52 protein-coding genes and 4 tRNA genes (1 of these 56 only partly in view) are annotated in these 55,110 nt (G+C 70.0%); 29 read left to right on the forward strand and 27 right to left on the reverse strand.

Annotated features, from left to right (window positions below):
* Positions 1-207 precede the first annotated feature (207 nt).
* Both ABD355_RS26975 and ABD355_RS26980 read left to right on the forward strand, forming a co-directional pair.
* Entirely contained in the window at positions 208-873 is a 666-nt protein-coding gene (locus ABD355_RS26975) for a bifunctional DNA primase/polymerase (RefSeq protein ID WP_344403266.1), read from the forward strand.
* Positions 874-928: 55 nt separating this feature from the next.
* Complete coding sequence (locus ABD355_RS26980; RefSeq protein WP_344403267.1) at positions 929-1,522, forward strand: hypothetical protein; 594 nt, start codon at positions 929-931, stop codon at positions 1,520-1,522.
* Positions 1,523-1,766: 244 nt separating this feature from the next.
* Here the strand turns inward: ABD355_RS26980 and ABD355_RS26985 are convergent, their stop codons facing one another.
* From ABD355_RS26985 to ABD355_RS26995, 3 genes are all read right to left on the reverse strand, one after another.
* Entirely contained in the window at positions 1,767-2,732 is a 966-nt protein-coding gene (locus ABD355_RS26985; RefSeq protein WP_344403268.1) for a DUF5926 family protein, read from the reverse strand.
* Between the two features lie 91 nt (positions 2,733-2,823).
* A complete protein-coding gene (locus tag ABD355_RS26990) occupies positions 2,824-3,384 on the reverse strand; it encodes an ATP-binding protein (RefSeq protein ID WP_425585791.1) in 561 nt (186 codons plus the stop codon).
* A gap of 282 nt (positions 3,385-3,666) precedes the next feature.
* The gene (locus ABD355_RS26995; RefSeq protein WP_344403269.1) at positions 3,667-4,494 is read right to left on the reverse strand and encodes a glycerophosphodiester phosphodiesterase; all 828 of its coding nucleotides are present in this window, start codon (positions 4,492-4,494) and stop codon (positions 3,667-3,669) included.
* Between the two features lie 256 nt (positions 4,495-4,750).
* Between ABD355_RS26995 and ABD355_RS27000 the strand changes: the two genes are divergently transcribed.
* Positions 4,751-6,175: a S1C family serine protease gene (locus tag ABD355_RS27000; RefSeq protein WP_344403270.1), complete on the forward strand. Its 1,425-nt coding sequence runs from the start codon at positions 4,751-4,753 to the stop codon at positions 6,173-6,175.
* An 89-nt stretch (positions 6,176-6,264) separates the two neighbouring features.
* A tRNA-Ser gene (locus ABD355_RS27005) sits at positions 6,265-6,359 on the forward strand.
* A gap of 273 nt (positions 6,360-6,632) precedes the next feature.
* Here the strand turns inward: ABD355_RS27005 and ABD355_RS27010 are convergent.
* From ABD355_RS27010 to ABD355_RS27040, 7 genes are all read right to left on the reverse strand, one after another.
* Positions 6,633-8,027, reverse strand: coding sequence for a tyrosine-type recombinase/integrase (locus ABD355_RS27010; RefSeq protein ID WP_344403271.1), 1,395 nt, complete (start codon positions 8,025-8,027; stop codon positions 6,633-6,635).
* Complete coding sequence (locus ABD355_RS27015) at positions 8,021-8,233, reverse strand: helix-turn-helix transcriptional regulator (protein WP_425585798.1); 213 nt, start codon at positions 8,231-8,233, stop codon at positions 8,021-8,023. The genes ABD355_RS27010 and ABD355_RS27015 overlap by 7 nt, the downstream gene beginning before the upstream one ends.
* The gene (locus ABD355_RS27020; RefSeq protein ID WP_344403273.1) at positions 8,224-9,714 is read right to left on the reverse strand and encodes a replication initiator; all 1,491 of its coding nucleotides are present in this window, start codon (positions 9,712-9,714) and stop codon (positions 8,224-8,226) included. Before ABD355_RS27020 ends, ABD355_RS27015 begins: the two co-directional genes overlap by 10 nt.
* A gap of 148 nt (positions 9,715-9,862) precedes the next feature.
* Positions 9,863-10,624: a DUF2637 domain-containing protein gene (locus ABD355_RS27025; RefSeq protein WP_344403274.1), complete on the reverse strand. Its 762-nt coding sequence runs from the start codon at positions 10,622-10,624 to the stop codon at positions 9,863-9,865.
* Between the two features lie 50 nt (positions 10,625-10,674).
* Positions 10,675-12,096: an FtsK/SpoIIIE domain-containing protein gene (locus ABD355_RS27030; RefSeq protein WP_344403276.1), complete on the reverse strand. Its 1,422-nt coding sequence runs from the start codon at positions 12,094-12,096 to the stop codon at positions 10,675-10,677.
* Positions 12,093-12,305, reverse strand: a complete 213-nt coding sequence (locus ABD355_RS27035; protein ID WP_344403278.1) for a hypothetical protein — start codon at positions 12,303-12,305, stop codon at positions 12,093-12,095. Before ABD355_RS27035 ends, ABD355_RS27030 begins: the two co-directional genes overlap by 4 nt.
* Positions 12,302-12,667, reverse strand: a complete 366-nt coding sequence (locus ABD355_RS27040) for an SCO3933 family regulatory protein (RefSeq protein WP_344403279.1) — start codon at positions 12,665-12,667, stop codon at positions 12,302-12,304. The genes ABD355_RS27035 and ABD355_RS27040 overlap by 4 nt, the downstream gene beginning before the upstream one ends.
* Positions 12,668-12,862: 195 nt before the next feature.
* Between ABD355_RS27040 and ABD355_RS27045 the strand changes: the two genes are divergently transcribed.
* Positions 12,863-13,384, forward strand: coding sequence for a GntR family transcriptional regulator (locus tag ABD355_RS27045; RefSeq protein ID WP_344403280.1), 522 nt, complete (start codon positions 12,863-12,865; stop codon positions 13,382-13,384).
* A 1,635-nt stretch (positions 13,385-15,019) separates the two neighbouring features.
* On the opposite strand, the gene ABD355_RS27050 is transcribed toward ABD355_RS27045, so the two are convergent.
* The 3 genes from ABD355_RS27050 to ABD355_RS27060 all read right to left on the reverse strand — a co-directional run bounded on the left by ABD355_RS27050 (position 15,020) and on the right by ABD355_RS27060 (position 16,797).
* Positions 15,020-15,856, reverse strand: a complete 837-nt coding sequence (locus tag ABD355_RS27050; RefSeq protein WP_344403281.1) for a protein kinase domain-containing protein — start codon at positions 15,854-15,856, stop codon at positions 15,020-15,022.
* Between the two features lie 70 nt (positions 15,857-15,926).
* The gene (locus tag ABD355_RS27055) at positions 15,927-16,370 is read right to left on the reverse strand and encodes a glycine-rich domain-containing protein (RefSeq protein WP_344403284.1); all 444 of its coding nucleotides are present in this window, start codon (positions 16,368-16,370) and stop codon (positions 15,927-15,929) included.
* A gap of 196 nt (positions 16,371-16,566) precedes the next feature.
* Positions 16,567-16,797: a hypothetical protein gene (locus tag ABD355_RS27060; RefSeq protein ID WP_344403285.1), complete on the reverse strand. Its 231-nt coding sequence runs from the start codon at positions 16,795-16,797 to the stop codon at positions 16,567-16,569.
* Between the two features lie 124 nt (positions 16,798-16,921).
* On the opposite strand from ABD355_RS27060, the gene ABD355_RS27065 reads away from it, so the two are divergent.
* Positions 16,922-18,262, forward strand: a complete 1,341-nt coding sequence (locus tag ABD355_RS27065) for an NsdA family TPR-like regulatory protein (RefSeq protein ID WP_344403287.1) — start codon at positions 16,922-16,924, stop codon at positions 18,260-18,262.
* Here ABD355_RS27065 and ABD355_RS27070 read toward each other — a convergent pair.
* Positions 18,240-18,773, reverse strand: a complete 534-nt coding sequence (locus ABD355_RS27070) for an NUDIX hydrolase (RefSeq protein ID WP_344403288.1) — start codon at positions 18,771-18,773, stop codon at positions 18,240-18,242. The two genes, ABD355_RS27065 and ABD355_RS27070, sit on opposite strands and share 23 nt — an antisense overlap.
* A 309-nt stretch (positions 18,774-19,082) precedes the next feature.
* Here ABD355_RS27070 and ABD355_RS27075 point away from each other — a divergent pair, with 309 nt between their 5' ends.
* Positions 19,083-19,409 carry an STAS domain-containing protein gene (locus ABD355_RS27075; protein ID WP_344403474.1) on the forward strand — a complete coding sequence of 109 codons (327 nt, stop codon included), beginning with the start codon at positions 19,083-19,085 and terminating at the stop codon, positions 19,407-19,409.
* Between the two features lie 34 nt (positions 19,410-19,443).
* Here the strand turns inward: ABD355_RS27075 and ABD355_RS27080 are convergent, their stop codons facing one another.
* Positions 19,444-19,791 carry a helix-turn-helix transcriptional regulator gene (locus tag ABD355_RS27080; protein WP_344403289.1) on the reverse strand — a complete coding sequence of 116 codons (348 nt, stop codon included), beginning with the start codon at positions 19,789-19,791 and terminating at the stop codon, positions 19,444-19,446.
* 144 nt (positions 19,792-19,935) lie between these two features.
* Here ABD355_RS27080 and ABD355_RS27085 point away from each other — a divergent pair, with 144 nt between their 5' ends.
* The 3 genes from ABD355_RS27085 (at position 19,936) to ABD355_RS27095 (ending at position 21,492) form a co-directional block, all read left to right on the forward strand.
* A complete protein-coding gene (locus tag ABD355_RS27085; protein ID WP_344403290.1) occupies positions 19,936-20,634 on the forward strand; it encodes an anti-sigma factor antagonist in 699 nt (232 codons plus the stop codon).
* Positions 20,635-20,876: 242 nt separating this feature from the next.
* Positions 20,877-20,961 (forward strand) — tRNA-Ser (locus tag ABD355_RS27090).
* Positions 20,962-21,018: 57 nt separating this feature from the next.
* Positions 21,019-21,492: a hypothetical protein gene (locus ABD355_RS27095; RefSeq protein ID WP_344403291.1), complete on the forward strand. Its 474-nt coding sequence runs from the start codon at positions 21,019-21,021 to the stop codon at positions 21,490-21,492.
* A 13-nt stretch (positions 21,493-21,505) separates the two neighbouring features.
* Here the strand turns inward: ABD355_RS27095 and ABD355_RS27100 are convergent, their stop codons facing one another.
* Together ABD355_RS27100 and ABD355_RS27105 are read right to left on the reverse strand one after the other, a co-directional pair.
* Positions 21,506-21,973, reverse strand: coding sequence for a hypothetical protein (locus ABD355_RS27100; protein WP_344403292.1), 468 nt, complete (start codon positions 21,971-21,973; stop codon positions 21,506-21,508).
* 39 nt (positions 21,974-22,012) lie between these two features.
* On the reverse strand, positions 22,013-22,882 hold the full coding sequence (locus tag ABD355_RS27105) for a bifunctional DNA primase/polymerase (protein WP_030938707.1): 870 nt from the start codon (positions 22,880-22,882) through the stop codon (positions 22,013-22,015).
* A gap of 332 nt (positions 22,883-23,214) precedes the next feature.
* Here ABD355_RS27105 and ABD355_RS27110 point away from each other — a divergent pair, with 332 nt between their 5' ends.
* The 6 genes from ABD355_RS27110 to ABD355_RS27135 all read left to right on the forward strand — a co-directional run bounded on the left by ABD355_RS27110 (position 23,215) and on the right by ABD355_RS27135 (position 28,804).
* On the forward strand, positions 23,215-23,526 hold the full coding sequence (locus ABD355_RS27110; RefSeq protein ID WP_344403293.1) for a hypothetical protein: 312 nt from the start codon (positions 23,215-23,217) through the stop codon (positions 23,524-23,526).
* Between the two features lie 237 nt (positions 23,527-23,763).
* A complete protein-coding gene (locus ABD355_RS27115) occupies positions 23,764-24,675 on the forward strand; it encodes a bifunctional MaoC family dehydratase N-terminal/OB-fold nucleic acid binding domain-containing protein (RefSeq protein WP_344403294.1) in 912 nt (303 codons plus the stop codon).
* A complete protein-coding gene (locus ABD355_RS27120) occupies positions 24,672-25,088 on the forward strand; it encodes a MaoC family dehydratase (RefSeq protein ID WP_344403295.1) in 417 nt (138 codons plus the stop codon). The genes ABD355_RS27115 and ABD355_RS27120 overlap by 4 nt, the downstream gene beginning before the upstream one ends.
* On the forward strand, positions 25,085-26,251 hold the full coding sequence (locus tag ABD355_RS27125; protein ID WP_344403296.1) for a lipid-transfer protein: 1,167 nt from the start codon (positions 25,085-25,087) through the stop codon (positions 26,249-26,251). Before ABD355_RS27120 ends, ABD355_RS27125 begins: the two co-directional genes overlap by 4 nt.
* 180 nt (positions 26,252-26,431) lie before the next feature.
* Positions 26,432-26,989 (forward strand): SigE family RNA polymerase sigma factor, encoded by a 558-nt coding sequence (locus ABD355_RS27130; RefSeq protein ID WP_344403298.1) that lies wholly within the window; start codon positions 26,432-26,434, stop codon positions 26,987-26,989.
* A 138-nt stretch (positions 26,990-27,127) separates the two neighbouring features.
* Positions 27,128-28,804: a long-chain fatty acid--CoA ligase gene (locus ABD355_RS27135; protein WP_344403299.1), complete on the forward strand. Its 1,677-nt coding sequence runs from the start codon at positions 27,128-27,130 to the stop codon at positions 28,802-28,804.
* Positions 28,805-28,835: 31 nt separating this feature from the next.
* On the opposite strand, the gene ABD355_RS27140 is transcribed toward ABD355_RS27135, so the two are convergent.
* Positions 28,836-30,032 carry an MFS transporter gene (locus tag ABD355_RS27140; protein ID WP_344403301.1) on the reverse strand — a complete coding sequence of 399 codons (1,197 nt, stop codon included), beginning with the start codon at positions 30,030-30,032 and terminating at the stop codon, positions 28,836-28,838.
* A 159-nt stretch (positions 30,033-30,191) separates the two neighbouring features.
* Between ABD355_RS27140 and ABD355_RS27145 the strand changes: the two genes are divergently transcribed.
* Positions 30,192-30,770, forward strand: a complete 579-nt coding sequence (locus tag ABD355_RS27145; RefSeq protein WP_344403302.1) for a TetR/AcrR family transcriptional regulator — start codon at positions 30,192-30,194, stop codon at positions 30,768-30,770.
* A 13-nt stretch (positions 30,771-30,783) separates the two neighbouring features.
* On the opposite strand, the gene ABD355_RS27150 is transcribed toward ABD355_RS27145, so the two are convergent.
* Both ABD355_RS27150 and ABD355_RS27155 read right to left on the reverse strand, forming a co-directional pair.
* A complete protein-coding gene (locus tag ABD355_RS27150; RefSeq protein ID WP_344403303.1) occupies positions 30,784-34,881 on the reverse strand; it encodes a PAS domain-containing protein in 4,098 nt (1,365 codons plus the stop codon).
* 257 nt (positions 34,882-35,138) lie between these two features.
* Positions 35,139-35,600, reverse strand: a complete 462-nt coding sequence (locus tag ABD355_RS27155; protein ID WP_344403304.1) for an SSI family serine proteinase inhibitor — start codon at positions 35,598-35,600, stop codon at positions 35,139-35,141.
* Positions 35,601-35,783: 183 nt separating this feature from the next.
* Between ABD355_RS27155 and ABD355_RS27160 the strand changes: the two genes are divergently transcribed.
* The 3 genes from ABD355_RS27160 (at position 35,784) to ABD355_RS27170 (ending at position 37,225) form a co-directional block, all read left to right on the forward strand.
* A tRNA-Ser gene (locus ABD355_RS27160) sits at positions 35,784-35,874 on the forward strand.
* A gap of 188 nt (positions 35,875-36,062) precedes the next feature.
* Positions 36,063-36,135: transfer RNA gene (locus tag ABD355_RS27165), tRNA-Arg, on the forward strand.
* 202 nt (positions 36,136-36,337) lie between these two features.
* The gene (locus ABD355_RS27170) at positions 36,338-37,225 is read left to right on the forward strand and encodes a hypothetical protein (RefSeq protein WP_344403305.1); all 888 of its coding nucleotides are present in this window, start codon (positions 36,338-36,340) and stop codon (positions 37,223-37,225) included.
* A 171-nt stretch (positions 37,226-37,396) separates the two neighbouring features.
* On the opposite strand, the gene ABD355_RS27175 is transcribed toward ABD355_RS27170, so the two are convergent.
* Positions 37,397-37,645, reverse strand: coding sequence for a hypothetical protein (locus ABD355_RS27175; RefSeq protein ID WP_344403306.1), 249 nt, complete (start codon positions 37,643-37,645; stop codon positions 37,397-37,399).
* Positions 37,646-38,088: 443 nt separating this feature from the next.
* Between ABD355_RS27175 and ABD355_RS27180 the strand changes: the two genes are divergently transcribed.
* The 8 genes from ABD355_RS27180 to ABD355_RS27215 all read left to right on the forward strand — a co-directional run bounded on the left by ABD355_RS27180 (position 38,089) and on the right by ABD355_RS27215 (position 49,060).
* Positions 38,089-38,973: a DUF2797 domain-containing protein gene (locus ABD355_RS27180; RefSeq protein ID WP_344403307.1), complete on the forward strand. Its 885-nt coding sequence runs from the start codon at positions 38,089-38,091 to the stop codon at positions 38,971-38,973.
* 661 nt (positions 38,974-39,634) lie between these two features.
* A complete protein-coding gene (locus ABD355_RS27185) occupies positions 39,635-40,510 on the forward strand; it encodes an amidohydrolase family protein (RefSeq protein WP_344403308.1) in 876 nt (291 codons plus the stop codon).
* 128 nt (positions 40,511-40,638) lie between these two features.
* Entirely contained in the window at positions 40,639-41,379 is a 741-nt protein-coding gene (locus ABD355_RS27190) for a response regulator transcription factor (RefSeq protein ID WP_311736776.1), read from the forward strand.
* Positions 41,376-43,001 carry a sensor histidine kinase gene (locus ABD355_RS27195; protein WP_344403309.1) on the forward strand — a complete coding sequence of 542 codons (1,626 nt, stop codon included), beginning with the start codon at positions 41,376-41,378 and terminating at the stop codon, positions 42,999-43,001. The genes ABD355_RS27190 and ABD355_RS27195 overlap by 4 nt, the downstream gene beginning before the upstream one ends.
* A gap of 14 nt (positions 43,002-43,015) precedes the next feature.
* Positions 43,016-44,506: a bifunctional glycosyltransferase family 2/GtrA family protein gene (locus ABD355_RS27200; RefSeq protein WP_344403311.1), complete on the forward strand. Its 1,491-nt coding sequence runs from the start codon at positions 43,016-43,018 to the stop codon at positions 44,504-44,506.
* 2 nt (positions 44,507-44,508) lie between these two features.
* Positions 44,509-46,725, forward strand: a complete 2,217-nt coding sequence (locus tag ABD355_RS27205) for a glycosyltransferase family 39 protein (protein ID WP_344403312.1) — start codon at positions 44,509-44,511, stop codon at positions 46,723-46,725.
* Between the two features lie 74 nt (positions 46,726-46,799).
* Entirely contained in the window at positions 46,800-48,215 is a 1,416-nt protein-coding gene (locus tag ABD355_RS27210) for an MFS transporter (RefSeq protein WP_344403313.1), read from the forward strand.
* An 89-nt stretch (positions 48,216-48,304) separates the two neighbouring features.
* Positions 48,305-49,060 carry a TetR/AcrR family transcriptional regulator gene (locus ABD355_RS27215; RefSeq protein WP_344403314.1) on the forward strand — a complete coding sequence of 252 codons (756 nt, stop codon included), beginning with the start codon at positions 48,305-48,307 and terminating at the stop codon, positions 49,058-49,060.
* A 173-nt stretch (positions 49,061-49,233) separates the two neighbouring features.
* Here ABD355_RS27215 and ABD355_RS27220 read toward each other — a convergent pair whose 3' ends face one another.
* From ABD355_RS27220 to ABD355_RS27235, 4 genes are all read right to left on the reverse strand, one after another.
* Entirely contained in the window at positions 49,234-49,704 is a 471-nt protein-coding gene (locus ABD355_RS27220; protein ID WP_344403315.1) for a PPOX class F420-dependent oxidoreductase, read from the reverse strand.
* A 48-nt stretch (positions 49,705-49,752) separates the two neighbouring features.
* Positions 49,753-50,574, reverse strand: coding sequence for a YceI family protein (locus ABD355_RS27225; RefSeq protein ID WP_344403317.1), 822 nt, complete (start codon positions 50,572-50,574; stop codon positions 49,753-49,755).
* A 141-nt stretch (positions 50,575-50,715) separates the two neighbouring features.
* Positions 50,716-53,187: an MFS transporter gene (locus ABD355_RS27230; RefSeq protein ID WP_486388679.1), complete on the reverse strand. Its 2,472-nt coding sequence runs from the start codon at positions 53,185-53,187 to the stop codon at positions 50,716-50,718.
* A gap of 85 nt (positions 53,188-53,272) precedes the next feature.
* Complete coding sequence (locus ABD355_RS27235; RefSeq protein WP_344403319.1) at positions 53,273-53,773, reverse strand: MarR family winged helix-turn-helix transcriptional regulator; 501 nt, start codon at positions 53,771-53,773, stop codon at positions 53,273-53,275.
* Between the two features lie 194 nt (positions 53,774-53,967).
* Between ABD355_RS27235 and ABD355_RS27240 the strand changes: the two genes are divergently transcribed.
* The gene (locus tag ABD355_RS27240) at positions 53,968-54,168 is read left to right on the forward strand and encodes a hypothetical protein (protein WP_099929976.1); all 201 of its coding nucleotides are present in this window, start codon (positions 53,968-53,970) and stop codon (positions 54,166-54,168) included.
* A gap of 9 nt (positions 54,169-54,177) precedes the next feature.
* On the opposite strand, the gene ABD355_RS27245 is transcribed toward ABD355_RS27240, so the two are convergent.
* A complete protein-coding gene (locus tag ABD355_RS27245; RefSeq protein ID WP_344403320.1) occupies positions 54,178-54,882 on the reverse strand; it encodes a hypothetical protein in 705 nt (234 codons plus the stop codon).
* 39 nt (positions 54,883-54,921) lie between these two features.
* Positions 54,922-55,110 carry the 3' end of a SigB/SigF/SigG family RNA polymerase sigma factor gene (locus ABD355_RS27250; RefSeq protein WP_115907172.1) on the reverse strand. The gene runs 735 nt beyond the window's last position, so the window shows 189 of its 924 coding nt (coding positions 736-924); the start codon falls outside the window, past its right edge; it ends in the stop codon at positions 54,922-54,924.

Below are 55,110 nucleotides of genomic sequence, written 5' to 3' on the forward strand. Positions count from 1 at the left end.
CCACCCCCACGCCACGCCCATGCTTTTGATGGACGCAGCATGGACGAGGCCGCCGCGGATGCAGTCAACGTTCGGCCCATAGGGGTTCCCCTTGCCCAGAGCAGGGGTGTGATGCGCCAACAGGTACGCACAGTGAAGTGATCGACACATGGTGTGATGTGGCCCCCACGGTGTTGCCAGCGGTGCAACGGAAAGGAACGAGCGCTCATGCGCGAGATCCTCGGAAGGCGACGCAGGCTCCTGTCCCAGCGCAGCGACGGAAGGCCTGAGTTGATCAGCGCGGCCCTGACCTTCGCGACGGAATGGCAGTGGCCCGTACTCCCGGGTGTGGCGGCGGACCCGCAGGCGCGTTCCCGCTGCGGTTGCCCCGACGCGGAGTGCACGGTGCCCGGCGCGCATCCCTTCGACCCCGGGCTGCTCGCGGCCACCACCGACGCCCGCATGGTGCGCTGGTGGTGGAGCAACCGGCCGGCGGCGCCGGTCATCCTGGCCACCGGTGGCAAGGCCCCCTGCGCGGTGAGCATGCCGGCCCTCGCCGCCTCGCAGGCCCTGACCGCACTCGACCGCATGGGCATGCGCCTCGGCCCGGTCGTCGCCTCGCCGAGCCGCTGGGCGATCCTGGTGAAGCCGTACAGTCTGGAGCAGTTGGGCGAGCTCCTCTACGCCAAGGACTTCGTCCCCGGCTCCCTCCGCTTCCACGGCGAGGGCGGCTATGTGGCCCTGCCCCCGTCCGAGACCGGCGAGGGCGAGATCCGCTGGGAGCGCGCGCCCCTGCCCGGCTCCGCCTCCCCCTGGGTCCCCGACGTCGAGGCCGTGGTGGACGCAGCCGTCGAGGCCCTCACTCGTACGGGTGTGAGCGCGCCCGAGTTGTAGGGGTGTCCGGCGCGCGCGGGACGGCACGCGCCCGCGTGCTCGTTATCTTCCGCACATGCTGCATGATCCTGGGGGACACCCCCCAGACCCCCGAATCCGTCTGCTCGCCATGGCGGGCGTAGTGGTGTGCGCAGTCGTGCTGCCGCTGGCCGTGGCGTCCGCGGGACCGGCGGGCGACGAGGGGCACACCGTCGTGCGTGCCCCCGCGCGCGCATCCGTACGCGCCTCCCCGCGTCCCGAGGACGCAAAGGCGCCCTCCGCCGCCCCCGCCCCTTCCCCCCTGCTGCTCGATCTCGGCCTGGACACAGCCGTCCGCTGCGGCCCCGAACTCACCTCCCCCGAAGGCGTCGAGGCGCAGACCTGTGTGCTCACGCAGGGCGAGGACACCTGGGCGCGCACCTACTACCGCAATGTGACCGGCAAGGCCCTGGACTCCGCACTGAGTCTGATGGGGCCCGGGGGCCGCACCGTGCAGCTGAGCTGCGCCGTGGGCGCCGAGGACGAGCCGGGGATGTGCGAGACACCCCGGCAGCACACCCGGGGCGCGCTGGACGCCTACACGGCGGTCGCGGAGTTCGCGGGCCGGGCCGGACACGGTCCGCTGCTGCTGCGCTCCGGGAGCAACTCCACGAAAAGCACCGGGAGTTGACGGGCGACCGCACTCCGTAAAGGAACCGCGCACATGAAAAGACCCGGTTGCTGGCGACGGGGGATGCACCAGCAACCGGGCTACTGGAACGGTAACAAGAGATCCGCGGTTCGCAAATTCGATCCGGGCTTTCCAGTCACGTATTTGCTTGTTCCCAGCGGGACTTGTGAGCGGAGTCACCGGTTCCGAAAGATCGGGTTCGGCTGACTGGTCGGTCAGCCGGACCCGGTCTCGTCACTCTTCGTCAACTCAGCGTGACCTGGCGGTTGGTGAGGCCGCCGCGTGCGCGGCGCTCGTCGGCCGTCAGCGGAGCGTCCGAAGCGAGGGCCGTCGCGAGGCGCTCGGCGAACTCGGCCGCCGGCTTCTCGATGTCGTCCGCGCCGACCCCGCTCGGCAGGTCCCAGACCGGGACGGTGAGCCCGTGAGCGCGGAAGGAACCCACGAGGCGGGTGCCTTCACCGAGGTTCGACCGGCCCGCCGCGTGCAGCCGGGCGAGGGCGTCCAGAAGCTGCTCCTCCGGGTACGGCATGACCCAGCGCAGGTGGTTCTTGTCCGGCGTCTCGCACCAGTACGCGGCGTCCACGCCGGTGAGCTTCGCGGTCGGGATGGCCGCGGCGTTCGCACGCTCCAGGGATGCGGCCACCTCCGGCGTGGCGTTCTCGGAGTCCGGGACCCAGAACTCGAAACCGCTGTGCACAACTGGCTCGAACACGCCTTCGGGATCGAGCAGATCCTGCAGCCGCGGACCGTCGGCCGGAGCGCGCCGGCCCTCGATCGGTGTGCCGGGCTCGGCGGTCAGCGCGCGCTGGAGGGTGTCGGCGAGGTCGCGGCTGATGTCCCCGGACGCCGTGTCGTTCTGCAGGCCCAGCAGCACCGAGCCGTCGTCGCGGCGCAGCGCCGGCCAGGCCATCGGCAGCACCGTCGCCAGCGTGAGGGACGGGACGCCCTCGGGCAGGCCGCCCTTCAGGGGAAGCTCCACCGTGGCGGCCGGCACCAGTTCGCGCAGCGCCACCCAGTCGCACTCGCCCGGAAGCCCCTCGAAGGGACGGTGCACCAGCTCGGTGACGGCGTGTGCGGCGGCCCGTCCGTGACAGGCCTTGTAGCGGCGGCCACTGCCACACGGGCAGGGCTCGCGGGCGCCGACGACCGGGACCTCACCCTCCGTGATCTGCGGGCGCTTGGCCTTCGTCTGGGGTCGCTTCTTGGCCATCGTGGGTGTCTCCCGGTTACGGCTCGTCTGGTACGGCGGGAGCCTAGCCGTTCACGCCCTGCGTCACGGGGACCTGTGGACAGCCAGGTGTTCAGTCCAGGTCGTCGAACGCGTCCGCGAAGTCCAGGCCCGGCATCGCCGGGATCCTCGACACCGTCGGTGCGGTGACGCGCGTAGCGAAGCCGTCGCGTCCCAGCCGGGCGTCCGGGTCGTGGACGTCCTCGTGCACGACGACCCACACGGTGACCTCGCCGCGGGCGTCGTCCCGTACGCCCCAGTCGTCGGCCAGCGCGGTGATGATGTTCAGCCCGCGGCCGCCGTGCGCGGTGACCGAGGGCGTGGCCGGAGCCGGGCGGGTGGGCCCGCCGCCGTCCGTCACCTCCACCGTGAGCCGACCGCTGCGGTCGACCCGCCATGCGGCCCGGACGTCTCCGTCCCCGGCCAGGGCGTCGCCCAGTGGCCGGCCGTGCTTGCACGCGTTGCTCAAGAGTTCGGAAAGAATGAGTACGGCATCGTCGATCACGGCGTCCGGCACGCCGCCCGAGCGCAGTTGCTCGCGCATACGGTGTCGCGCCTCCCCCACGCCCGCAGGGCCATGGGGTACGGCCATGCTCGACGACGTGGGCACCTCCTGTGCCACCACCAACGCCACCCCCGAGACCTCCTTTGCCCCACGCCACGGTGTGGATGCCCCATTGGCCTGTACCGGAAACCGGCCAATCCACGTTCAGTGACGCATTCGCAACGATCGAATACGGAGTGAATGCGCCGGGGCACTCCCTGTAGCCGTGTGGCTGGATTTCGATTGTGGCCGAGTCTGGAGGATGGTGCCCGAGTGCCTGGTGGGTCAAGGGTTCTTCACAGGTCTTTACCAGTGACGAACAGTGACGAACCGTAGTGACGGACCGTGGTGCCACACAGCGAGGAGCACCGCTCAGCGGCCGAGCTGACGCAGAACCGCACGTGGGCGGTTGGTGATGATGGCGTCGATGCCCAGGTCGACGCAGAGATCCACGTCCTGGGGCTCGTTCACCGTCCACACGTGCACCTGGTGGCCGGCCGCCTTCAGGCGCTCGATGTACGCCGGGTGATTGCGCACGATCCGGATCGAGGGCCCCGCGATCCGGACACCCGCCGGGAGCCGTCCGTCGCGCAGCCGCGGCGAGACGAACTGCAGCAGATAGACCGTCGGCAGGGTCGGCGAGGCGGCACGCACGCGATGCAGCGAGCGCGCCGAGAAGCTCATCACGCGCACGGGCGACTCGGCGGCCGACGCCGGGGCGTCAAGACCGAACCGCTTCAGCAGCACCAGCAGCCGCTCCTCCACCTGCCCGGCCCAGCGCGTCGGGTGCTTGGTCTCGATCGCCAGCTCCACCCGCCGCCCCGCGTCGGCGACCAGCTCCAGCAGCCGCTCCAGGGTCAGTACGGAGGTGTCCTCCCGGTCCTCGGGCCGGAACTCCCAGTCGGGCTCCTCGTCGCGCGTGCGCCACAGCTCCCGCGTCCTGCGCGAGCCGAAGTCCAGGGCGGCGAGCTCCGCGAGCTCCAGCGCCGAGACCGCCCCGCGGCCGTTGGACGTACGGTTGACGCGACGGTCGTGGACGCACACGAGATGGCCGTCCGCCGTCAGGCGTACATCGCACTCGAGGGCGTCCGCACCGTCCTCGATCGCCTTCTTGTATGCGGCCAGGGTGTGCTCGGGGGCCTCCTCGGAGGCTCCGCGGTGGGCGACGACTTGAATCCGGTGCCGGCGTGCGTGGGTCACCGCGTCATGGTGCCACCGCAGGGGGGTAGTCGTGCGATCGGAGGAGCATAGATTGCGCCCCTTTTGCCTGTCATGGCCTATATAAAGAATGGCCCCGGACCCACAGGCACCGCTTATGGTGCCCTGACGGCTCATGGGAAAAGCTGACGGCATACAAAAGAACATGCACAGCTGCATCGCGCCGGACCGTCGAGAACGTGAACGAGCGTGACCGAGTGCGACCGAGAACAACAGCCGTGGACCGAGGAGAGAAGCTGTGAGCACCGAGAACGAGGGCACCGCGGTACCCCCGGCCCCGTCAGCACCCCCCGTGCCGGTGGATGCTCCCACTCCCTCGGCACCCGCCGCCTCCGAGGGGAGTGACCACACGGCCCCGCTTCCGCCCGTACCTCCGGGCGCCCCCGGCGCGCAGGAGCACACGCAGGAGCAGCAGCCGGCGCCCGCGGGCTCGGCCCCGGACGCCTCCTGGCCGCCGCCTGCCGTGCCCTCCTACGCCGACGGCGGCGCCAGCGGGGCGGGCTCCGGCTGGGGCTCCTCGTACCAGCAGCAGCCCGCACCGAAGTCCGGCCGCGGCGGTCTCGTGGCCGCGATCCTGGTGGCCGCGCTGGTCGCCGGCGGTCTGGGCGGCGGCCTCGGTTACACGCTGGCCAAGAACAACGACGACAACACCGGCTCCACCACGGTCTCCGCCGCCACCAGCGGCGGCGCCGTCAAGCGGGACGCGGGCACGGTCGCGGGCGTGGCCGCCAGGGCGCTGCCGAGCACGGTCACCATCGAGGCCGAGTCCACCAGCGGAGAAGGCGGCACCGGCACCGGTTTCGTCTTCGACACCCAGGGCCACATCGTCACCAACAACCACGTGGTCGCGGACGCGGTCGACGGCGGCAAGCTCACGGCGACCTTCCCGAACGGCAAGAAGTACGACGCCGAGGTCGTCGGCCACGCGCAGGGCTACGACGTGGCGGTCATCAAGCTCAAGAACGCCCCCTCGGACCTCAAGCCCCTGACCCTGGGCGACTCCGACAAGGTGGCCGTGGGCGACCCGGCGATCGCCATCGGTGCCCCCTTCGGTCTGTCCAACACGGTCACCACGGGCGTCATCAGCGCCAAGAACCGCCCGGTGGCCTCCAGCGACGGTGCCGGCAGCAACGCCTCGTACATGAGCGCCCTGCAGACGGACGCCTCGATAAATCCGGGCAACTCCGGTGGCCCGCTGCTCGATGCGTCGGGCAACGTCATAGGCATCAACTCGGCGATCCAGTCCACCGGCAGCGGCGGCCTCGGCGGCTCCAGCCAGTCCGGCTCGATCGGCCTGGGCTTCGCCATCCCGATCAACCAGGCCAAGTACGTCGCCCAGCAGCTGATCAAGACCGGCAAGCCGGTCTACGCGAAGATCGGCGCGTCCGTCTCCCTGGCGGACTCCTCCAGCGGCGCGAAGATCACCGAGCAGGGCGCCGGCGGCTCCGCGGCGGTCGAGTCCGGCGGCCCCGCCGACAAGGCGGGACTCAAGCCCGGTGACGTGATCACCAAGCTCGACGACCGCGTCATCGACTCCGGCCCCACCCTGATCGGCGAGATCTGGACGCACAAGCCCGGCGACCAGGTCACGATCACCTACCAACGCGACGGCAAGTCCCACACGGTCCAGCTCACCCTGGGCGCGCGGCAGGGCGACAGCTGACCTCGCGCTTCGGACCCGGTGCGGGCCACGGCCCGCACGAGACACACAGTGCCGGTACGCTGTACCCGCTCCGCCCCTGGTGGGCGGCAGCGGGGTGGGTTGCCCGAGCGGCCTAAGGGAACGGTCTTGAAAACCGTAGTGGCGTGAGAGCGTCACCGTGGGTTCGAATCCCACCGCCTCCGCAGGTCAGAGACGTGCTGGTCAGAGAGGGTGTCCCCAGTGAGGGGGCACCCCTTCTGCATGGAGGGTGTCTCACCTTGATCCGGCTATGTCGCGTTGTGGATCAGTGCGTGTGGACCAGGCGTGGACCAAGGTTCGGCGGAATGCAGCCGCGTAACTGCTGGTCAGCGGCGTTCCATGGCCCGGAGTGTGGACCATACCCAGGACGCGACAAAGGCGCCACCCTCTCCCCGGCGTGGGGTGAGGATGGCGCCTGTTGGGTGGGCGGCCGTGCCGTCTACTCCTCTTCGGCTGCCTCCAAGGCCCGCTCGATCTGTTCGTTCGAGCGCTGCTGGTTGCGGTGAATCGCCTTGGCGTAGAACCGAAATAGAACCGCGATGCTGTGTCCGGCCCGGCGTGCGACTTCGGCCGGGGAGACGCCGGACTCAAGCCAGAGCGAGACGCCCGCGTGGCGCAGGGAGTACGGCACGTCAGCCAGCGGTGAGGCAGCCTCGGGCTCTGTCAGCACGGCGAGCCGGGCCGCCTTCCAGACCTCTCCGTACTCCTTGGACAGGAGATGGCCACCCTGGGACGCACGGAACAGCCGACCGTCTTCGGCAGTGCCGAACTCCTTGATGTGCTCGCGGACCAGGCGGACCAGCACGGGCGGAATGGGCACCGGTCGGGTCGCCTTACGGGCCCGCTTCTTCAGGCCGCGCGTATCGAACGACTCGCCCGTGTCGGTCCATCCGGAGCCGACTCGGGGCATGCTCGTGGAGAGCAGGACTTCACCCCAGCCCACTTCGGGAAGGGTGAAGTCGTCCTCACGCAGACTGACCGCCTCACCAGGGCGGTTGGCCGCGTAGTAGAGGCAGCCGAAGAACGCCGTCAGATGCCGCCCGCGTTCGCCCTGCTCGGTGACAGCCTCGATGAGGGCCTTTGCCAGCTTCGGGCCGGGGACGAACCGGAAGTCGATCTCGTCATCGGTCTCGGGCGCTGTCCAGTCCACCTTGTCGAGGGGCAGGGTCGTCAGCAGCTCTCGTTCCACGGCGTAGCGCAGGCAGTTGCTGAAGACGGTCCGCTTGCGGTTCACCGTGTTCTCGGCAGCGGCCGTGCCGTCCTGCTTCAACTTCAGCGCGTCGAGGGCGGTCCGTACCACCGACGGTGTGTTGAGGTCGGTGATGTCCACCGACTTCCGAGCGATCCAGTCCAGCGCGGCCACGATGTCGGCCGGGGGTTCTTCGAGGTCAAGACGGGGCTTCAGCGTCCCGTCGTCGTCCAGGACGAACCTGTAGACCCACGAGTAGAGCGCGATCCGCAGCACCTTGGGGGCCGGAGCCCCGCGCTTGTCCTTGACCAGCTTCGGCGTGATGGTCGCCAGCGTGTCAGCAATGCTCGCGCGGTGCTTGGCCGAGGCGCCCGGCCACTTCATCTCGGCGTACGCACGGGTATGGGCGTACCAGGTGGAGGAGTTGAGCGCCTGGACCTCCGAGGCGGGCAGGCCGGTTTCCGTGTCGAACTGCTCGCGGTTGCGCAGTGCGGTCAGCAGCTCCGAGCGTCGACCGTCGGCCTGAGCCTTGATTTTATAGCTCTTGGAGAAGGGCCGGGGACCGACGCGCCACCGAAGCTGATAGGCCGCCGCACGGTCGGGCCGCTTGCGGATGCCCCAGATCTGAACGTCGTAGGTCAGCATGCTTCCGGCACCTCGCAGGCGTCGAACCAGGCGTCGAGGTCAGCCCGGCGTATGCGGATCTGACCGTTCGGCAGCTTCAGATGCCTGGGCGCCTTGCCCCGAGCGCGCATCCGGTAGAAGGCGGCGCGGGAGACCCCGATCTCGTCCAGCGCTTCCACCAGCTTCAGGGTCTGCTTATCGGCCTTGGGCGAAGTGGTCACAGCCAGGGCTCTCCTTCGGACTTGATCTGTTCGGAGTGGGCGATGTCGCGGCGGACCTGGGCGGCGAGGAGTTCTTCGCCGGGGCGGTAGCCGCTGCTGAGGTAGGTCCACGAGGAAGCGGTGACGAGGGTGGTGTTCTCGTCGGCCGTGGGGAGGCCGGCGCGGGCACGGGCGGCTTCGGCCTGGGCGAGACGCCAGGCACGGCGTACGTCGCGGAGTGCGCCGAGGGTGGTGGAGTAGGCGCGGGATTTGGTGGAGAAGTGGCCGCGGAAGCCGAGCATGTGGGCCCACTTCCAGAGCTTGAGGTGGGCGAGCTCCGGCAGGTGGCCGAGGTCCCAGGCGGTACGGATCATCTGCCGTACGTGGTGCTGGACGGGCAGGGCCTTGATGGGTTCGGCCTGTCCGGTGCCGTCGCAGTCGGCGCACCGGTCGTGGAAGCCGTCGGGGCCGCGTACGTAGCCGCGTCCGGCGCAGGGGCGGCACATCAGGGTGCGGTCTACGGTGCCCGCACCTTCGGCGTTCTTGGTGGCGTACTTGGCGACGTATCCGGCGACCTTGTTCTCGGTGTACTCGGCAACGCGGGCGTCGGTGAGTTTGCCGTCGCCCAGGGCGGTGATGGGGTCGACCTTGAACCGGCCGCCCCAGGCGATGACGCGTTCGCCGATGGCGTCGGAGGCGATGGTGAGCCGGGCACGCTTGACCGCCAGGCCCACGGCGGCGCTCAGGGCGTCGAAGGTGGCCCAGGCCGGGGGCGGGCTGGTGTGGCCGTCGGGCCCGTCGAAGCGGATCACGGCGTGGAAGTGGACCAGGCCGCGCTTCTGGTACTCGGCGACCTTGGCGAAGGAGACGCGCAGAGCGGCGTTCAGCGCCTTCTGGGTCATGCCGAGGTGTTCGGCCAGGGCACGGCGCAGGTAGGTGGTGAAGCGCGCCCACAGCTGACCGGCGTGCGCATTCCAGAGCACTGCGCCCGTGTAGTCGTAAGTGGCCGGGTTCAGCGGGGTGCCCAACGCCGGGTCATCCTCGGTGTGTTGGGCGCCGCAGCGGCAGGGGCGGAGCTTGCCCGCGTGGTCGGCCTTGCGGTTGTGGACCGGGCCGAACGAGGGGGCGGTGAGGGTGACGAAGGCGCGGGGGTGGTCGCGGACGGTTTCGGCGACATCCTTGCCGCCGGACAGTCCGGCCTTGATCAGGTGGTAGGTGTCGGCGGCGTACACCCGTGAACAGGCGGGGCAGCGGGAGGCACGGCGGTTGCCGCAGGTGGTCAGCAAACGCCCGGAGGGTTCGTCCTCAGAGCGGTAGGAGCGGACCACTTCCTTGGTGGTCGGGTCGGTGGTGATGGTCCAGCCGTGGAGGTTGACGGGGCTGGTGCAGCCGTGCAGGTCGCGGACCTGTTCGGTGACGCGGTCGAAGTCGTGGGTGTTGGCCAGCTCGATCAGGTCCCGCACGCTGGGGCTGATCAGGTGGTGCAGGTCGAGGTCACGGCGGTGCATGGGTGGCGGGGTCTCCCTTCTGGCGCGAGGGTGGGACCTGCGGGCAGCAGCGAATTGCGCTCGGGCTGCTGCCCGCAGGCATGACGAGTCGGGCCCAGGGGCGGGCGAGGGGGAGGAGCGCCGGTAGGCCGGCGGGGGAAGCGCGGCTCTACAGAGCGGCGTGGAGAGCGGTGGCCATGGGCAGGCCGATGCCGAGCCGCCTCTTGAGCTGAGCCGGGGTAATCGTTTCTCCGTGCTCGGCCTGGTGCGATGCGGCGATGGAGCGCGCCTCGGTCAGCAGCGGCTCAGGCACCTTGAGTGCGGGCGTGGCAGGGACGGGGGCCGGAGCGGGTACGGCCGGGCGAGCCTGCGAGGGAGCAGGAGCAGGAGCGGGAGCCGGGACGGGGGCAGGTTCCGCAGCGGTGACCGGGGGCAGGGGCGTCGAGGCGGGTTCCTGCTCGGTGGAGGCCGGGGCGGACTCTTGGGCCGGTTCGGTCTCCGCAGCAGTGGCCGGGGCGGTGGTGTCGGAGGCGACCGCGTGGAAGGAGTGGAGGAGCTGCGGCCCGACCGCACCCCAGCCGAGGAGCAGCAGCGGGGCCACGGCGTCGACGGCTGCACGACCGTAGTGCCCGGCGACCACGGGTTCGGCGATGTTGAGGGCCAGGGTCAGCAGGCCGGAGACGTGCATGAGGCGGGTGGCCGCTTTCATCTGCTCGGGCGGGACGCCGCGCAGGGAGAGGTAGCGCAGGGCCACGAGGAGCCCGACCACGGACAGGTCGACCATCGGGGCGATGAGCGGTGCGATGGGCGCGGGGACGCCCAGGCGCAGGGCCAGGGCCCAGACGTTGCCGAAGGAGAAGACGAACGCGAGCGCGGCGATGACGATCATCACGGCGGTGATGGTGCGCTGAGTGATCCGGTCCTCAGTCATGGGTGTTCACCTCCTTTCCGGGTGAAGGCGCGAGGGGTTGGTCTGACGAGTCAGGCCGCCATGGGCGGGGTGGTGTTGTCCGGGGCGGACTTGGTGAGGTCGACGCCGGGGAGCTGGGCGGTGAGCAAGTCGGCCGGGTCGGCGGTGAGATGGGCGGTCTGCTGGGCGATGGCCGCGCTGTCCCTGCCGGACACGAAGGGCGTGCGGATACGGGTGAACCCCGGCTGGGACTGGTGGTTCATGGAGGCGACGCCGACATAGGAGCGGTCCTGAAGGTTGATCGGGTTGGCGTCGGGCCACTCCCGGATGTCCTCACCGAGCGCGGCGACGGCAGCCTCTGCGGTCTTCTGCGCGAAGGACAGACCGATGGGGCACACGTCGCGGATGAACGTGGGGATCGCGTCACCCGTGGACTTCTGGGTGGCGAGGATGACGAGGATGCCCATGCTGCGGCCCTTCTTCACCAGGTCCTCAACGAGGCGGGCGTTCTCGGCGGCGAGCGCGGCGAGCTTCTTCGTCTTGGGGTCGCTCCCCTTGTGGTCGCGGAAGTAGGTGTGCGCCTCATCGATGATCACGACGACGAGCGGCCATGCTGCGGACGGGCCGACCTCCCACATGCTCTGCACCCCGAGGATGCGCTCAGCGGCTGAGACGCGGGCACGGCGCAGCTCCACCAGCCGCCGGAACAGGGCGTTGGCCTCTTCGAGGTCGTCACCGACGAAGCCGAACATCCGCTTCACAAGGTGGGCGTAGTCGCCCTCCCTTGCGGTGGACACCTTGCCGTCCGCGCACACGAACTGAATCGCGGGCGAGGGTGCCCAGTCGCAGATCAGCCGGTTGATGAGCGAGGTCTTGCCGAAGCCGGGAAGGCCGGCCACGGTCACACCGGGCACCTGCGTGAGGTCGACGGACACGGGCTGTGCGTACTCGTCCAAGCCCAGGTCCCACCGGGCGATCTCGTCCGGTACCTCACCGGTGGGGCGGTGCTCGGTCTTGAACTTCAGCGGATCCAGCCGCACGCCGCGAATGACCACCTGCCCAGGCTTGTCCTGGGTGACCGCGACCCGCGTGCACCTCCAGGCATCAGCCAGGTGCGGAGCCGCCTTCTGGAACTGCTCCAGGCCCACGCCGGGCAGGCACGTGGCCCGCGCGATCACCCCGTACATGTCGTGCGTGACCTTCAGGGCGGGGACCAGGACACGGGGCTTGATCGGCTTGCCCTGCGTATTCGACAGCGACGCCAGCGCGGTTGGCGTCTTGTCCGTGGCCGACAGCTTCAGCATCGGCGCGAGCCGCTTCCAGCCCCGCCGGATGCGTACGGCCTGCCGGATGGACTGCCGTGTCATGGCATCGGCGCGTATGTAGCGGACCACCCACCACATCGACCAGCCCACCAGCACGGCCAGCGCCACGCCGACCACCAGAGGAAGGAAGCCGAAGGCCCCGCCCGTCGGATCGTTGAAGTCCTTCATGCGTTGCTCTCCTGAGGGGTGTAGAGGAAGGCCGCCAGGGCCGATTCGAGGGCCGCCCAGTCCTCCAGGGCGGCGAAGCGGGGGTAGCCGTAGCCGACGAGCACGGCCGCCACCGAGTTGACGAGGGATTCGCTGAACCGGGGGTCCGGCCCGGCGTGAGCCAGCGGGTAGCTGCGCTCAGCGCCGAACCGGAATGCGGTGCCGCTCACGCCGCGTCAGCCTCAGCAGCCGGGGCAAGACCGCCGACCAGGTCCAGGCGCTCGGCGCGGTAGGCGATGCCGTCCGAGAGCGAGCCGTTGAAGATCCGAGCCCACGGGGTGGCGAACAGCTCCACGGGCATCACCGGCACGCCCGGCTTGAGGCCGTTGGGCAGACCGGTCTCCGGAACGGTGACCTTCAGTGCCTCGGCGCGGTCCTCCTCCATGAAGAAGAGGGTGATCGTGTAGAGCTTCGCGCCGGTCTCACGGTCCTTCGCGAACTGGGTCTTCTCGGCGTCGGAGTACTTCGGCACCGCCTGGGTGCCGACCATGAACGACGCGGAGGGGAGCAGACCAACACGGATGCGAGCCATGGGTGTTACGTCCTTTCGGTAGGTGCTCCGCCAGGGGTGGCGGGGCGTGATCAATAGAACCTCGCTCAGCTAGCAATGTCAAGCGAACGAAGAGTGCTAGCTGTGTTTGGTTGGGTGTGACTGCCTCTGGCTTTATGGGGGTGCCTTTGTCAGAGGGGTGTGCTAGGCCAGCTAGATCTGGCTACCCTGATAGGTATGACACCTGCCAGCCCTGCTAAGCCCGACCGCCGGCCGCCCTACCAGCACGCAGCCGACGAGCTTCGGCGTGAGATCAAGGCAGGCCGCTACAAGCCGGGTGAGCAGCTTCCCTCCTACCGCGAGCTGCAAGAACGCTTCGGGGTGGCCAACATGACCGCCCGTTCTGCGCTCGGGGTGCTCCGGGATGAGGGGCTGATCTACACCATCCAGGGTCGGGGCAGCTTCGTCAGCGACTTCGAAGGCACTGCTGTCGGCTACACCGCGCCCGCCTGGTACCTAGGGAAGTCGACCGAGGCCCCTGCTGGGGAGGCTGCCGACGACACCTCCCGCAGTGGAGTACCTGACGGCGTGAAGATCGCCTACAGCGTCTCCCGTGAGGGGGAGGCCGACAGCCCCGAGGCCGCCGAGCCCACCCTCACCGAGATGCTCAGCGCATTGCGCGACGAGATCCGGGCGCTCAGTGCGGAGCACCAGGAATTGCGCCGGGAAGTCGAGGAACTGAAGAAGGCCCAGCAGTAACCGTCTTAGCCGCCGCGGCCTTGAGCTGAGCGACCTCCTGCCGCATTTGCCTTGCCTCATGGCCGAGCCTCGCCACCATGGCAACCATTTCCCGAACCCCCCCGGTTGCCTCTGCCACTTCCCGGCTGTGAATGCTGACCAACTCCCCTTCTGAGTCGCGTATGTGCTCGGTCATGTCGCCCCGTTCGCTGGTGTGCCGTTGTTGCGTACCGCGTTCAGCCAACCGCCGAGGGCTTGCCCGAAGGCTTGCCCAGCGGCCATTCACCGCCGGATCAGGGCTTGCCCGTACTTCCCGGCAAGCCGTCATCGCGGCTGTTGAGCTAGGTCTACCGGCCAGACCGGACACGTCCGAGGCGTGCGGCGCTGCGCTCCCGCAGGGCGGGCCAAATCCGTCCTTCGGATTCCCGCGCGTCCCGTTGGGCGGGAACTCGTGCCTCCATGCGCGCACGTCACTCGTCCTTCCAGTCGTCGGCTAGGAGCATCAATGGTCCGGAGAATCGCCGGTTTGGGTAACCGGCGATCGTCGGCTATATTTCGCCGCTCGCCCCGTCGCGCATCACCTATAGGGGTCGAAAAATCCGCATCGGCGTGACGCCCATTCCTGTGATCCACGCCACTCCTTCATCTCCGCCTTCTGGCTCAGTCGCTTGCTACAGGTGCCAACGGCCCCCATCGGTGTGACACCTCCTTCCGTGACCTGGGTCACTCGATCTCAAATCGCCCCTCCTACTCCAGGAAGGGGAGCGAGGGGGCGACCGGAGTGACAGCACTTTTGGTCACGAATTCATAACGCGAGGTTGTGAGTGCCGTTTCGCTCATCACGAGAACTGTGCAGCCCTCAGCCTGTGGATAAATTCCGCCGACCGCCGGAACGAATGGGCATCAATACGGCTGTAAGAGGTCATAACGGCATCGAAGCTGTGGAACGGATGGGAAGGCGAGGACAGCGCATGGCTCTGCGACCGGCCACGGGCCCAGGGCCCCGGAGCTGTGCAGAGTTTCTTTACTGGATCAAGGCGGCCCGCCTACGGCGGGCCGCGCGCGCTGGCGGCCAAGGGCCGCCGCCGCTCCTTGTCTCCGCCACCGCTCCGGCGGCCCCCACCCGCTCAGCGCGCAGGCATGCCGAGGCGGACAACCAGACCAGGAAGCCACCCGACCACTTCGAGCACCAGGACCAGGCCAACGCCTACCGAGCACGGCCGCGCCAACCCAACCGTCCACTGGTTCAAGGCCGCAGGGCCCTCAGTGCCGCAGCTTGAGCCCAGCTGCCATGCCCCGCGGACGACGCCCAGGCCGGGGCGAGGCGCGGCCCGTGACGCATGAAGGCAACGTGGCTGAGGTTGGCGGGGGCTTGCTGGAAGCACACGTGACGGGTGCTCGTTCGACTCCCCCGCCGCAGTGGCTGACTTTCGGTGGCTCAGCTCAGAACCCTCTCCAAATCGGCAAGGCGGAACCGGGGTTACAGGCGCACCCACGTTCGGGCACGCCAACTACCCCGGTACCATCGGCAACGGGGTCCTGATCAGGGCTTCCGCGACCGGACCACCCGGAATGCTGTCCAGGCTGAGGGGTGGTCCGGTCTTCGTTTTGTCGGGCGTGGTCGTGCGAGCGGCGCGGTCTACGGGCGCTTCGCATTCAGCTCAGGGCTTTGCCCACCTCGTAGATGGTGGGCCGGTCCTCTGGCGCGTGGCTGAGCATCGCGTCGATCAGCTCTCCCAACTCCCCTGACGCCTTGACCGGCCGTCGCCGACCGTTCGCCACGGCCTCTCTCTGCACCGAGCGGGGAGCGTCGTCCGGGTACTCCATCGCCCGCCAGCCGGTGGCGGAGATGAGGAGCGAGGCGCCGAGCGCGTAGATATCGGCTTCCGGCGTCGGCTCGGCCTTGCCCGTGTCGATTACGCTCCGGGCGATCTCCGGTGCCTCGTAGTGGACGAGGCAGCCGCGGAACGGGAAGTCGTACCCCTCGGGTACCTGGCCGCCCCGGGCGAGGGCGAGGTCGATGAGGTGGGTGCGCTCCGGCCCAATGATGAAGTGGGCGGGCTGTAGGTCACCGTGGGCCCAGCCCCTGGCGTGGAGTTCGGCCAGCGCCTCGACGCAGCCCAGTGCCACGCTCATGTGTGGTGCGATGGACGAGCCAGGCCGACGGCACGGCTCCCAGAGTCGGTACAGGTCCGGTCCTTCACGCCAGGGCTGGAAGTTCCAGGTTCCTCGCTCCCACTCGCCGTACGCGAAGTCGACGAGGCCAAGGCGATGGAGCACAGCCCCTTCGCGAGCGGGCGCGAGGGCGGTCCAGGGCTGGGCGGACCACTCGGCCGTGGCCTCGATCGGATAGCCGACTTTCACGGCGTAGTGGCCGCGATGGCTCTGCACCTCCCAGACCGTGGAGCCACGGCGGTTGAGGACCAGGCGCTGAGCCGTCGGCATCAACGCGTCCAGCACCACGATCGGCAGTTCAGGGGATGACCCGGACAACGTCTGTTCTCCTTCCAGGCAAACGCGGCCGACCACGAGTCGAGGCCGGCCGCATCGCTGCTGTCGTGTGCTACGCCTGACCGTAGGGACGGCCGCAGTCCGAGTCACACTGCGCGAGGTTCCTGCCGTCCACCGTCCACAGGTCATCGAAGACCATGAACCCAGCCGCCTTCATGGCACGCGCCGAGGTGATGACCTTCTCCGGGTCGCGAGGCCCTCCGCCCGGCTTCGGGTTGTGGTGCAGGAAGCGGCCCGCGTACCGGTCGCACAGCCTCGCGTACTCCCGCGTGTGCAGGATGAGCGCGTGCAGGCCGAGGTCCACGTCGTCCGACGGGACCATGGGAACGGTTGCCGTGGCCGCGGTGACCAGGAAGGCGACCGCCTGGTCCGCGATCCGTTCGGCGCGCTGGCGCGACTGCCCGTTGTGGACGACCACGAAGTGGGTGAGGCTCTCGAACAGCTCCTCACCAGCCACCGCGCGACCGGTCTTCTGATCGTTCGCCGTTGCCGTCATGCGAGTACTCCTTGTGTGTGACGGTGCGTGGGTTGGATGGCCGACCCCGGACGGGAAAGGGGGAGCCGGGGAGTTGGCACCCGTCCGGGGCGACCCGTCTACTGGCCCATGGCGAGAGCCATACCGATGACCAGGCCGCACGAGCCGCTGACCATGATCACGAACAGGACACCTGCGTACCGGGCGAAAGCGCGCATCACAGCCCATCCCGACTGTTGCCGTTCCTGATGGCCAGGCGGGCGCTCAGTTCCTCCCGTGGACTCGGCGCCACCACGTTGTCCGGCATGGCCTCCCATTCCGTGCCGCCACCGATCGGCCTCATCTGCACCCGACCGCCGACCTCACCCATGACGACGCCGATCCGGTCTCGGGCGCTGTCCTTCGCCAGTTCACCGATGCCTGGTCTGGTCTGCTGGTTGCTCGCCATGCAATGAGCATCGCGATCCGGAGACCCGTGCCAAAAGGTCAGGCTGATTACCCAACTTGGGTAACATCGCGGCAAGTAGAGAACCAGCGACGTTGCGTAGCCCTCGCAGTGTGGGAGCTTGCCGATGCCCGATGCAGACCGGCCGCAGGAGCTGCCAGCCCGGCTGCTCACCGATCCCGAGATGATCGACGCATGCCGAGTGCGGGACTTCGCCAGAGTCTTCCGGCTGGTGAAGACCAAGGCGGGCATCTACCCATCCATGATCGCCAGACGGTGTGAGCTGACTCCCAGCCGTGTGGGTGAAGTCATCGCTGGACAACGCCAGTTGCTGCATATGGACGTCATCGAGCGCATTGCGGATGGCCTGCGCATCCCAGGACACATGCTTGGGCTTGCCCGTCGGGTGTGGGAGACACCTCAAGCCCTCGTGGTCACCGAGCGAGAGGCCCCCCAGGAGCCTGAGCCTGAGCCGCAGACTCCTGCCGCTCTACCTGGCCCTGATGTGGACAGCATCCTGGCCCTGGCCACGCGAACCAGCCTGAACGCGGCCACGCTTGAAGCCTTCCGCTCCTCCATCGAGGACTACTGGCGACGAGACGACCAGCACGGAGGCGAGGCGCTGCGGCCGGCCATCGTCGGACAACTCCGCCACGTCGTTGGGCTCTTGAAGGAAAACCGACCGCCGTCCATCCAGAACGGCCTGTACGGAATCGCAGCCGAGCTGGCACGCCTCACCGGCTGGACCTACTTCGACGCCCGCCAGTACAACCAGGCCCGCGCTTACTTCACCGAGGCCCTGCAACTGGCCAAAGAGATCGACGACCGCCAGTTCATGGCCAACGTCCTTGCGTGCATGAGCTTGCAGGGCACGTACCAGGACAAGCCCGCTGACTCACTGGCCTTCGTGACTGCCGCCCAGGACCAGGCCCGCTCGGCTGCCGACACCACCCCACGGGTCCTGTCCATGCTGTCGATGCGCGAAGCCTTCGCTCACGCCACGCTCGGCAACCGGGACTCCACCCACCAGGCCATCGGGGAAGCGCACCGCCACTTCGAGCGGATTCGGGCGAGCGACCCGGACCCGTCCTGGGTGGCGTACTTCGACGAAACGAAGCTGATCGTGGACACGGGGATCGCTCACGGTCGGCTGGGCGAAGCGGCCACCGCCGAACCCCTGATCGCAGATGCGTTGCGGCGCGAGGCCCGCAGTAACCAGCGCGGTCGGGCGTTTCACTCATTCTGGCTTGCCCGCACGCAGCTGGATCAGGGCAAGCTGGACCAGGCGTGCGACACCGCCACGCAAGCACTGGAACCGGCGTCGGCGGTGGCCTCCGAGCGTGTGTCAGGTCATCTCAGGGAGTTCTACGACCAGTTGGCCCCGCACAGGCAGGAGCCCGTAGCCCTGGCCTTCGAGGCGCGGCTACGGGCACTCCTCCCGCCGGTCAGCGGATCGCTTCGTCCATAAGCAGGTAGAGCAGGCCGACGAGCGAGCCGCTGCTCACCACCTCTCGGCGGTCGATCATGCCCCGTACCTCAGAGAGGGGAACCCACTCGATGCGGTCGGACTCGTTCTTCTCCGTGGGCGGTCCGGCGTACGTAGCGCCGTCGATCCGGAAGACGTGGTGCTGTGAGTCGGTGATCCCGTTGGCCGGCTCAGCGTAGATCAGAGGCTTGATGGGACCAGGACGCCAGCCTGTTTCTTCAAGAACTTCGCGGGCCGCAGCCTCTTCCGGCGTCTCGCCTTCTTCGACCAGGCCCATGGGCAACTCCCAGGCCCACGAGTCGGTGATGAAGCGATGCCGCCACATCATCAAGACCTCTTTGCGGTCGTTGACCACGGCAGCCACGGCCAGGTGTCGAAGGCGAACGACGTGGTACTCCCACCTACGTCCGTCAGGCTGCTGGACGTCGACCAGACACAGATTCACCCACTTGTTCGTGTAGATCTGGCGCTCACCGTGGGTCTTCCACTCCATACCTGCGGCCCCTCTCGATCGGTCTCCAGGATCTCAGACCGACGCAGCCACGAACACAGGTTGAGGGTCTTTTCACGTCAGCCTGACGAGATGCCCTACGGTACCGCTGGAGGGAGCGAACGCACGCAGACGCCGACGACCGCGGTGGTTTCATGATCACGATGTCAGGTCGTCAGGGCTGATGCACTGAAGGGCGTACGGTTCGTGCATGCGCTTGCTGGAGGATCGATAGGCTCCAGACAAGAACGCCGCCGCGCTGTCTCTTACGGAGACGGTTGGGAGAATGTTGTGGCTGATCCCTCGATCGAGATGACGACCTCAGGCCGCTGCTTGGTCGCGAGGGTCAGCGGCGAAATGGACTACCTGACCGATCCAGTGTTCCGTGCGGGGTTCAAAGAGCTGATCGCCCAGGGCAAACGCTTCATCGTGCTGGATCTGGCGGGGGTGTCGTTCTGTGACTCGGCCGGGCTGAACGCGCTACTCGGAGCACGGCGGCAGGCGGACGCTGTCGGAGCGGTGCTCGTGCTGGCGTGCGTGCCTGACGCGCTGCGGCGGATCCTTGAAATGACCGGAGCGGATCACGTCCTGAGGGTCTTTGACACCGTCACTGAAGCAGAAGCGTTCATGGGCGGCTGAGAGATCCTGATGCCGGAGCCGACCTAGGTGAGGCTCACCGTTGGCCGTCAGGTTCCGCGTCGGCGGGGGTAGCGGTGGCGACGCGGTCATGGCGAACGAGCAGGGCCAGCAGGCCCGCGACGCTCGCCCCACCGTCGGCGGGATGACGCAGCACCGTGTCGGGAGAAACCCGGTAGAGGTTGGAACGGCCCTGGCGGACATGGGTCAGGTAGCCGCCCTCTTCGAGGTCAGCGATGATCCGCTGGACCGCCCGCTCGGTCAGCCGGCAGCGCGCGGCGATGTCCCGGATGCGGGTGGCCTCGTCCTCGGCGACGGCGGCCAGCACCCGCGCGTGATTGGTCAGAAACGTCCAGCCCGCATAGGGCTCCGCGACTCCATCCATACCCACAGAGTAGGGCGGACGTTTCACGCTTTCAAAAACACGACTTGCGTTTCAGGTATCTGTTGCCGGGAAGGCGGGAGGTGACGACGCTGGAAGAAGCACGAAAGGGAAAAAGCACGAAAGGACGGACGCTCGGGAGCCACCATGTCCGAACAGACAGCGGCCCTGCCAGGCGATCAGGAGCTGTGCAACGACTGCGGCGCCGAACGGCGTCCCGTCTCGTACATTCCCCCACTGTCGTTGACCATCCATGCCGACGTGCACGGCCGACACACTCTGGTCACCGCGTCGGGTGAGATCGACTTCGACAGCAGCCCCGCGTTGGGACAGGTGCTGCAGGACGCACTCGATCAGTCAGCCGATGGTGTGGACGTCGACCTCGCCGAAATCGGATTCTGTGACTGCTCCGGACTCAATGTCCTTCTGCGCCTGCGCCACCGTGCCCGCGAGGCTGCCAAAACCCTCACCGTCCGGATCTCCAGCCCGGCTGTACTGCACCTGCTCAAACTGACTGGCACCCTCGACGTGCTCACCACGACGGACATCGCGCACGCCGCCGACGTGGGAGACATCGACGGCATCAAGACGGAAAACGATCAGCTGCGACGCGCCATGCAGACCCGCCCCGCCATCGACATCGCTCGCGGCATCCTTATGGCCTCCTACACCATCAGTGCCGAGCAGGCATGGAGCGTCCTGGTGAGCGCCTCGCAGAACAGCAACACCAAACTCCACCTGCTCGCCGAAACACTCATGAACACCGTGCGCGGCGAGAACCTGCCTGAGCCGCTCGCCAGTCACCTGGCGCAGGCTCTGAAAGAACACGGCAGCCCGCCCCTCTGACGGCGGAGGGGCCAACGAGAACAGGAGCCTCCTGGGCGGTCTTGCGTGAGGGTGATGCCGTCCCTGCTTGGTGCGTGTCCATGCCGGCGCACGCGTTGCCCGGTGCGGGGACCCGTGTTGATCGTGAGCGGCGGCAGGCATGGCTGGAAGAAGGGTCAGTGGACCCTGTGTGGACCATGCTCCCCGCTACGACCTTGCGCCCGGTACGCTGTACCCGCTCCGCCCCTGGTGGGCGGCAGCGGGGTGGGTTGCCCGAGCGGCCTAAGGGAACGGTCTTGAAAACCGTCGTGGCGCGAGTCACCGTGGGTTCAAATCCCACACCCACCGCTGGTTGTCGAGCCTTGGTGCCGGAACGCTTCCGGCACCAAGGCCCTCTTGCTTGACGTGGCAACAACACGCTTCCGCATCGCGGCCCTTGGCCTCCTGCCGATGTCCTTCCTCGCCGCATGCACGTCGGGGCCCGGCGGCGGACCGGTTCACGGGAGTTCGGCCTCCCCGAGCCGAACCACCACGACCGCGGCACAGCAGGAGGAGAAGCTGGGTGCCGAAGCCCGGTCGGCCCTGCAAGCCACCGCGACCGGCTCGACGGTGGCCTCCGGTCTGGAGCGCGTGTCGGACGGACTGCACACTGATCCGGGCCTTTCCGCCGGCACCGCATACCGCCTGACCGTGGTCTGTGCAGGCACCGGAACCGTCGCCATCGAGTTCGCACCGGCGGGCGCGGCGGTGAGGAAGCCGTTTTCCTGCGACGGGACGACGGTCCTGGAACGCTTCACCGCGAAGCAGGCGCAGCACGTCGACATCAACGGCGGCCGGGGCGCCACGGGGATGATCGCCTGGCGGATCGAAAGGGTGTGAGCCGGCCGGCCGGTCACAGCTCGCAGTCCCGCGCCAGCCCCTCCCAGTCCACCCCCCGCAGCGAACCCTCCGCATCGCATTCGCACGGCACCCGGGCGGTCGGCTGGAACCAGATGACCGTCAGGGCCGAGTGGTAAAGGACCGGGTCGTGGGACGGGTCCAGTGCCGAGGACCGGAAGGAGCCGACGCAGGCGACGGACGGCAGGACCTCGACGGGGCCGAAGGCGCCCGCGTACTGGTCCGGGTATGCGCGCGGGGGTGGGACGAGGTGCACCGGGGTGGCGGGGGACGTGTGTGCGGCGGTGCTGAGCAGGCCCTCGATCACCATGTCGTTGACCGGCTTGCAGGGGTAGCCGGGGCAGTCCTCGGGCATGCCTCCGTACGTCGACGACAGCCGCAGCGCGGCGAGGTCGACCGAGCGGCCGGAGGAGAGGACCACGCGGGCCAGCGACATGGTCCGCGCTCTCGTGCGGTGGTGCATGGACGTCCTCTGCTCATGTGCTCCAGGTTTCGTCCGGCCTCATGGCCGATGCCCCGTCATCCGCGCCGCGGACGCGATCGTGGCCCGTGCCTCGCGTTCGGAGAGACCGGTGTTGAGCGCCGCGTCCAGTAAGGGGGCGACCAGGGCCGGTCCGATGCCGTTCTCGTATGCGCGGCAGGCGGCCCAGAACAGGCGGGTGTTGCGCTGTCCCTCGTGCGCGGCGAGGACGAACTGGACGAGGCCCTGGCCGTGGTCGCCGGCCGAGGGGTGCGTCGAGGGGTGGACCGGGCGCGGCGGCGGCAGCAGGAGACGCAGGAGGGCCGGCGGGCAGGCGGCGGGCGCGAGATGGGCCGTGCCGGGTGCTGCCGTATAGACGCCGTGGTCGGTGCGGGAGCCGGGGCCGACCAGGTAGCCGCCGGCGCCGCGGATGTCGATGCCGGGGGCGAGCCGGCCGGCGGAGTTGGGGACGGCGGCGTCGGGCGGGCCGCTCAGCCACAGGTGGCGGCCGCCGCTGGGGGTGAGGACGACGACCGTCTCGGGGATCGTGAAGAGGTGGCGCAGGGCGAGTTCGCGCAGGGCCGCCGAGGAGTCCGTACCGGATTTCGTGTCGAGGTCGACGCCGATCAGATGGTGGGGCGGCAGGCCGCAGGCGATGCCGTAGCCGGTCGCCCAGGGGGCCGCGGCGAACAGTTCGCGGATGCGTGCCGGGTCGGTCGAGGCGTCGTACACCCCGTGTCCGAGGCGGCCGCACTCGCCGTGGCAGGGCTGGGGGTCGGGGTCGTCGCGGTGGGGGGAGCGCAGGGCCGGGAGTTTCGTCCGGGACAGGGGGATGACGGCCAGTCCGCGCTCGGCGGCTGACAGGGCGTGTGCGAGGGCCAGCGTCGTGGCCTGCCGGTCGGTGGTGGCCATGCCTCCATGTTCGTACACATGTTCGAAAAAGGGAAGAGGGGCCGGGCTCGACGCGCCGGGGTGCGCAGGTTGGCCGGAAAAGTGCCGGACCGCTGCACCCCTTGCGGCGCTTGGGAGGGAGACGCCCCGACTGTCCCGACCTGGGTGTTGAAAGTGGCGATAGGGGTTTATCGATATGTCGTAGCACTTGAGGAGGAATCGTGCGTTCCGGTGTGGTTCGCCGGGGATTCGGTGGGCAACTCTGATCTTGCGACGTCGTGCACAGCGCCGGGGCGGTCGGCCAACTGCCTTGGTAACAGCCGTACTTCACGTTGGTGTTCTGGAGGAACAACATGGCAAGCATCCGTACCGCCCGCGTCATCGCCGCCGTCTCCGCCCTTCCGCTGGCAGCCGCACTGTTCGCCGGCGTCGCGGCGGCGGACAACGGCGCCCTCGCGGACAACGGATCGAACGCGGGTGTCGCAAGCGCCGTCGGCAGCGGTGTCGGAGACGACAACAACGGCAACTCCTCGACCACACAGCAGAACGCGGTCGGCTCCGGCGCCTCGAACCAGAGCAACACCGCCCAGGTCAAGGGCTCCGCGTTCACGGCCGTCAACCAGGGGAACAGGAACGTGGCCATCAACTTCACCGAACTGTGGTGAGCCAACGCCCCTGACCCGCAAGGTCAGGGTGTGCGCTGGGGTGCAAGGGCGTCTGCGCGGCGGTACTTCGGTGCCGCCGCGCAGGCGTTCTCGCGTGTGGGCCGGCGACCTTGACAGTGGACTGTATCTGACGGACAGTCAGAAACTCTGGCGGGCGACGACGAACCCGCTCGACAGCCGCGGTGTATCAGAGGTGTCGGTGCGACGGGCGATGCAGGAGACGGCGAGGGGGCGACGTTGAGCGAGGACGAGCTGGTAGCACGGCTGAAGGCCTACGAGGGGCGGCGCGCCGCCGTGTCCGGCAGAGGCAGGGATCCCGTCAACGCGCCCATGATCCGGCACTGGTGCGAGGCGATGGGGGACACCAATCCGGCCTATGCGGGCCCCGACGCCATAGCTCCTCCCACCATGCTCCAGGCCTGGACCATGGGCGGCCTCTCCGGCCACGAGGGACGCACGGGGGACTACGACGAGCTGCTCGCCCTGCTCGACGAGGCGGGCTGCACCTCGGTCGTCGCCACCGACTGCGAACAGGAGTACCTGCGGCCGCTGCGTCCCGGGGACGAGATCACTTTCGACACGGTGATCGAGTCGGTGTCCGGGCGGAAGACGACGAAGCTGGGCACGGGGTACTTCGTCACGACGCGGACGGACGTCCGGGTGGGCCACACTCTCGTCGGAACGCACCGCTTCCGCATCCTCAAGTACGCCCCCGCACGCCGGAAGAAGCCCGAGCAGCCCGCCCGGCGTCCGCGGCCCGTCGTCAACCGTGACAACGCCGGCTTCTGGGAAGGAGTCGAGCGCCACCGGCTGCTCATCCAGCGCTGCACCGACTGCGCGACCCTCCGCTTCCCCTGGCTGCCGGGCTGCAACAACTGCGGCGGCCCGGGCTGGGACACGGTCGAGGCGAGCGGCGAGGGCACGGTGTACTCGTACGTCGTCATGCACCACCCGCCCTTCCCGGCCTTCTCCCCTCCCTACGCGGTCGCCCTCGTCGAACTCGCCGAGGGCGTGCGGATGATCAGCGACGTGGTCGGAGTGCCGTACGACAAGGTGCGCATCGGGATGCCCGTGCGGCTCGAATTCCAGATGTACGACGAGGAGTTGGTGCTGCCGGTGTTCCGCGTCCGGGAGGAGGAGGCCGTATGAGGGCCGGTGAGAAGCTGCCGCCACTGGAGATCCCGATCACCCGCACCCTGATCGTGGCCGGAGCCATCGCCTCCCGCGACTACCAGGACGTGCACCACGACGCCGAGCTGGCCCACAAGAAGGGCTCCCCGGACATCTTCATGAACATCCTGACGACGAACGGCCTGGTCGGCCGCTACATCACCGACCACTTCGGCCCGACGGCCGTGCTGCGCACCGTGGCCATACGGCTGGGAGCGCCCAACTACCCGGGGGACACGATGGTGTTGACGGGCACGGTGGAGAAGGTCGTCGAGCAGGCGGGCGGCGAGACGGCGACGGTCCGGGTGGTGGGGGCGAACGGCATCGGCAGTCATGTCACGGGCACGGTGACGGTCACCGTCCCCGCGAAGGCCCCCGGAGGTGCCGGATGAGCGTCCGCGTCCGGGACGGCCTCGGCGGGCGGGCCGCGATCGCCGGCATCGGGGCCACGGAGTTCTCCAAGGACTCGGGGCGCAGTGAGCTGCGGCTTGCGGTGGAGGCGGTACGGGCCGCGCTGGACGACGCCGGGCTGACCCCCAGGGACGTGGACGGACTGGTCACGTTCACGATGGACACCAGCCCGGAGATCACCGTGGCCCAGGCCTGCGGGATCGGCGAACTGTCCTTCTTCTCCCGGATCCACTACGGCGGCGGCGCGGCCTGCGCGACCGTCCAGCAGGCGGCGCTCGCCGTGGCGACGGGCATCGCGGAGGTCGTGGTCTGCTACCGCGCGTTCAACGAGAGGTCGGGCCGCCGCTTCGGCTCCGGGGTGCAGCACCGGGAGCCGTCCGCGGAGGGCGCGGCGCTCGGCTGGTCACTGCCGTTCGGGTTGCTGACCCCGGCGTCCTGGGTGGCGATGACCGCACAGCGGTATCTGCACACCCACGGACTGACCCCGGAGGTGTTCGGGCAGGTCGCGGTCGTCGACCGCAAGTACGCGGCGACGAACCCGGCGGCGTACTTCCACGGCCGCCCGATCACCCTCGCCGATCACGCGGCCTCGCGCTGGATCGTCGAGCCGCTTCGGCTCCTGGACTGCTGCCAGGAGACCGACGGCGGCCAGGCGATCGTCGTCACCTCGGTGGAGCGGGCCCGCGATCTGCCCCATCCACCGGCCGTCATAGCGGCGGCCGCCCAGGGCGCGGGCCGCGCGCAGGAGCAGATGACCAGCTTCTACCGCGACGACCTGACGGGCCTGCCGGAGATGGGCGTGGTCGCCCGGCAGCTGTGGCGCACCTCCGGTCTGACACCGGCCGACATGGACGTGGCGATCCTCTACGACCACTTCACGCCGTTCGTGCTGATGCAGCTGGAGGAGTTCGGGTTCTGCGGGAAAGGGGAGGCGGCGGAGTTCGTGGCCGGGGAGTCGTTGCCGATCAACACGCACGGAGGGCAGCTGGGGGAGGCCTACCTCCATGGGATGAACGGGGTGGCGGAAGGGGTGCGGCAGCTGCGCGGGACGGCCGTGAACCGCATATTGGGGGCGGGACGGGTCCTGGTCACCGCAGGCACCGGCGTGCCCACATCCGGCCTGGTCCTGACCGCGGACGGCTGAGCGGCCGGGTCCGCGGGGCAAAGTCGCCGGGCGGCCCCCAGGGGTCATCCCGCAGTATCCCGGGGCCGCTCGTCCACCTACAGGAGGTGCAGCTACCTCCACCCCTACAACCTGAGGGGGACTCGGCTTCGGGACCTGCGGCCGATGAGCCGGAGGTACCCCCGCTCATAGCGTGGAGCCATGACCACACCCGTCTGCACCAGCGCGTCGACCGCTGCCGAACCGGCGGCGCTGACCCTCCCGTATCCGTCGTTCGCGTCGTACGTGAGGGCCCGGCAGCCGGTGCTGCTGCGTACCGCCCGGTCGCTGACCGCGAACCCGAGCGACGCGGAGGACCTGCTGCAGACCGCGCTCACCAAGACGTATGTCGCCTGGGAGCGGATCGAGGACCACCGTGCGCTCGACGGCTATGTGCGGCGGGCGCTGCTGAACACGCGCACCTCGCAGTGGCGCAAGCGCAGGGTCGACGAGTTCGTGTGCGAGGAGCTGCCCGAGCCGGAGCCCGTGCCCGGGGGGAACGATCCGGCCGAGCAGCAGGCGCTCCACGACGCGATGTGGCGGGCGATCATGAAGCTGCCCGCCCGGCAGCGGGCGATGGTCGTCCTCAGGTATTACGAGGACCTCAGCGAGGTCCAGACGGCCGAGGTGCTGGGCGTGTCGGTGGGTACGGTGAAATCGGCGGTGTCGCGTGCGCTGGGCAAGCTGCGGGAGGATCCTGAGCTGGGGCTTGTGCGGTAATGCGGCTACCTGGTGCTCCGTCGAGGGGTGACCTGGTGGCTATTGGGGGCCGACGTGATGCGATCGATCATCGGCACCTAGTGACATACCGCGCGGTATGTGCGCAGAATCAGCGCAACCCTTACCGCCGCGTAGGCAATGTCGCCACGGGAGGACACCGTGCTGAGCACGATGCAGGACGTACCGCTGCTGATCTCGAGGATCCTGGCCCACGGGTCGACGGTCCACGGGACATCGCAGGTGACCACCTGGACCGGGGAGGGCGAGCCGCACCGCCGCTCCTTCGCCGAGATCGGAGCCCGCGCGGCCCAGCTCGCGCACGCTCTGCGCGAGGAGCTCGCAGTCGCGGACGCCGACCGGGTGGCGACCCTCGCCTGGAACAACGCCGAGCATGTCGAGGCCTACTTCGCGATCCCCTCCATGGGCGCGGTGCTGCACACGCTCAACCTCCGGCTCCCGGCCGAGCAGCTGGTGTGGATCGTCAACCACGCGGCCGACAAGGTCGTCATCGTCAACGGCTCGCTGCTGCCGCTGCTCGCGCCGCTGCTGCCGAAGCTGCCGACGATCGAACACATCGTCGTCACCGGCCCCGGTGACCGCTCCCTCCTTGAGGGCGCCCGCCCTCAGGTGCACGAGTACGAGGAGCTGATCGCGGGCCGGCCGACGACCTACGACTGGCCCCAGCTGGACGAACGCCAGGCCGCCGCCATGTGCTACACCTCCGGCACCACGGGTGACCCCAAGGGTGTGGTGTACAGCCACCGTTCGATCTATCTGCACTCCATGCAGGTCAACATGGCCCAGTCGATGGGCCTGACCGACCAGGACACCTCGCTGGTGGTGGTCCCCCAGTTCCACGTCAACGCCTGGGGCCTGCCGCACGCCACCTTCATGACCGGCGTCAACCTGCTGATGCCGGACCGCTTCCTGCAGCCGGCGCCGCTCGCCGAGATGATCGAGTCCGAGCGCCCGACCCATGCGGCGGCCGTCCCCACCATCTGGCAGGGCCTGCTCGCCGAGCTGACCGCCAAGCCGCGGGACGTCTCCTCCCTCACGCAGGTGACCATCGGCGGCTCGGCCTGTCCGCCCTCCCTCATGGAGGCCTTCGACAAGCTGGGCATGCGGGTCTGTCACGCCTGGGGCATGACCGAGACCTCCCCGCTCGGCACGATCGCCCGCCCGCCGGCCCATGCGGTCGGCACCGCGGAGGAGTTCGCGTACCGCCTGACCCAGGGCCGTTTCCCGGCCGGTGTCGAGGCCCGCCTCAGCGGCCCCGGCGGCGAGCGCCTGCCCTGGGACGGCGAGTCCGCCGGCGAGCTGGAGGTCCGCGGCAACTGGATCGCGGGCGCCTACTACAACGGCCCCGACGCCGAACCCCTGCGCCCCGCCGACAAGTTCAGCGAGGACGGCTGGCTGAAGACGGGGGACGTCGGGACGATCTCCCCCGAGGGCTTCCTCACCCTCACCGACCGCGCCAAGGACGTCATCAAGTCCGGCGGCGAGTGGATCTCCTCCGTCGACCTGGAGAACGCCCTGATGTCCCACCCGGCCGTCGCCGAGGCGGCCGTGGTCGCCGTCCCGGACGAGAAGTGGGGCGAACGCCCGCTGGCCACGGTCGTGCTCAAGGAGGGCGCCACGGCCGACTTCGAGACCCTGCGCGCCTTCCTCGCCGACGAGGGCCACATCGCCAAGTGGCAGCTCCCGGAGCGCTGGACGATCATCGAGGCGGTGCCGAAGACGAGCGTGGGCAAGTTCGACAAGAAGGTGCTGCGCAGGCAGTACGCGGAGGGGGCACTGGACGTGACCAAGCTCTGAGCGGCGGCGGCCTCGCCCCGTATGCCGACCCTCACCGCCGAACCGCAGTAGCCCCCCACCCCAGCACCAGCCACAGCCCCGCCACCGCGCACACCCCGCCCCAGCCCCAGTGGCCGAAGGCGAGGCCGGCGAGGGCTGAGGCGGTGGCGCCGCCGGCGAAGCCTGCTACGACGTAGGCGCTGTTGGCCGTGGCGGGGGCCGAAGTGGTGGTGAGGGCGAGGGTCTGGTTGGCGACGTGGGAGGCGACGAGGGCCGCGTGGACGGCGATCGCGGCGACGAACAGGGCGGCGATCATGTGCCCGCCCAGCCAGAACAGCGGCACGGACACGGCGGCGAGCAGATACGCGGACCGTACGACCTTGGCGGCACCGAAGCGGTCGACCAGCCCGCCGGCCAGGGGCGCCACCGCGCTCGCGGTGAGCCCGAAGAGGCCGAACAGACCGGCGGTCGCGGTGGACAGGCCGTAGGACTCGCCGGTCAGCAGCAGGGCGAGCGAGGTCCACAGGGCGCTCCAGGCGCCGTACATCCCCGCCTGGCGTACGCACGCCCGCCACAGGTCCGGCGAGCGGCGCACGACGGACGGCATGGCGGCGAGGCCCGAGAAGAGCGAGCCCTGGCGGCGGGGCGTTTCCGCGGGGAGGACGCGCGCGGTCGCGAGGCCCAGTACGGCGGTCAGTGCCGCCGCGCCCACGAAGGCCGTCCGCCAGCCGAAGGCCTGACCGACCAGGCCACCGAGCACACGAGCGGCCACGATGCCGGCGAACAGGCCGGAGATGACGGCCGCGACATGCCGGGCGCGGCGGTCGGCGGGGGCGCGTGCGGCGACCAGCGGGACGAGGAGCTGGGGCACCACCGTGGCCGCGGAGGCGACCAGCACGGCGGCCGCGAGCGCGGTCGTCCCGGCGGCCGTGGCGCCGACGACCAGGGCCGCGGCGGTGACCAGGGACAGGACGGCGACCAGCCGGCGCCGGTTCACGCTGTCGCCGAGCGGGGCGAAGAAGAGCAGCCCGGCCGCGTAGCCGAACTGCGCGACCGAGGCGATCCAGGCGACCGCCGAGGGGGTCGAGCCGAAGTCGTGGGCGATGAGGGGGAGCAGGGGCGCCGCGAGATAGATGTTGGCGGCCGTGACGGCGGTGCACAGGGCGATGAGGGGCAGGAGCAGGCGTGATGCGCCCGCCGGCGCCGGAGCGGCGGTCCGGACCGGTTGCGCTGCGGTGGTGGACTGCATAGCGGACGGACTCCTTCGAGTTCCTTCGGGTTCCTTCGGTTCTTCGAGCCAGCTCCAACAACTAACTGGTTGGTTGGAAGGAAGAACACCGTGCACCTCCCGCCGATTCCCTGTCAACCAAATAGTTGGTTACCGGCCTGGGAGCGGTACCCTGCCCCCATGGCAGTCAGAGACCCCGAGGCCACCAGGGCCCGGATCTTCGAGGCGGCGGTCGGCGAGTTCGCCGCCCACGGCATCGCCGGGGCCCGCATCGACCGCATCGCCGCCGCGGCCAAGGCCAACAAGCAGTTGATCTACGCCTACTTCGGCAACAAGGCGGAACTGTTCACCCAGGTCCTGGGCAAGGTCATGCTCGACCTGGCCGCGGCCGTCCCCGTCGATCCGGACGACATCGAGGGCTGGATCGACCGCCTGATGGACTACCACGAGACCCACCCCGAGGTGCTGCGCCTGCTCTTCTGGGAGGGCCTGGAGTACGGCACCACCGACCTGCCGGACGAGGCCGAACGCCAGGAGCACTACCGCCGCAAGGTGGCGACCCTGGAGGACGGCCAGGCCCGCGGCGTCATCACGGACGCCATCCCGCCCCGCGACCTGCTCCTGCTGCTGACCGCACTGGCCAACTGGGCCGTCGTCGTCCCGCAGATGCGCCGCATCCTCGCGGGCACCGACGACACCGACCGCGACCGCCTGCGCACCTCGATCAAGGAGGCGGCACGCAGGCTCGTCGCGAAGTGACCCTCTTCGAGGGCTAGTTGGTCCCGATCCGCGACAGCAGATCGACGATCCGGCTCTGCACCTCGCTGCTGGTGGACCGCTCGGCGAGGAACAGGACGGTCTCGCCGGAGGCCAGCCGCGGCAGGTCGGCCTGGTCGACGGCGGCGGTGTAGACGACGAGCGGGGTGCGGTTGAGCTGCCCGTTCGCCCGCAGCCAGTCGATGATCCCGGCCTGGCGCCGGTGCACCTGCATCAGGTCCATCACCACCAGGTTGGGCCGCAGCTGTCCCGCCAGTGTCACCGCGTCCGCATCGCTCGCGGCCCGCGCCACCTGCATCCCGCGCCGCTCCAGCGTCGCGGTCAGCGCCAGCGCGATCTCCGCATGCTCCTCGATCAGCAGCACCCGCGGCGGATGCTGCTCGCTGTCCCGCGGCGCGAGCGCCTTCAGGAGTACGGCGGGGTCGGCGCCGTACGCCGCCTCGCGCGTCGCCTGCCCGAGCCCCGCGGTCACCATGATCGGCACCTCGGACGCCACCGCCGCCTGTCGCAGCGACTGCAGCGCGGTCCGCGTGATCGGCCCGGTCAGCGGATCCACGAACAGCGCGGCGGGGAAGGCGGCGATCTGCGCGTCGACCTCCTCGCGCGACTGCACGATCACCGGTCGGTAGCCGCGGTCGCTCAGCGCCTGCTGGGTCGTCACGTCCGGCGCGGGCCACACCAGCAGCCGCCGTGGGTTGTCCAGCGGCTCCGGCGGAAGCTCGTCGTCCATCGGCACCGGGCGCGGCGTGTCCGCGATCTCCACGGCCCCACCGGGGCCGTCCAACGGCTCCGGCCCCTCGGCCGCGTTCTCGTCCGGCGCCCCTATGGCATAGGACCGCCCGGTGCCCTCGGTCATCTGCGCCAGCCGCGACTGCCCGGCCAGTGAGGGCTGGGGCTGCGCCGGTGCGGGCGCCTGTTCGGCCGCCGGGTGCGGACGGGCCGCCTGTTCCGGGGCCGCGCCGGCGGGCTCGGTCCGGTTGCCCAGCTTGCGACGCCGTCCTGAACCGCTCGGGTTGTGCGGCGCGGGCGTGGCCGACGGCTGCTGCACCTGTGCGGCCTGCCGCGTGAACGGCACCCCCTGGCCCAGGGTCCGCACGCTGATCGCCTGGCCCTGCGTGGAGTTCGGGTCGACGGGGGCGGCCGCTTCGGCGGGGAGCGGCTGGGCGGGGCGTGCCGGTGCCGCGGGGGCCGGCGGGGGCAGCGGAGTACCGGGGGCCGGGGTGGACTGACCGGGGGCCGCCTCAACGGGCGCCGCGGGAAGCGGCTGAGCGGCGGCGGCCGGTGCGGTCTGGCCGGTGCCGTTCTGCGCGGCGGCCGCCTGAGCGGGAACGGGCGCGGCCTGCTGCACCGGCACCCCCTGCCCTGCGGTCTGCCCGCCGGCCTCCTGCACCCCGGGCTGCGCCACGGCACGGCGACGGCGGCCCGTCGGCGCGCTCGTGGGGTGCGGCTGCGGCGGAGTGTGATCGCCGGACTGGTCGTGCGGAACGGCATCGTGACGACCGTCGTCGACCAGAGACTCACCGGAAGCATCCTGGCCGCCTTGCACGGGGACCTGCGGCTGCCCGGGGACCTGCGGCTGTCCGGGAATCTGCGGCTGCCCGGCAACCTGCGGCTGTCCGGGAATCTGCGGCTGAACAGGAACCTGCGGCTGCCCCGGGATCTGCGGCTGCCCGGTGGCCTGCGGCTGAACAGGAACCGGAACCGGCGCCTGCCCCTGCGCGGGTACGGCTGCCTGTCCAGGCACCGGCGCCTGCCCCTGCGCGCCCACGGCGGGAACCCGGTCCGCCTCCGCCGGCGGCAGGGCGAACACCGAACGCGGGGCCGCCTCCTGCGCGGCGGCGCGGTCGTTCGCGGCGGCCAGGGCCCGACGGCGGCGCCCGGTCGGCTCGGCGTTCTCGGCGTTCTGCACGGCCAGCGCCTGCTCGGCGTGGACCGGCTGCTCGGCCGACGTGGTGCCCGCGGGCAGCGCCGCGGGCAGGGCGGGCTGCTCGCCGCCGTCACGTCGCGCACGCCGGCCGCCGGGCGCGGGCACGCCCTGCGGCGGAACCGTCCCGCCCAGCCCCGTACCGACGGCCGCGGTCCCGGCGCCGTGCTCGCCGGCCATGACGACGGCACCCTCGGAGACGCCGTCACCGGCGTCGGCCGGCCGCCCGCGCCGCCGCCCGGTACCGCTGGAGAGCTCCAGCGCTCCCGCGGCGGCCGCCGACTCCTCCACCGCACGCCTGCGACGCCGCCCGGTGGGCACACCGCCCTCCGCGTCACCGGCATCCGTCGGGTCACCGGCCTCCGCCGGCCCCTCGCTCTCCAGGAACGCGTCGACGGAGGACCGACGGCCACGCCGCCGCCCGCCACCGGAGGTCTGGTCGGAAACGCCACCCTCGTCGGACTCGGCACCCGAAACCTCGACCGGGCCGTCAGCCGCAACGGCCCCGGCCCCGCCCCCGATGGGTACCTCCAGCACATACGCGCTGCCGCTCATCCCGGGCACTTCGTGCGTCTGCAGCACACCGCCATGAGCCCGCACGATCCCGCGCACGATCGGCTCGTGCACCGGGTCTCCCCCGGCATACGGCCCGCGCACCTCGATCCGTACGACCTCACCGCGCTGTGCGGCGGCCACGACGACCGTGTTGTCCATGTAACCGCCCGCCGACACGGGCGCGTTGCCGGTCGCGTCGACGCCGGCGACGTCCGCGACCAGATGGGCGAGCGCGCTCGCGAGGCGCTGCGGGTCGACCTCGGCCTCGATGGGCGGCGCGTGCACGGCGAACTGCACCCGGCCGGGTCCGATCAGCTCGACGGCCCCGTCGACACCGGCGGCGACCACCGCGTCGAGCATGACCTTCGTACGGGTGATCTGCTCGCTCCCGGCGTCGAGCAGCTGATAGCCGAGGACGTTGTCGATGAGCGTGGTGATCCGCGAGTAACCGGCCGACAGGTGGTGCAGCACCTGATTGGCCTCCGGCCACAGCTGCCCGGCGTCGTCGGCGGCGAGGGCGGCCAGCTCGCGCCGCAGCTCGTCCAGCGGTCCGCGCAGCGACCGGCCCAGCAGGGTCAGCAGCTGCTCGTGCCGCCCGGCAAGGGCCTCGTAGCGGTCCTTCTCCCGCTCGCCGAGTGCGGCATACCGCTCCTCGCCGGCGGCGAGTTCCTCGTCGTGCTGCTCCTGCAGCTCCTCGATCTCGGTGACGTGCTTCTGGCGCAGTGCGGTGAGCTCGGAGGCGTGCTCCTCCTCGATCCGCTCCAGCTCCTCGGCGTGCCGCTTCTCGACGGCGGCCTTCTCCTCGGCGAGCGCGTCGTACGGCCGCCGGTCGGCGAAGGTCATCACGGCACCGACGAGCTGGTCCCCGTCGCGCACCGGAGCGGTGGTCAGATCGACGGAGACCTTGTCCCCGCCCTTGGAGAACAGCACCTGCCCGCGCACCCGGTGCTTGCGCCCGGAACGCAGGGTGTCGGCGAGCGGGGACTCCTCGTACGGGAAGGGGGAACCGTCGGCCCGCGAGTGCAGCACGAGGGCGTGCAGCTCCTTGCCGCCGAGATCACTGGCCCGATAACCCAGTATCTGAGCGGCGGCCGGATTGACGAGCACGATCCGCCCGTCGGTGTCGGTCCCCACCACACCCTCGGACGCGGCCCGCAGGATCATCTCGGTCTGCCGCTGCGAACGCGCCAGCTCGGCCTCGGTGTCCACGGTCCCGGTCAGGTCGCGCACGACGAGCATCAGCAGCTCGTCGCCGCTGTAGCCGTAACCGTCGTAGGCCTGCTGTCCGTTCTCGAGGTTGGCGCTGGTGACCTCGACGGGGAACTCGACCCCGTCGGTGCGCCGCGCGATCATCCGGGTCGGCTTGGTCCGCCCGGCGGGGTCCATGTGATCGGGCCGCCGCATGGACCCCGGGATCAGCTTGGAGTCGAACTGCGGCAGCAGATCGAGGAGCCCCCGACCCACCAGCGCGGTCCCGGGCGCTTCAAAGGCCTCGAGCGCGATCGTGTTCGCGTTGACGACGGTCCCATTGGCGTTGACCAGCACCAACGCATCGGGAAGCGCGTCGAGTATGGCTGCGAGGCGAGCAGCGCCTCGGGATGGCCTGCTGCTCACGAGACGCTTCCTCCCTGTTACCGCACCTTGCCGACCGCTCGGGCCATCTTGCCAACCGGCCCGCGACGTGTCACGCGAGGGAGTCTAAGGGCAGTGGTTGCGCTCGCGACGCCGGATGAGAGGGAGGTCGCACGACGAGTTGAAGTAGAACGTGTGCCCGCATCCTCTGGCCTGCGCAGGGCTTCGCGAGACCTTCGCCGGACCCTTACGCAGTTCTGGGTTTCCCCCGAAAAAACCCTGTGCGAGTCCCTGCGTCCCTACGGTTGCCCCTGGGGCCGCAGATCGGGCAGCAACGGCAGGAGCCGGTCCCAGCGGCCGATCTGACATCCGTCGGTACGGTCGTACGACGCGTCGACGGGCCGCCCGGCCCACCTCCCGGTGACATGCGCGGTGGCGGGCCCGCCGTACTGCATGGTGCAGACGCTGTCCTCGGGCACGGGCGCGAAGGTGTCCCTGCCCCACCGGGCGACACGATCGAGCGTCTCGCACGCACCGCTGACATCGGGATGGTCGCCGCTTCCGGGATGGCAGTACAGCTCGAACGTGCCGTCCATCCCGTCGCCCGCGTGCCGGACGGTGACGGTGAGGTGGTCGCCGGCCCGGTCCTCGTCCTGCACGGGCGGCGGTGCGAGGGCGGGGCGGCCGACGTCGGCGTGGGCGACGGCGGGCACGACGGAGGCGGCGGCGGTGGCGGCGACGACGAGAATCCGAGCGAACATGCCCTGACTAACGCCCCACCGTCCCGGTCGGCACGGACACCTCGGCACGGACCCTCGGCACGGACCGGAAGTGCTTTGCTCTGCGGCCTGCCTGCCTAGTACCGTGGGAGTCGATTGGTGACACCACGCTCGACTGTGTCATCATCTGCACGCACCACTCGCGCTCGCGCGGGCGGCTGTACTGGAGGCGTCGCCTAGTCCGGTCTATGGCGCCGCACTGCTAATGCGGTTTGGGCCTTAAAGCCCATCGAGGGTTCAAATCCCTCCGCCTCCGCGCATGATCACCGAAGCCCCGGTCCGAGCGACCGGGGCTTCGTCGTTCCCAGAACTGCTGAAGAGGCGTTTCCGCAGGTCACAAGGGGTGCGGCAAACGGATTTCACATGGCGGCGGCAGTCATGTAATGTTCTTCCTGTCGCCGCGAGCGGGCCGAAAGGACCAGGACCGGCGAGAAAACAAAACAAGCACTCGTAGCTTAACGGATAGAGCATCTGACTACGGATCAGAAGGTTGCAGGTTCGAATCCTGCCGAGTGCACACAGGTGAGAGGCCCCGGAGAGATCCGGGGCCTCTTGCGTTTCGGGGGCGTACGGCAGTGGAGATCGCGGCCGGCGGATGACGAGGGAGGCCTGGCGCGAGGACCGGGACTCGTCTGTGTCCGGAACGCGATGACGTGTCTTTCCGTCCTGAAGTGTGGGACTGTCCGGCACAACGTCAAAAGGCAGGGCGGACAACGGCCATGGACCGATTCCGTACGGCCGCATGGGTGGCGCTGTCGTTCCTGCTGCCTCTCCTGGCTGCCGGACCGGCTTCGGCCTCGGTCCCGCAGCCCACGGCATCGCTCACGTACGGAAGCGTCACGTCGGTGCGGCCCGGCGACACGCTGAGCGTCGACGCCGAGCAGGGCGAGGCGCGGTACGGCGACACCATGCGCTCGTCCGTGTTCCTCGCGACAGGCAAGCTGCGCATGATGGATCCGCTGCTGACGACCACCGTCACCATCGCCTGCGGGGCCGGGCCGGGCACCTATCCGGTCCTGCGGCGCGGCGCCGGGGACGTGGGTCCCGAGGAGCATCCGTTCCGCTGGGCGCGGGTGCGCGTCGAGCCGGCCGACGAGGCCGCGCGCCGGGGCTGCTGCGACAAGGTGAAGAAGCTGCCCCGGCGCGACCCGGAGGAGCGCTGGGCTCCGGACACCACCTGGCCCCAGTCGGAGTGGGACGTGCGGACCTTCCGGGCCGGCCACCGCATCACGATCACCGACAACGACGACGAGGGATCGGACGGGGACATCAGTCTCACCTCCCCCGCCTTCACCGGCCGCCCCGTCCTGCGCGGCGCCAAGGCCGTCCTGACCGCCACCGCCACCCTCACGTGCGACGCCGCGCCCGGCCTCTACGTCGTCCACCGGCACGAGGTCGGCCAGACCGGCCCCGACAAGCCATGGGCCCGGCTGCGCCTCGTGGGCGCCGGCCGGGGAGAGGCCTGCTCCACGGAGCAGGCGGCTGCGCATTCTTTCGGGTCGTCACGCCTTGGCGGGGCGGCCCGGGCCGTGGGCGGCGCGCTCCTCGCCGTGGCGGCGGGGGCTCTGTTCCTGCGGGCCAGGTCCCGCCGTGGGGACTCCGCTTGAAACGCCACGCGGTATCTGGAGCCGGCTTCTGGTCGGCGGTCTTCTGTGTGCGGCCCCAGGGCACTTTCAGGGGGCGGTGGCCCGTGGGCGGAGACAGCGCTCGGCGCCCGGAGCTGTGCTCCGGGCGCCGAGACCCAAGTCGGTCAGCTATGTGACGCGATCAGTGGCCACCTATTCGCAGGTACTGGAACCGACGTGGTTGTTCTGGCCGCCCGCGTTGCCCTCGCCGTTGAGCGCATTGCCCAGCAGACCGTTGAGCAGCCCGACCTGGCCGAGGATGTCGACGTTCAGGTCGTGGGACCTGCACCCGCCGCCTTCATGCATGAGGTTCGCGGGCTGGGCGGTGGCGGTGCCGGTGCCTATGAGGGTGAAGCTACCGAGGATGGCGGCCGCGACAGCGGCCTTGTGAAGCTTGCGCATGACTCCTCCTTGGGTCGAATGGAGCGCACCATCAAAGATCCACTAAGCGCTCATTTGGGAGGCTAATCCGATATGTCTCGCCGCGCTCTTCGGGGCTGGCATAAGGGGTCAATCGCGCGCAACCGGGCGAACCGGGCATCGTTGCTCCGGTCATGTGGCAGGCCCGAATCCCGTTGACCTCACAGGCATTTGAGGCCCCGAAGGATTCCAGGGCCTCGTGTTCTTCAGGATCTGACACTGACACAGATGGGCGGACACGTCTGGACGAGTTCAAGCGGCATCCGGGTCCAGGCGGCGAGCAGCGGGCGAGGTCGTTCTCGTGGAGGTGCTGGTCGTGAGCGGCTTCTCGCCGGCCTCGGCTGGTTGCGGCTTCGGCCCCCGTACGGTGTCCGCTTCCCGCCGCGCCAGGCCGTTGTCAGTGCCCCCTCTTACTCTCGTGAGCGATGGCACAGTCATGGAGATGCACGGGACTGCGGTGGTCGGGGGACGGCCCCGTGCTGGTGTGGGACGGCGGCCGGGTGAGCCCGCTGCCGTGGGGGAAACGGGTGGCCTTCGGGGTCACGGACGGGGGTGTGCGGACATGTGTGGGCGCGCGTGGACATGCGTGTCCGGTACGGGCGGTCGTGCCGGGGCGGAGCGCGGGGGCGCGGTGCCAGGAGTGTGCGCGGCTGGACCGGGCGCACTCGGTGGCCGCCGACACGATCGCGGACGACCCGCGGCCGTACCACGTGTATCTGGCGTGGTTCGGGCCCGGCATGGTCAAGGTCGGGATCACTGCCGAGGAGCGGGGCTCCGCACGGCTGCTTGAGCAGGGCGCGGTGTGCTTCAGCTGGCTGGGGCTGGGGCCGCTGATGGCGGCGCGGCGCACCGAGGAGTTGCTGCGGGCCGCGCTCCAGGTGCCGGACCGGATTCCGTACGCCGAGAAGCGGGCGGTGCGGTCCGGGTTGCCGGTGGCGGAGGCGGAGCGGGCGGCCGAGGTCGAGGAGCTGCACGGGCGGGCGCTCGCACTCGACGGCTGGCCGGAGTCACTCGCCCGTGAGCCCTGCCAACCGGTCGATCACGCCGAGGTGTTCGGGCTCGCCGACCTGCCGGCCGCCGTCGGCGAGGTGACCGAGCTCGTCGCGGGCGGGGCGGTGAGTGGGCGGTTGGTCGCGGCGGCCGGGCCGGATCTGCATCTGGTGACCGGGCGTGGCGTCGTTGTGCTGGATACGCGGCTGATGCGGGGGTGGGATCTGCTTCCTGTCGAGGGACCTGTAGGAGGGGACGAACTCACCCTGCCGATGAAGGAGTTCAAGCGCGGACCCAGTGCGCAGGACGGCTTGTTCTGAGTTGTCGGTCGAACCGGGACGGGCCGGCTCGGCCGCGGGGTCGTTGAATCAGGCTACTTTCAAAGCCGCTGGCCAGGAGCGGCAACCAACGTTTCAACCAATCAACATAAGCAATGAACTGTGCGCGTCAGGAAGGCAGAGGGAATCTGTGCGCGTAAGGAAGGCAGAGGAGGAAATGACAGGCATAAAGCCCTCCTCCTCTGCCTGCCCCTATCTCACGCGGGGATAGGTGTCATGCACACTGGTTGCCGACGCCGTCGCAGTCGCCGTCGTCTCCGCCGTGCCGATAGGCGATCGGGCTGGAGTGGACCGTTGTGGCCTTTGTGGCGGTGTGAAGGACTGACGGCGCGGCCATCGCGGATCCGGCCGTGGCAGCGAGAGCGAAGCCAAGGGCGGCACCGATCGCGAGTATTCGTGACATGGATATCTCCAGGCGTGTGTGTTTGGGGTGTTGCCTTCTTGTCCATCACTCTGCATACTCCTGCGGCAGGTTTCATCTCGGGCGCAGCCAATCGTGTGACCCCCGCGGAACCGTCCCGCCATGAACTGAATTCGAGGAGACCGGTGATCCGCCCCGAGAGAATCTCTCCCCCATTGTTCGCCCGTCAGATCTCCACGCGGGCGCTATGGGGCGGGCGCAGTTACGGATTCGCGAGGGCGTATGTCTGAGGCCGAGGATGTGCGGCGGTTCTGGCAGCGGCTCGGGCTGCCCGGGCTGGTCGATGTGCACACCCACTTCATGCCCGAGCGGGTGCTGCGCAAGGTCTGGGGTTACTTCGACTCCCTGGGGCCGCTGACCGGCGGCGTCGAATGGCCCATCACATACCGGCAGGAGGAGGCGGAACGAGTCGCGCTGGTCAGGGAGTTCGGCGTGCGTCGCTTCACCGCCATGCTCTACCCGCACAAGCCCGGCATGGCGCAGTGGCTCAACAGCTGGGCGGCGGACTTCGCAGGCCGTACCCCCGACTGTCTGCACACCTCAACGCTCTTCCCGGAGGCGGGCGTTGAGGCCTACGTCCAGGAAGCCCTCGAGGCGGGGGCGCGGGTCTTCAAGGCGCATGTGCAGGTGGGGGCGTACGACCCGGCGAGTGAACTCCTCGATTCTGCTTGGGGTTTGCTGGCCGAGGCCGGGGTCCCGGTGGTGATGCACTGCGGGTCGGGGCCCGCGCCCGGCAAGCACACCGGGCCGGAGCCGGTCGGGCGGGTGCTGGCCCGGCATCCCCGGCTGCGGCTGGTCGTCGCGCACATGGGGATGCCGGAGTACGAGGACTTCCTCGACCTCGCCGAGCGGTACCGGGAGGTGCGGCTGGACACGACGATGGCGTTCACGGACTTCAGCGAGAGACTCGCGCCGTTCCCGCGGCGGGCGCTGGCACGGCTCGGCGATCTCGGCGACCGGATCCTGCTGGGCAGCGACTTTCCCAACATCCCCTATCCGTACGTCCATCAACTGCATGCGCTGGAGCGCCTGGGGTTGGGCGACGAGTGGCTGCGGGCCGTCTGCCATGACAACGGGGCGCGGTTGTTCGGCTTGTGAGAGCCCACAGGCAGGTGCGGCAGGGCAGGAGCTTCCCAGGGGTTGCCTGAGAGGCGCCTGTGCGTTTCTCAGGGAAATCACAGGTTGCCGAAAGGGTGCTCTCAGAGGATCCCGACAGTGTGTCCATCATGACCACGACCTCGCCCCAGGGGCGCACCGAACTGCTGAGGCCGGACGGGAGCCCCGTCCGAGTGCTTGTGGTGGACGACGAGATGTCGATCACCGAGCTGCTGTCCATGGCCCTTCGCTACGAGGGATGGCAGATCCGCAGTGCGGGGGATGGCACGGGTGCCATCCAGACCGCGCGGGAGTTCCGGCCCGACGCCGTCGTTCTCGACATGATGCTGCCGGACATGGACGGGCTGACGGTGCTCGGGCGGCTGCGCCGTGAGCTGCCGGACGTTCCGGTGCTGTTCCTGACCGCGAAGGACGCGGTCGAGGACCGGATCGCCGGTCTCACCGCCGGTGGCGACGACTACGTCACCAAGCCGTTCAGCCTGGAAGAGGTCGTCGCACGGCTGCGGGGGCTGATCCGGCGCTCCGGTGCGGCCGACCGGCGCTCGGACTCCGTGCTCGTCGTGGGTGACCTGACCCTGGACGAGGACAGTCACGAGGTGTCGCGGGCCGGGGAGGGCATCCACCTCACCGCCACCGAGTTCGAGCTGCTGCGCTTCCTGATGCGCAACCCGCGGCGCGTGCTCAGCAAGGCGCAGATACTCGACCGGGTGTGGTCGTACGACTTCGGTGGGCAGGCCAATGTGGTCGAGCTCTACATCTCGTATCTGCGGCGGAAGATCGACGCCGGTCGTGAGCCGATGATCCACACCCGGCGGGGAGCCGGTTACCTGATCAAGCCTGCCGCGTCATGAGCGGACGGCGACGACCGCGCACGCAGAAGCGACGAGCGGGACAGCCGCGCACCCTGCGGGCGCGGCTCGTCGTCGCGTCCGTGGTGCTGATCGCCGTGGTGTGCGCGGTGATCGGTACGGTGACCACGCTGGCGCTCAGACAGCATCTGTACGACCAGTTGGATGAGCAGCTGAACGAGGCGATGGCGCGCGTGTCCGGCGACTTCGGGCCGCCCGGCGCAAGCAGGGACGGTGGTGCGCCTGGCCCGGCCGGCCGGCAGAGCCAGATCCGCAAGACGACCGATCTCATCGAGTTCGTCAAGCACAGCCCGCAGCAGCCCTCCGGCACGCTCGGCACGCTCGCGGCCAAGGTCGTCGACGGCGCCGTCACCGACGGCAAGGTCGGTAACAAGTCCTCGTCCAACTTCGAGATGAGCGCCGAGGACCTCACCGCTGACCAGAAGACCCACCTGGGCCAGGTCTCCCACGACGGCCGTGCGCACACCATGGACATTCCGGGGCTGGGTACGTACCGGGTCGAGTACAGGAGCGGCTACTACGTCGGCTTCCCCACGGCGGAAACCGACGGCAACATCAACACCCTGATCCTCGTCGAGGTCAGCGTCACAGCCGCCGGTCTCGGCGCCGCCGTCATCGCCGGTTACGTCCTCGTCGGCGTAGCCACCCGCCCCCTGCGCCGCGTCGCCGCCACCGCCACCCGGGTCTCCGAACTCCCCCTGCACACCGGCGAAGTGAACCTCAGTGAGCGCGTCCCCGAGTCCGAGACCGATCCGCACACCGAGGTCGGGCAGGTCGGGGCCGCGCTGAACCGGATGCTGGACCATGTCCATGGTGCGCTGCACGCGCGGCAGCAGAGTGAGATGCGGGTGCGGCAGTTCGTCGCCGACGCCAGTCACGAACTGCGCACCCCCCTGGCCTCCATCCGCGGGTACGCCGAGCTGACCAGACGCGGCAGGGAGCAGGTCGGGCCCGACACCCGGCACGCCCTCGGTCGTATCGAGTCCGAGGCGGGCCGGATGACGCTGCTGGTGGAAGACCTCTTGCTGCTCGCGCGGCTCGACGCCGGGCGGCCGCTGCAGTTCGAGCAGACCGATCTGATCCCGCTGGTCGTCGACACGGTCAGTGACTCCCGTGCGGCCGGCATGGACCACAACTGGCGGCTCGACCTGCCGGACGAGCCCGCCCTGGTGTCCGCGGACGCCGCACGGATCCAGCAGGTGCTCGTCAACCTGCTCGGCAACGCCCGCAAGCACACCCCGCCCGGTACGACGGTCACCGCACGGGTGCAGCGGCGCGGGCCCTGGATGTGCGTGGACGTCGAGGACAACGGTCAGGGGATCCCGGCGGAGCTGCTGCCGCATGTCTTCGAGCGGTTCGCCCGCGGTGACTCCTCGCGCTCCCGCGCCTCCGGTTCCACGGGCCTCGGGCTGGCGATCGTGCAGGCCGTCGCGACCGCGCACGGCGGTGCCGTGACCGTGGACAGCGTTCCTGGACGCACGGTGTTCACCGTGCATCTGCCGGCGCTCGCCCCGGTGGTGCCCCGCCCGGCCCCCGAGACGAACTGGCAGTCACACTCACAGGCAGACCACAGTGCCACCACATGGGTGCAACAGGGCACTTGACCAGAGTCGTTTCCATGCGAACCGACTCTTCTCCCGGCACCCTGCCGGCGCGGGAGCACCTCCCGGCCGGCGACGCCGGTACGCCTGTCCTGGACGTAGTGATCCCCGTCTACAACGAGGAGAAGGACCTCCAGCCGTGTGTGCTGAGACTGCACGACCACCTCAAGCGCACGTTCCCGTACGCGTTCCGGATCACGATCGCGGACAACGCGTCGACCGACACCACCCCGCTGGTGGCGGCGCGGCTGGAGACGGAGATCCCCGAGGTCTCCACCTTCCGACTGGAGCAGAAGGGCCGCGGTCGCGCCCTGCGGACCGTGTGGTCCGCCTCCGAGGCGCCGATCCTCGCCTACATGGACGTGGACCTCTCCACCGACCTCAACGCACTGCTGCCGCTGGTGGCGCCGCTGATCTCCGGTCACTCGGACCTGGCGATCGGCTCCCGGCTGGCCCGCTCCTCCCGCGTGGTGCGCGGGCCCAAGCGGGAGTTCATCAGCCGGGCGTACAACCTGATCCTGCGCGGCTCGCTGCAGGCCCGCTTCTCCGACGCGCAGTGCGGCTTCAAGGCGATCCGGCGTGATGTCGCGCAGGTGCTGCTGCCGCTGGTCGAGGACACCGGCTGGTTCTTCGACACCGAGATGCTCGTCATCGCCGAGCGCGCGGGGCTCCGTATCCACGAAGTGCCCGTCGACTGGGTCGACGACCCCGACTCCACCGTCCACATCGTGAGGACGGCGACCGAGGACCTCAAGGGGGTGTGGCGGGTAGGCAAGGCCCTGGCGACCGGGTCGCTGCCGCTGGACCGGATCACCCGGCCGTTCGGCGACGACCCGCGCGACCGCGACATCCAGGACGTGCCGAAGGGGCTGGCCCGCCAGCTCGTCGGGTTCTGTGTCGTCGGCGGTCTGTCGACCCTCTTCTATCTCGTCCTGTACAGCCTCTTCCGGCAGTTCGGCGGCTCGCAGGTCGCCAACGCGCTGGCCCTGCTGGTGTCGGCCATCGCCAATACGGCGGCCAACCGGCGCCTCACCTTCGGAGTGCGCGGCAGCGGCGGCGCCGTCCGGCACCAGGCTCAGGGCCTGGTCGTCTTCGGCATCGGCCTCGCGCTGACCAGCGGTTCGCTCGCCGCCCTGAACGCGGCGACCTCCGACCCCGGGCACTCCACCGAGCTGGCGGTCCTCGTCGCCGCCAACCTCGCCGCGACCGTGCTGCGCTTCCTGCTCTTCCGCGCCTGGGTGTTCTCCGACCGGCGGGACAGCGAGCCGTCCACCGTGGTGGCCTCGCCCACACCGGAGCCCGGCCCGACCACGCCGACGTACACCACGGCCCCCCAGCACGCCCGGCACCAGCAGCCGTACCAGCCGCTCCCGCAGCGTCCGGTCGCGCAGCCGGACCCGTACCGGACCACCCGGTTCCGCGCCGGTGACGTCGCGGACCAGCGCTGGGAGGACGCCACCCTGCATCTGCAGCCGGTGCGCCCGACCGACACCGAGCCGAGGGACTGACGATGACCACCCACTACGACCGGACGACCCAGCCGGGTCCCTCCGCGTGGGGCCCGCCACTGACGGCGACCACCGACGGGCCGGAGCCCGTCGCTCCCCGGCCCGCCCCGGCTCCCGGATCCGGTGAACCCGAGCAGCCCTTCGTCCGCAGACTCTGGCGCGGCCGCCCCGAGGACCCCCGCTGGGTACGCCCGGCCTTCCTCGGCCTGCTGCTCGCCACCGGACTGCTCTACCTCTGCAACCTGAGCGCCTCCGGTTACGCCAACTCCTTCTACTCGGCAGCCGTCCAGGCCGGCAGCAAGAGCTGGAAGGCGTTCTTCTTCGGCTCGCTGGACGCGGGCAACGCCATCACCGTCGACAAGCCCCCGGCTTCCCTGTGGCCGATGGAACTGGCGGTCCGGATCTTCGGCCTCAACTCCTGGGCGATCCTCGTCCCCGAGGTCCTGATGGGCCTCGCGACCGTCGCCGTCGTCTACGCGTCCGTGCGCCGCCGGTTCGGCCCCACGGCCGGACTGATCGCGGGCGCGGTGCTCGCGCTCACCCCCGTCGCGGCGCTGATGTTCCGGTTCGACAACCCGGACGCCATGCTGGCGCTGCTGATGTCGGTCGCATGCTACTTCGTGGTCCGGGCGCTGGAGGACGGCCGTACGAAGTGGCTGGTGTGGGCCGGTGTCGCGATCGGGTTCGCGTTCCTCGGCAAGACGCTGCAGGCCTTCCTGATCCTGCCGGCGCTCGCGATCGTCTACGCGGTCTGCGCGCCGGTGTCGCTGAGGAAGCGCCTCGGGCAACTGGCCGCGGCGACGGCCGCGCTGGTGGTGGCCGGCGGCTGGTGGGTCGCGATCGTCGAGCTGTGGCCCGCCTCCTCGCGCCCGTACATCGGAGGCTCGCAGGACAACAGCTTCCTTTCGCTGACCTTCGGCTACAACGGCTTCGGACGCCTGAGCGGCAACGAGACCGGCAGCGTCGGCGGCGGTGGCGGAGGCGGCGGCACCGGCATGTGGGGGGCGACCGGCTGGAACCGGATGTTCAACTCCGAGGTCGGCAGCCAGATCTCCTGGCTGCTGCCGGCCGCGCTGATCCTCCTCGTCGCGGGCCTGGTGGCCACGCGCAAGCACCCGCGGACCTCCGTGACCCGCGGTTCGTTCCTGGTCTGGGGCGGCTCGCTGCTCCTGACCATGGTCGTCTTCAGCTACATGGCGGGCATCTTCCACCAGTACTACACGGTGGCCCTCGCCCCCTACCTCGCCGCCGTGGTCGGCATGGGTTCCGCGCTCCTGTGGGAGAGGCGGCGCGAGACCTGGGCGTCCCTCACCCTCGCGGCCGCGGTCGTGGCGAGCGCCGCCTGGGGCTACGTACTCCTCAACCGCACCCCGGACTATCTGCCCTGGCTGAAGTACCTGGTCCTGGTCGGAGGCCTGACCTCCGCGCTCGGCCTGGTCTTCGCGGGCCGGATCAACCGGCAGCTCGCCCTCGGGGCGGCCGCCGTGGGCATCCTGGCCTCGCTGGCCGGCCCGACCGCGTACACCCTGTCCACCGTGAACAGTGCGCACACCGGTTCCATCGTCACGGCGGGCCCCGCCGGCGCGAGCATGATGGGCGGCGGCCGGGGCGGTCCCGGCGGCGCTGGCGGCATGCGGGGCGGCTTCGGCGGCGGTGGCATGCCAGGTCAGCAGAACCAGCACAACGGCAACGGCAACACCCAGAACGGCAACGGCTTCCCGGGCGGCGGCACGACCGGTAACGGCAACGGCGGCTTCGCCGGTGGCGGAATGCCGGGCCAGAACCAGCAGGGCGGTATGCCCGGTGGCCGGACGGGCGGCGGCATGCGCGGCGGCGGTGGCGTCGGCGGCCTGCTGAACGGCGCGAGCGTCTCCACCCAGGCCAAGAAGCTGCTGGAGGCGGACTCGTCCCGGTACACCTGGGTCGCGGCGGCCATCGGCGCACAGAACGCGGCGAGCTACCAGCTCTCCACCGGCGACCCCGTGATGGCCATCGGCGGCTTCAACGGCACCGACCCGTCGCCGACCCTCGCGCAGTTCGAGAAGTACGTGGCGGACGGCAGGATCCACTACTTCATCTCGTCCGGCACGGGCGGCGGCATGGGCGGCAGCAGCAGCGGCACGTCCTCGCAGATCACGTCGTGGGTCGAGAAGAACTTCAAGAAGGTCACGGTCGGTTCGTCGACCTTCTACGACCTGACGCAGAAGGCGAGCAGTTAGCAGTCGGGCACCACAGGGAGCAGCCGGCGAAGAGTGTTGTACACCGTATAGTGATCAGCTATACGGTGTATGGCATGTCTACGTCCCCGCAGATCCGGCCGCAGGGTCACCCCCGGCGCTGGCTGATCCTCGGTGTCATCTGTCTCGCCCAGCTCACCGTGCTGCTCGACAACACCGTCCTGAACGTGGCGATCCCCTCCCTCACCAGGGAGTTGGGCGCGACCACCTCCGACATCCAGTGGATGATCAACGCGTACTCGCTCGTCCAGTCCGGTCTGCTGCTCACGGCGGGCAGCGCGGCCGATCGTTACGGCCGCAAGAAGATGCTGATCGCGGGCTTGGCACTGTTCGGGATCGGTTCGCTGACCGCTGGACTGGCGGGCAGCACAGGGCAGTTGATCGCCGCCCGGGCCGGCATGGGAGTGGGCGGTGCGCTGCTGCTGACCACCACGCTGGCCGTGGCGATGCAGATCTTCACGACCGAGGAGCAGCCGAAGGCCATCGGCATCTGGGCGGCGGTCAACGCGCTGGGTTTCGCCGCGGGTCCGCTGCTCGGCGGGTTCATGCTGAACCACTTCTGGTGGGGAGCGATCTTCCTGGTCAACCTGCCGGTGGTGGCGCTGGGGCTGATCGCGGTCGTGGCCCTGGTCCCGGAGTCCCGGAATCCGCGCGGTGACCGCCCCGACCTCCTCGGCGCCCTGCTCTCCACGATCGGCATGGGCGCGCTGGTGTTCGCGATCATCTCCGGGCCGGGGCACGGGTGGACGTCGGGGCGGGTCCTCGGCACGGCGGCGGTCGCCGTCCTGGTCCTGGGTGCCTTCGCGTACTGGGAAGCCCGGATCCCGTACCCCATGCTCGACCCGCACTTCTTCAGGGACCGGCGGTTCACGGGTGCCGTCGCCGGTGCGGTGCTGATCACCTTCGGCATGGGCGGCGCGCTGTTCCTGCTCACCCAGCATCTGCAACTCGTGCTGGGTTACGGCCCCTTGGAGGCCGGTGTGCGGACGGCGCCGCTCGCGCTGACGGTCGTCGCGCTGAACTTCTCGGGGCTGTCGGCGAAGTGGGCTGCCAGGCTCGGTACGCCGGTGTCGATTGCGCTGGGGATGGTGCTGATGGCGGGTGGGCTGGTGTCCATCGCGCTGCTGGACTCCGGGGGTTATGCGGGGACCCTGATGGGGCTGTTGCTGATCGGTGGGGGGTGCGCGGTCGCCAACCCGGCGATGGCGCACGCCGTCATGAGCGCGATTCCTCCGGAGAAGGCGGGGGTGGGGGCCGGGGTCAACGGGACGCTCGCGGAGTTCGGGAACGGGCTGGGGGTCGCCGTGCTCGGAGCGGTGCTCAGCTCCCGTGTGCCGTCGGCCGGGTTGGCCGCGGGGTTGCAGACGGGGCAGTTGGTGGGAGCGGTGGCGGTACTGCTGGGTGGCTTCGTGGCGGCGGCGTTGCTGCGGCGGGCTGAGCGGGCACACTCGGGTGTGGTGGTCGCCCAGTAGCTCGCAGGGTGCGGTTGTTCGGCGGCTGCCCCTTGAGGGCGGCTGCCACTTGGCATCGTGATCAGTGAATGCAAGGGGAAGGTGCTCCAATGGTGAGGGCAGCCGAGCGGGCGGCGCGGACCAGTGTGTGGCTGGAGGGCAAGGTCCGCCGCGGCGGTCGTGGCGGGCAGCCGTCGGGGCTCGACCGGGACCGGATCACCGAGGCGACCGTGCGCCTGCTCGACGCGGAGGGGCTGGCCAAGTTCTCCATGCGCCGGCTGGCGGCCGAGCTGAACGTCACCGCGATGTCCGTCTACTGGTACGTCGACACCAAGGACGACCTCCTCGAACTCGCCCTGGACGCGGCCTTCGGCGAGATCGCCCTGCCGGAGCCGGACGCCGACGAGGACTGGCGCGACCAGCTGCGCGCGCTGGCCAGAAAGTACCGCTCGCTGCTGGTGCGCCATCCCTGGCTGTCGCCGCTCGCGGGCACCTTCCTCAACATCGGCCCGAACAACCTGGCCTTCGCCCGGGTCGTGCAACGCGTCATCCGCCGCACCGGGCTGCCCACGCACGGCCTGGCGGCGGCCATCTCGTCCGTCTTCCAGTTCGTGTACGGCTTCGGCACGATCGAGGGCCACTTCAACGCCCGCAGCGCCGACTTCGGCATGACCGCGGACGAGTACTTCAAGCACGCCATGAGCGCGGTGACGCAGGACCCGCAGGCCGCCGAGGTCGTCAAGGAGTCCGAGGACATCATGGCGGCCCGCGGCGGCGACACCGTGCACGAGATGTGGGAACGGGACTTCGACTTCGCCCTGGACCTGCTGGTGGCGGGCATCGAGGCGATGGTGGCCCGAGGCTGACGCGCTACTGCACGCGGCCCGGCCGGTGGGGACTACTCCCCGGACGCCAGCCGCGCCGGGAAGCCGCCGGTGGCCACCGGGCCCCGTCCCTTCCTTCTGCGCCCCTCGCGTTGCTTCGCAGGCTTCGGGGCGCTGCGCCGGACTCCGTCCGTCGAGGGCCCGGGCGGTGGTGACTACTCCCCGGACGCCAGCCGCGCCGGGAAGCCGCCGGTGGCTACCGGGCCCCACTTCTCCGGTGTGATCCGGATGATGGACTTGCCCTGCTTGACCATGGCCTCGCGGTATTCGTCCCAGTCCGGGTGCTCGCCGGCGATGTTGCGGTAGTACTCGACCAGCGGTTCCACGGATTCCGGGGAGTCGATGACCTCCGCCGTTCCGTCCACCTGGACCCACGGGCCGTCCCAGTCGTCGCTGAGCACGACGAGGCTGACGCGCTCGTCCCGCTTGGCGTTGCGGGTCTTGGCCCGTTCGGGGTAGGTGGAGACGACGATCCGCCCCGAGTCGTCGACCCCGCAGGTCAGCGGCGAGGCCTGCGGGCTGCCGTCGGCCCTGCGCGTGAGCAGGATGGCGCGATGGCGGGGGCGTACGAAGTCCAGCAGTTCGTCGAGGGAGACACGGGTGTTGCTCGCGATGTTCGGTGCCATGGCGCCAGCCTAGGCCCGTGCGGCCCGACGAGCCTGCCCCTGCCGTGCCTACGCCTGCGGCAGCGACTCCCCCTGCACCGCCTGGATGTCCAGCTCCACCTTCAACGTCGTGCCGATCGCGGCGATACCCGCCTGGAGCACCTGGTTGTAGTTCATGGCGAAGTCCTCGCGGCTCAGTTCCGTCGTCGCCCGGAACGCGGCGCGCGTCCCGCCCCACGGGTCCGCGCCCGTGCCCAGGTACGCCAGGTCCAGGTCCACCGGCCGTACGACCCCGTGCAGGGTCAGCTCCCCGTGCACGGTCCAGCGGTCCGCGCCCGCGGCCGTGAGACCCGTCGACCGGTAGGTGATCTCCGGGTGCTTCTCGACGTCCAGGAAGTCCGGCGAGCGCAGATGGTCGTCGCGCATGCCGTTGCCCGTGTCGATGGACGCGGCCCGGATCACCGCCTCGACCCGCGACTTCGCCACCTCGTCCGGGGCGATCTCGACGCGCCCGGCGAACTCCGTGAACCGCCCGTGCACGCTGGAGATCCCCAGGTGCTGGGCGACCGCGCCCACCGAGGAGTGCGCCGGGTCGATGGTCCACGGCCCGGGCGGCGGCAGCTCCGTACCGCCCTGCCGGGCCAGCGTCACCGCGCCCAGTTCGGCCCGTCCGCTCGCCGTGACGAGCGCGCTGGAGGCCACGGGCGCATACCCGACGGCCGTGACGATGACGGTGTACGCGCCCGGGGTGAGCTCGGTGGCGTCCCGTACGGCTCCGTCGGCGTCCGCCTCCGCGCGCAGCACCTGCGCGCCGGTCATGTCGGTCACGGTGACGACCGCGTGCGACACGGCCCATCCGTCCCGCGTACGGATCTTCGCGGTCAGGCCCATCTTGACTCCCTGTTTCTCCCAGCAGTGCAACTGGTCGTAGAGCTGGTCGTAGAACTCGTCGTAAAGAGACCGGCCCGTGGCGCCGGGCGCGCACCTCCGCTCAGAGCGCGCACGCCGTCCGCCACGGGCCGGAGTACCGAACTACTCGCCCGGATGGGCCAGTTCGATGTCGTGGTCGTCGACTCCGCGGCCGTTCACCGTCAGGGCGGTCGCGACCGGCGGGTAGCCCGTGGCGATGACCGTGTAGTCGCCGCCGTTCAGGTCGGTGAAGGCGTAGGCCCCGTCCGTGCCGGTGGTGGCCGTTCCCACCACGTTGCCCGCCGCGTCGACCAGGGTGACCCGGGCGTCGGCCAGCGGACCGTGCGGGGCGCGGACCACGCCCTGCAGCTGGGCGCCCGAGTCGAGGTCGATCTCGATACGGGTGACTCCGGCACCCCCCACCTCGACGGGCAGGGCGCGCGGCCGGTACCCGGCGGCGTTCACCGCGACGGTCACGGTCCCGGGCACCAGCTCGGCGAGCGAGAACTCGCCCTGCTCACCGGTGGCGGCGGTGGCCAGCAGCTCACCGCGGACATCGGTCACGATGACCATCGCGTCCTTGACGGGCAGCGTGGTCTCGGCGGCCCGCACCACACCGCTCAGCCCGCTGGTGCCGCTGAGCAGGATGTCGTACGAGAGAGGCTCACCGTTCACCACGACCGTGGACGCCTGCGGCTGGAAACCGTCGGCGGCGGCGATCAGGACGTAACTGCCCACGCTCGGCGCCTCGACGGCGTAGGAGCCGTCGGCCTGCGCGACCGACCGGCCCAGCTGCCGTCCCGCCAGCGAGATCAGCGTGACGGCGGCCTGCGGCACGGGCGCGCCCTCGTTGCCGCGGACGAAGCCGCGCACCGGGATCCCGCCGGAACCGGCGGACTCCTCGGGCCGGGCGAGGGTGGCCACGGCGGCCAGCCGCTGTGTGCCGTCGGCGGCGACATCAGTGTCGGAGACGGCCCAGCTCGGGACCTTCTCGGCGACCGGAGCAGCTGCCGCGGCCGGGGCCTCGACGGCGGCCGGAGCGGCCCCCGACTCGGCCGGCGTCTCGTCCGCGGCAGCGGCCTGCGCCAGCGCGCCCTTGGTCTTCAGCGGGACCTCCTTGATGAACAGGGTGATCAGGAACGCGACGGCCGCGAGGGCGCCGGCGATCAGGAAGACATCGGCGATGCCGTGGCCGTAGGCGCTCTCCATGAGGGTGCGCAGCGGCGCCGGGAGCTTGCCCATGTCCGGGATGCTGTCGGTGGAGGAGCTGGAACCGGCCAGCGCGGCACGGTACTGCGGGTCGAGGGCGGCGATGCCGTCCTTGACGTAGTGCGTGATCCGGTGGGACATCACCGCGCCCAGCGCGGACACGCCGACCGCACCGCCGAGGGAGCGGAAGAAGGTGACCGTGGAGCTGGCGGAGCCGAGGTCGCTCGGGTCGACCTGGTTCTGGGTGCACAGCACCAGGTTCTGCATCATCATGCCGATGCCGAGACCCAGCAGCGCCATGAAGATCGACATCTTCCAGTACGCCGTGTCGTAGCGGATGGTGCCGAGCAGACCGAGGCCCGCCGTCACCAGCACGCCACCGCTGACCAGCCAGGCCTTCCAGCGGCCTGTGCGGGTGATGAACTGACCGGAGACGGTCGACGACACGAACAGACCGCCGATCATCGGGATCGTCATGACGCCCGACATGGTCGGGGACTTGTCCCGCGCCAGCTGGAAGTACTGGCTGAAGAAGACCGTGCCGGTGAACATCGCGACACCGACGAACAGCGAGGCCAGCGACGCGAGGGTGATGGTGCGGTTGCGGAACAGCCGCAGCGGGATGATCGGCTCGCTCGCCTTGGACTCCACGAGCACGAAGACCAGACCGAGGACGATCGAACCGCCGACCATCGTGTACGTCTGCCAGGACAGCCAGTCGTACTTGTCACCGGCGAAGGTGACCCAGACCAGCAGCAGCGAGACGGCCGCGGCGATGAAGAACGCGCCGCCCCAGTCGACCTTCACGTCCCGCTTCACGACCGGCAGGTGCAGCGTCTTCTGCAGCACGATCAGCGCGAGGACGGCGAAGGGCACACCGACGTAGAAGCACCAGCGCCAGCCGAGCCAGCTGGTGTCGGTGATGACACCGCCGAGCAGCGGGCCGCCGACGGTGGCGACGGCGAAGGTCGCGCCGAGGTAGCCGGAGTAACGGCCGCGCTCGCGCGGGGAGATCATGGCGGCCATGACGATCTGGGCGAGGGCGGACAGACCGCCGACGCCGATGCCCTGGACGACACGGCAGGCGATCAGCATGCCGGCGTTCTGGGACAGACCCGCGGCCGCGGAACCCAGGACGTAGATGACCAGGGCTATCTGGACGAGGGCCTTCTTGCTGTACAGGTCGGCGAGCTTGCCCCACAGGGGAGTGGCCGCGGTCATCGACAGCAGGGCGGCGGTGACGACCCAGGTGTAGGCGGACTGGCCGCCGCCGAGGTCGCTGATGATGTGCGGCAGGGCGTTGGTGACGATCGTGGACGACAGGATCGCCACGAACATGCCGAGCAGCAGACCGGAGATGGCCTCCATGATCTGCCGGTGCGTCATCGGGGCGTACTCGGCGGAGCCTCCCCCGTGCTTGGCATGAGCCCGCACACCGGCTGGTGTGGTCGTTGCCATGGGCTTCCTTCTCTTAAGTGCTTGCGGGTGTACGGGTGGTCGGTTCGAGTTCGAGTGCGGGGGGCGGCAGCCGGGGCGGCAGGGCGCGGCAGTCGTCGAAGCTGGCCCGCAGGCGTTCCATGAGCCTGCTGAGCTGGGCGACCTCCTCGTCGCTCCAGTCGGCGAGCCGCTCGGCCAGCAGCTGGGTGGTCCGCTCGGACAGCGCCTCCAGCTGGGCCAGGCCCGTGGGCGTGAGGTGCAGGATCCGGGACCGTTTGTCCGCCGGGTCGGGGGACCGGTCGATCCAGCCGCGCTCGGCGAGGTGGGCGACATGGCGGCTGGTGACCGACATGTCCACGGCCAGCAGCTCGGCGAGCCTGCTCATTCGCATGTCGCCATGGCGTCCGAGCAGGATCAGCACCGCGGCGCTGCCGCTCGAGCAGTCGGACGGCATGATCCGCCCCAGCTCCCGCTTCACCGCGCCGAAGGCGCTGAACTGCCTCAGCAGCTCCTCGTACTGCGCCCGCTCGGCCATCACACCTCCCGCATTCGTTGCTTGGGGCAACCATAGAAGTCGTTGGTTGCTGCAGGCAAACAAAATGCCCCGATGCCGCACAAAAACTTGGCAAAGACAAGTATTGCGAACGTAAATACGCAGGTGAGGGCGGTTGTGGCCGGGAACCGCCCCCCACTTGGGCCACAACCGGTGATTCGCTAGGGTCTCGGGCTATGGCAAACCCCCAGGGCCCCCAGGGCAACCATGACCCCGCAGGCAGCACCCAGATGTTCCGCGCGTTCGTCGACGAGGGCCCGCAGGGCCGCCGTCAGCAGCAGGCGCCCGCGCCGGCCGGTCCGCGCATCGGCCTGATCGTCGGCATCGTCGTGGCCGTGGCGGTCGTGGCGGCCGTCGCCTGGCTGGCGCTCAAGTAGGGCCTGCCGCTACCTCCACTGGACGGTGACGTCCCGCGTCTCGATGTGCATGCCGAGCGGTACGCGCCAGGCGTCGACGCACACCGTCCAGGTCTTCCCTTCCCGCGCCCCGGCCCCGATCGGCACCGGAAGCCCGGCGGTCGACTCGACCGTCCCCCAGTCGATGCCGAGCGCCCCGATGATGTGCGTCCCGAATTTCACACTGCCGGAACGCACCGCGCTGCCGCCGGAGTTGGCGAAGTCCAGCGTGACGTCCTCGCACCAGCGCTTGTCGGTGGCTTTCCGGGCCGGATCGCTCCAGGTGAGAACGGCGGGCCCAGCGGGTGCCGGGTGGCTGGGAGTTGTCGTCGGCGACGGCGGATCCGTCGTCGTACGACCGGACTTGGCGCTGCTGCCCGACGGGCTGCCGTCTGCTCCGGGCGCTGCTGGCGGGGCGCCGGGCGAAGTCCCGCTGTCGGGCCCGGTGTTGCCCGTGGCCGCAGGGGCGGACCCGCTGTTCTTCCGCGGTCCGTCCAGCGGTACGAAGGTCACCCCGCCCGTCGGCGTCAGCGTCGTGGCGGAGGCCTGAGGCGCACCGCCCACGGCGCCGGTGGCGACGTAACCCTCGGCCCCGCCGCCCCCGCACGCGGCCAGCGCGGCTCCCAGGCAGACGACGGCCGCCGACGCGCCGATCACGGCGCCTCGACGGCCAGGTGTCCATGTCGTCCGAAGCATCGCGCCAGTGTGGCTGACACCCCGTCAGGAAGGAAGGGTTCAGTCGGAGATGAGCCCCTCCCGCAGCTGCGCCAGCGTCCGGGTCAGCAGCCGGGAGACGTGCATCTGCGAGATGCCGACCTCCTCGCCGATCTGCGACTGGGTCATGTTGGCGAAGAAGCGGAGCATGATGATCTGCCGCTCCCGGGGCGGGAGCTTGGCCAGCAGGGGCTTGAGGGACTCGCGGTA

The sequence above is a fragment of the Streptomyces longisporus genome (assembly GCF_039532765.1).
Classification (GTDB): Bacteria; Actinomycetota; Actinomycetes; order Streptomycetales; family Streptomycetaceae; genus Streptomyces; species Streptomyces longisporus.

What these genes read in the sequence shown, in the direction of transcription:
- ABD355_RS26975 (WP_344403266.1), top strand. Translation starts at nt 208, where the DNA reads ATGCGCGAGATCCTCGGAAGGCGACGCAGGCTCCTGTCCCAGCGCAGC.
- ABD355_RS26980 (WP_344403267.1), top strand. Translation starts at nt 929, where the DNA reads ATGCTGCATGATCCTGGGGGACACCCCCCAGACCCCCGAATCCGTCTG.
- ABD355_RS26985 (WP_344403268.1), bottom strand. Translation starts at nt 2,732, where the DNA reads ATGGCCAAGAAGCGACCCCAGACGAAGGCCAAGCGCCCGCAGATCACG.
- ABD355_RS27010 (WP_344403271.1), bottom strand. Translation starts at nt 8,027, where the DNA reads ATGCTGACCTACGACGTTCAGATCTGGGGCATCCGCAAGCGGCCCGAC.
- ABD355_RS27020 (WP_344403273.1), bottom strand. Translation starts at nt 9,714, where the DNA reads ATGCACCGCCGTGACCTCGACCTGCACCACCTGATCAGCCCCAGCGTG.
- ABD355_RS27025 (WP_344403274.1), bottom strand. Translation starts at nt 10,624, where the DNA reads ATGACTGAGGACCGGATCACTCAGCGCACCATCACCGCCGTGATGATC.
- ABD355_RS27030 (WP_344403276.1), bottom strand. Translation starts at nt 12,096, where the DNA reads ATGAAGGACTTCAACGATCCGACGGGCGGGGCCTTCGGCTTCCTTCCT.
- ABD355_RS27040 (WP_344403279.1), bottom strand. Translation starts at nt 12,667, where the DNA reads ATGGCTCGCATCCGTGTTGGTCTGCTCCCCTCCGCGTCGTTCATGGTC.
- ABD355_RS27045 (WP_344403280.1), top strand. Translation starts at nt 12,863, where the DNA reads ATGACACCTGCCAGCCCTGCTAAGCCCGACCGCCGGCCGCCCTACCAG.
- ABD355_RS27055 (WP_344403284.1), bottom strand. Translation starts at nt 16,370, where the DNA reads ATGACGGCAACGGCGAACGATCAGAAGACCGGTCGCGCGGTGGCTGGT.
- ABD355_RS27060 (WP_344403285.1), bottom strand. Translation starts at nt 16,797, where the DNA reads ATGGCGAGCAACCAGCAGACCAGACCAGGCATCGGTGAACTGGCGAAG.
- ABD355_RS27065 (WP_344403287.1), top strand. Translation starts at nt 16,922, where the DNA reads ATGCCCGATGCAGACCGGCCGCAGGAGCTGCCAGCCCGGCTGCTCACC.
- ABD355_RS27070 (WP_344403288.1), bottom strand. Translation starts at nt 18,773, where the DNA reads ATGGAGTGGAAGACCCACGGTGAGCGCCAGATCTACACGAACAAGTGG.
- ABD355_RS27075 (WP_344403474.1), top strand. Translation starts at nt 19,083, where the DNA reads ATGACGACCTCAGGCCGCTGCTTGGTCGCGAGGGTCAGCGGCGAAATG.
- ABD355_RS27080 (WP_344403289.1), bottom strand. Translation starts at nt 19,791, where the DNA reads ATGGATGGAGTCGCGGAGCCCTATGCGGGCTGGACGTTTCTGACCAAT.
- ABD355_RS27085 (WP_344403290.1), top strand. Translation starts at nt 19,936, where the DNA reads ATGTCCGAACAGACAGCGGCCCTGCCAGGCGATCAGGAGCTGTGCAAC.
- ABD355_RS27100 (WP_344403292.1), bottom strand. Translation starts at nt 21,973, where the DNA reads ATGCACCACCGCACGAGAGCGCGGACCATGTCGCTGGCCCGCGTGGTC.
- ABD355_RS27105 (WP_030938707.1), bottom strand. Translation starts at nt 22,882, where the DNA reads ATGGCCACCACCGACCGGCAGGCCACGACGCTGGCCCTCGCACACGCC.
- ABD355_RS27110 (WP_344403293.1), top strand. Translation starts at nt 23,215, where the DNA reads ATGGCAAGCATCCGTACCGCCCGCGTCATCGCCGCCGTCTCCGCCCTT.
- ABD355_RS27120 (WP_344403295.1), top strand. Translation starts at nt 24,672, where the DNA reads ATGAGGGCCGGTGAGAAGCTGCCGCCACTGGAGATCCCGATCACCCGC.
- ABD355_RS27125 (WP_344403296.1), top strand. Translation starts at nt 25,085, where the DNA reads ATGAGCGTCCGCGTCCGGGACGGCCTCGGCGGGCGGGCCGCGATCGCC.
- ABD355_RS27130 (WP_344403298.1), top strand. Translation starts at nt 26,432, where the DNA reads ATGACCACACCCGTCTGCACCAGCGCGTCGACCGCTGCCGAACCGGCG.
- ABD355_RS27135 (WP_344403299.1), top strand. Translation starts at nt 27,128, where the DNA reads ATGTCGCCACGGGAGGACACCGTGCTGAGCACGATGCAGGACGTACCG.
- ABD355_RS27140 (WP_344403301.1), bottom strand. Translation starts at nt 30,032, where the DNA reads ATGCAGTCCACCACCGCAGCGCAACCGGTCCGGACCGCCGCTCCGGCG.
- ABD355_RS27145 (WP_344403302.1), top strand. Translation starts at nt 30,192, where the DNA reads ATGGCAGTCAGAGACCCCGAGGCCACCAGGGCCCGGATCTTCGAGGCG.
- ABD355_RS27155 (WP_344403304.1), bottom strand. Translation starts at nt 35,600, where the DNA reads ATGTTCGCTCGGATTCTCGTCGTCGCCGCCACCGCCGCCGCCTCCGTC.
- ABD355_RS27170 (WP_344403305.1), top strand. Translation starts at nt 36,338, where the DNA reads ATGGACCGATTCCGTACGGCCGCATGGGTGGCGCTGTCGTTCCTGCTG.
- ABD355_RS27175 (WP_344403306.1), bottom strand. Translation starts at nt 37,645, where the DNA reads ATGCGCAAGCTTCACAAGGCCGCTGTCGCGGCCGCCATCCTCGGTAGC.
- ABD355_RS27180 (WP_344403307.1), top strand. Translation starts at nt 38,089, where the DNA reads ATGGCACAGTCATGGAGATGCACGGGACTGCGGTGGTCGGGGGACGGC.
- ABD355_RS27185 (WP_344403308.1), top strand. Translation starts at nt 39,635, where the DNA reads ATGTCTGAGGCCGAGGATGTGCGGCGGTTCTGGCAGCGGCTCGGGCTG.
- ABD355_RS27190 (WP_311736776.1), top strand. Translation starts at nt 40,639, where the DNA reads ATGACCACGACCTCGCCCCAGGGGCGCACCGAACTGCTGAGGCCGGAC.
- ABD355_RS27195 (WP_344403309.1), top strand. Translation starts at nt 41,376, where the DNA reads ATGAGCGGACGGCGACGACCGCGCACGCAGAAGCGACGAGCGGGACAG.
- ABD355_RS27200 (WP_344403311.1), top strand. Translation starts at nt 43,016, where the DNA reads ATGCGAACCGACTCTTCTCCCGGCACCCTGCCGGCGCGGGAGCACCTC.
- ABD355_RS27205 (WP_344403312.1), top strand. Translation starts at nt 44,509, where the DNA reads ATGACCACCCACTACGACCGGACGACCCAGCCGGGTCCCTCCGCGTGG.
- ABD355_RS27210 (WP_344403313.1), top strand. Translation starts at nt 46,800, where the DNA reads ATGTCTACGTCCCCGCAGATCCGGCCGCAGGGTCACCCCCGGCGCTGG.
- ABD355_RS27215 (WP_344403314.1), top strand. Translation starts at nt 48,305, where the DNA reads ATGGTGAGGGCAGCCGAGCGGGCGGCGCGGACCAGTGTGTGGCTGGAG.
- ABD355_RS27220 (WP_344403315.1), bottom strand. Translation starts at nt 49,704, where the DNA reads ATGGCACCGAACATCGCGAGCAACACCCGTGTCTCCCTCGACGAACTG.
- ABD355_RS27225 (WP_344403317.1), bottom strand. Translation starts at nt 50,574, where the DNA reads ATGGGCCTGACCGCGAAGATCCGTACGCGGGACGGATGGGCCGTGTCG.
- ABD355_RS27230 (WP_486388679.1), bottom strand. Translation starts at nt 53,187, where the DNA reads ATGACGCACCGGCAGATCATGGAGGCCATCTCCGGTCTGCTGCTCGGC.
- ABD355_RS27235 (WP_344403319.1), bottom strand. Translation starts at nt 53,773, where the DNA reads ATGGCCGAGCGGGCGCAGTACGAGGAGCTGCTGAGGCAGTTCAGCGCC.
- ABD355_RS27240 (WP_099929976.1), top strand. Translation starts at nt 53,968, where the DNA reads ATGGCAAACCCCCAGGGCCCCCAGGGCAACCATGACCCCGCAGGCAGC.
- ABD355_RS27245 (WP_344403320.1), bottom strand. Translation starts at nt 54,882, where the DNA reads ATGCTTCGGACGACATGGACACCTGGCCGTCGAGGCGCCGTGATCGGC.